We start from the raw sequence: 57,671 nt of genomic DNA, 5'->3' as shown, positions 1-57,671 counted from the left end.
AATGCTGAAGGATGTACCAAGTAGCACTGCAGATTGGTTGATTGATCGTCAATACGGATGAGCTGCTTACTTAGAAAGTAGTTGATGGTTTTCTAAGGGGAAACGTCGAAACAAACATAATTTTTACATTGAATTGTAAAGACTCAGATTGCTGTGAGCTAGCTCCTATAAACGCCAGGAGTCGAGTGGCAGAATGCAGAAAATGTTTTGTTTATACCCTAATAGTTTTATATAGGCCTTCTACATGAAGCCAAAAAAATATATGTAAACTTTGTAAATAGATTTCATTAAATTTTATATCCAATAACAATGCTATCCAGAAAATAAAAAAAAGAGGACTGGATTTTAGAGGTAAGAAAGGATGTTAGAGATCACCCCGAGTTCCAATAAGCCTTTTTTTGGAGTCGTTCAATTATCAACTTCATTAGGTTATAAGCAGTTATTTCATCCAGAAGCTGCGCGGCACCGACCCGATGTAAACTATCTTGCAGGGGTGCTACATATTACAGATCAGGTATCCAATAATCGAGGTATGCTAATTATTCAGAATGAGTTACGCCAGGAGTGGAATAAACTCTTAGAAGACAAGCATCAACTACTAAGCCATTATGTGAGTCAAATTAAAAGCCGTTATAAAAAAGAAATGCCTAATTGGTTAAACCATTTATCAAAACAAAAAAAGCTGGTCGATGTTCCTTGGAATGATCCTACTATCTGGCAGTTAATTCGGATGGTATTGCTTTTTGATGAAGGCTGTCATTTTTTGATGTGTGCAAAAAAGCAGCAGTTAATTACTGAGCAATGTTTTAGCCGGGCTTATTTGGAGTTGGTAAGACCAATCCGGTTTTGTTTGGCTAGAATGCTACGTAGTCTGGAGGAACGCCATTTATCCTAATCGAAAGGCTATTTAGGGTTTGTTGGTAACTAGTAGGAAATAGCATGTTGGTGTAATTGGCGGTAATATAGAATTACCTCAAGAGTTGTGGATTCACTTGAGGCTTATGCAAAACCCTATATTGTAAAAGCTAGCAAAATAAAGGGAGGTAAATATGGGGTCAACTTACCAGATGACCTTGGTTGAACAATATGAACTGGCTGAAAATGTACTTGGTTTTCGGTTTTCACTCCCAGATACTAGCTTCCAGTTTATTTCTGGGCAATTTATTTCTCTGCAAATTCCATGGCAGCAACAGATTATTAAACGAAGTTATAGTATTGCGTCAAGTCCTCTGTTGGCTCAGAAGCAAGGTCTGTTAGAAATGTCGGTCGCTTTAGTAGAAGGTGGCCGCGCCAGCCAATATTTGACTAATATGCAACCAGGCGATCAATTAGAAATGATGGGGCCTTATGGGCGGTTGATCTTGCCAGAACAGTTACCCAGTCGCATTGTATTGGTTGGAACTGGTACAGGTATCGCGCCTTATCGAGCGATGATTCCTGAGCTGAAGCAATTGGCTAAACAAGACTGTCAAATTGATATTGTAATGGGTGTCAGGACCCCGTCCCACTTATTTTATCATCAAGACTTTTCAGAGCTGGCTGCAGAATTTACTAATGTACATTACTGGGTTTGCTTTAGCCGGCAAGAGGTGAGTGACTCTATTTTTGATAGCGAGCATTTACATTTAAATAATCATTACACCTCTAAAAAAAGCTATGTACAAACACTTCTGTCTGAATTGGATTTAAATCCAGAGAATACAATCGTATTTTTGTGCGGCAATCCAGCAATGATTGATGCTGCTGCTGTATTGCTTCAAAATGAGAAGGGTTTTCCAATCAAGCAAGTAAGACGTGAGAAGTACGTTCTTTCAAGTAGTTGACACCAAATTATTAGAGGGCCCTTAAATATACGCGTATTGGCGTATTAATATCATGATGATAATCCCTACTTTTTAAAGGGAATATAGCAAGGCGTTGTGCACTGCCTTGCAGCTACATTTTTTTACAAAACTGGATTACTTATCTGTTGTAAATGAGAATCATTTTCTATAATCTTTGCCCTTTAATTAAATAGGTCCCTCTAAAAATAGTAAAAGTCGTTTTTAGATTTAGAGCTGACCTAATTTTAATCACCAAGGAATTATAGGTTTGTAAAATGAAAAAATACCTTGCCTTATCAGCAACTTTGTTTTTCTCTGCTACCAGTTTTGCTCAAGAGCCTATTAGAGTTTTGGATGTTGGAGTAATGGGACTTGCTTCTCATGATTTGTTTCAGTGGAATGGCAAAACTAAAACCAATGAAGAAAATGGTCGATTTGATTTAAGCACTATTTTTGATTATGGAAATGGAGAAAGAATTAGACAAGGTGGTAATACTAAAAACTCAAGTAATGCTGCAGTATTTACGGTTACTCAAAGTTTGGTGAGTTTTTACTATGGACAAAAAGCATCCTTGCTTATGTCCAGACAATTTACTGAAGAGCAAGCTCATGAGATAGCAAGAAAAGCAACAGTTGCCTTTTTTGTTGGCATGGTAAAAGAGTCATATCAACGCTTTGCTGGTGAATCATTGCCAGAAGTTGCTGATAGCGGCAGCGTTACAGATGAAGAGCAAGCTGTGATGCGTGCTTTACATGATATTCTTCCTGGCAAGATTTCCGTTAACCGTGGAATATCCTCACAAACATTTGAGGTAACGGATTATAAAACAGCAATGACTTTTCTTTCTCCAACAGAGCTTAATCAGGAAGTTAAGTTTTTTGATGGTAAATATGATGTTGAATATTTAAATGTAACTGTACCAGGCCCTCGTGGACTGCAAACAATAAACTTGCAAGATAAAGATCGTGAGTTTGTGGAAGGGCAAACGGGTTTTAACTTTCCCATTATGCTTGCAGAACTGGGACGATATGGGAACCAAACACAGCAATACAGTCAGAGCCTAATTGACTCCACAAGCTTTGGTTACCATTTAGAAAAACTTTTTGCAAAAGGCTTATGTCATACCAACCAGGATGGAAGCAATAATCAGTGGGTTGCTCCTGGTATCCAGTGTGAGTAGATTTTAAACGCTTTTGATAGTGTGGCTTCTTTTTGAAGGCACACTATTTCATTTCTTCAAGTACATCCTTTTTTTGATTTCCTTAATTAATAGTTCAATTTGCTCAAGATAATCTGAAGAAAGGTGCCAGGCGGCGTATATATGCCGGGTAATAACTGGAGCATTTTCAAATACTGTGATACTTCCTGCATCGATATATTGACTGATAAGACTGGTTGGTAAATAAACGCAGCCACCACTGGTGAGTAAAAAATCTAATGCAATACGGGTATTATTGGTATGAAGAATAGGTGGTGGGGTGTTGGATAACTGTTTACTTAGCTCGATACCAAAGCGAACTCCCCAATCCATCATAATCCAACGTTCTAGTTTAGGAGAGCCGTTATCCTGATAAGCGACTTGATTTCCCACTAATACCAATTCTAAGCTCGTTAGCATTTCATACGACAGTTCATCCACCTTGGGTGGATCGAGAATAATGGCTAAGTCTAATGATCGCTCTAACAGCCTTCTTGGAATGATTTCTGTGCTCAGGCTTTCAGCTCGAATGGCTAAGCTTGGGGTGCTATCAAAGACACGATTGATATTTTCATGTAAGAGGATATCCCAAACATTCGGTGTAGCGCCGATAGCAATTTGTGCTTGTTGTACTTCATTGATAACGGCTACTTGTTTTGCTCTTTCCCAAGCAGTAAGCACTGCTTCTGCATGCGGTAATAGTCTTTCACCACCTGTGGTTAGCTTCAAGTTATTGCGATGACGGCTGAATAGAGGAACACCCAGGTGTAGCTCTAACTGTCTTATTCGTGCGCTGACGGCTGATTGAGTTAGGTACAGGTTTTCTGCTGCTTTGCCAAAGTGTCGGGTTTTTTGGACCTCAAGAAAGGTTCTGAGCAGCTCTGTGTCCACAAAAATTACTCCTGACGAGAAAAAAAATTCATTTTACAGAACAACCATTACTTATTAAAAAGTCTGTGTAAAGGGTATGTCTTACTTATGGGTAGTGTGGCATGAAAGGGCAATATGATCATACAGGTTTCTTCCGCAGCAATGCGGCATGGTTTGACGATGTAAACTATTTTCATGGTTTTCATCGATGTGGTGAGTATTCTATTAGCGAGGCTGACTTTCTTAGTTTTTATGGTCGTAGTCTGAACGAGCTGTCTACAGCTACAAGAGAACCACAAACTGAGCAGGAGCGGTCACTATTAGAAGTGTTAAATGGACAAAAGCTGCCAGAAACATTTCAGGAAAAGACATGGCTTAAGTATTTGAATAAGACCCGGGATATTCCAATAGTAAGCTCGGTGCATTATTGTGACCATAGCCGGTCTTATTATGACAGTGTTGAAGACTATACATAGTTCATTCTTATAAGTAATTATATAAAAGTCTTCAGTGTAGGTAGTTTGGTTATATACCCAACGTGTAGGGTTTTCATTGTGTTGTATTACCCCCCTGTCTTGAGCTAGCATTTAGCTCTGCGTTGTTCTTTCTAAACTTATTTCATTATCCAGGGCCTGGTATCAGGCCCTGGTTTTCATTTGCGAAAAATCAATCACATTTAAATTAGCCCACTGGAGACCATTTAAAAATGACAAATGGAGATTTCAACAAATTGATTGTAGGAAGTGAAGAGTGGTGTGGTTTTCCTGACATACACATTCCCGCAGTCAAAGCGCGTGTTGACTCTGGTGCTAAAACATCTTCACTGCATGCGTTTAATATCAACACCTTTAGAAAGGGTGCTGAGTTATGGGTGAGCTTTGAAGTGCACCCATTGCAGAACAATCGTAAAGTCACTATTCGCTGTGAGTCTAAAGTGGTTGATCGGCGATCAATTAAAAGCTCAACAGGTATTAGTGAAAAAAGGTATGTGATTAAAACGACATTAAATATACATGGTCAACAGTGGCCTATTGAGTTAACACTAGCTAATCGAGACTCTATGGGATATCGAATGCTGCTTGGTAGGGAGGCAATGCTAAAAAAAATGTTGGTTGATCCTTCCAGTAGCTTTTGTTTAGGGGAACTAACACAAGAACAGCTTAATGAATACTATGGAGCGACATCTAGCCAAACCAATGGTTTAAAAATAGGGCTGTTAGCCAGTAACCCTGACTTATACAGTAACCGTCGGTTAATGGAAGCAGGGGAAGAACGTGGCCATGAGATGATATTCCTAAATATTAAGCAGTGTTATATGAAGCTGGATGCTGAGAATCCAGAGGTGCATTATCGTGGTGGACATTTGCTGAGTAGTTTGGATGCTGTCATTCCCAGGATAAAGCCCAGTGTTACTTTTTATGGCTGTGCGTTAACCCGCCATTTTGAGAGTTTAGATACTTATACACTGAACTCAGCTGAAGCTATTACCCAGTCACGAGACAAATTATATTCACTACAGTTGTTGTTAAAAAATGGTCTGGATATTCCTACCACAGGTTTTGCCAATTCCCCAATGGACACTAATGACCTGATTGATATGGTTGGAGGCGCTCCACTGATTGTGAAATTGCTAGAAGGCGCTCAAGGACGTGGTGTGGTCTTGGCTGAAACCAAAAAAGCAGCGGAAAGTGTTATTAACGCATTTAAAGCATTACGAGCCAACTTACTGGTGCAGGAATTTATTAAAGAAGCCAGAGGAAAGGACTTACGCTGTTTTGTCATTGATGGCAAGGTGGTTGCCAGTATCCAGCGTCAGGCATCACCTGGTGAGTTTAGGGCCAATATCCACCAAGGGGGGACAGCTTCAGTTATCAAGGTAACGGCAGAAGAGAAAAAATTAGCAATAAAAGCAGCAAAAACCTTGGGTTTAAAAGTGGCGGGTGTGGATATTATTCGCTCTGATAAGGGCCCATTGCTATTAGAAGTCAACTCTTCGCCGGGTCTGGAAGGGATAGAATCAGCCACAGGTAGAGATATTGCTGGTGAAATGATTCGTTCGATTGAAAAGAAATTAAATTGGAAACCTGCAATACCAGATCTTGTATTACCAAGTAACCAGGCAGTAACTGAACAGGTGGATTAATAACGGTAAACATAAATGGCTACTGTGTTTTTAAAGCCCAGTAGCCGCTTTTATCATAATTTCGTTAACTAAACTTAAGTTCATCTATTGCCTGATTTATTTCTTTGGTTTTATTGCTGATCTCTTTTTCGAGTTTGTTTATTTCCTGAGATAGTACTTCTAGTTGGTCTTCCTCGGTGGTTAAGGTTTTTACATAACGTTGTCTTAACTGTGATTCTTCTTGGGAGTTGCCTAACGCTTCGATATTTTTACGGATTCTATCCTGGCCTTTTTCAATTTTCTTTAATTGGTTGTTTTTTTGCTTTTGTTGGCTGTTTAAGTTGGCTTTTTGTTCAGCATGTATGGCAATTTCTTCCAATTGTTTTTTTATCGGCTCAGAAATTAACTTGAGTTGATTTAGTGATTGGATTTCTTGATAAACAATATTTGGGATTTGAACAACATCGTAACTGTGTTTAATTTCAACTACTTGATAAGTGGTTTCTTGTTTGGCGGGTAGGATTATTCGAAAACGCCAGTAGTTGTCTGTTATTTCAATTAAGTCGTCAGGTCGTTCGTTGAGTTCATAGTGAAAAGGGTGGTCTAAGTAAAGGGTGGACGTTTTGTTTAAGGTGGAAACAATACTATATTCAGTAATATATTCCTCACGATAATGCCGAACAATAAGCTGCTTTTGTTTGGTGGCGTGAGTGTAATGGCGCTCACTGAGAGAGTTTTTTGCTTTGATAATTACACCGAGTTCTACAGAGTAAGGGATAATTTGCTCATTACCTGCTTTCATTGTATCTAGCATGGCTTCGCCAACATAACTGTCACCTTCATAAACGGTAATTGGACCGCCTTCCAGAGTAAGCTCTGATGTGTTTTGTAAACAAAAGCTGGAAAGAGGGTTTTTATTTCGAATGGCGGCATTAAAAAATAATATTTTATGAGCGGTCATATCAGCCTGTAAAATAGGCACTAACGCAGAACGACCACGTTCTACGTCAACTGGTTGGGTAATTTCGTAGGAAAATAAATCCCCCACTTCACGACTGGTAGTTTGTATATTAATGGACTGCTCAAAAGCGTTAGACCTGCTTAAGGGTTCAGCAGGGGCTGCGCCTATCACCACTGGTTTAGCCGCAGCAGCTTCCAGAAAGTCAGTATCACCTCCTGCGGCATCCAGTATGGCTTCAGGCTCCTCTAACATTTGTTGATAACCTCTTTCTATCACAGGTGCAGCTGTAACTGGGTCTTGTTCAACAGCTATCTCAGGTCGTTGTCGATAGCGTGGTGTGTAAAGGTCATGAATAAAAGATATAGGCAGTCCTGCTACTAAAGAGAGTTTAATATTGCGCCAGTCTTCATCTGTAGTGTTATCGATCAAAGCCCAGCCTTGTAAGATAGCGGTTTGCTCTAAATCATCGTTGGTGTTGTTGGTATCTGAAGAGCTGTCTGGCAAAACCAGCCGATAAGAGGTTTTCCAAACTGGTGCGGCTAATACATAAGTAATGGAAACCTTTCGTTCACCTCGACCCATGGTATAAATGGACAAACGCTTTTGGCCTTTATTTAAACTGGCGGCCAAAATATCCAGTAATGAGTTGAGTTCATCTTGCACTGAACTATCTTCAACTGCTATTTCAGTCAGCTGGGATAATGGGTAATGGGAAATACCTTTAGCCAAAGTAAAAATGACCAAGCATGGAGCCGAATGATTATCTGCTGCTACTGGTAGCTCTTCGATACCAATAATTGCGCCAGTAACAGCTTGATTATTATATTTAAGTTTAACTTTTACGCCTTTCAGTTGATCTAATAGGCTGGTTATTGCGCCTTTTTTAGGTATGTTAATATTGAATTCGGTTAAACGTTTGTCAACTGGCTCTTCGCTATCATAGGAAAGAGAGCCAAAACTGCCTCCATTAAAATCGAGGGTGGTTAAACTTTTTAATACATCATTCATTTGTTCCTGTTTAAACGATAACTGAATTATTTCATTATCGGTTGCATGGCCATCACGTTGATAGTAAGCCACGCCGTGTTTAAATAAGACGACACGCGTAATAGGTAACATAAGCAGGTCCATTGCTTTTTGAAAACAAAAATGGTTAATCCTTAATAGTAGAATATTGTACTCTTCGCGAATGATTTCTAGGCTTTGTTATCATCGCTTTTCACGCCAGTCATTTAGTTTATCTAAACTCCTGGAGCTTCATCGCTCGATGGCCTTGCCTAGATGCCCTTCGCTTATACTTAAAAATGAATTCTGATGGGTGTATGTCCTTCTCGAAAGACTTTACATTGGTCAAGGATTTAATGCAGCCACTCTCTCGGGTCTAGTTTGTAAAAGGCTTTCAGTTGTTCAAATAGCTCTGGCTGCTCAGCTGCCATGGCATGTGGCTTTTCAAAATAGGTTTCAGTGGCTACGGCAAAAAACTCTGCTGGGTTGGTGGCGCCATAATAATCCATTACACTGCTATTGCCGTTTTGTGCTGCAGCCTGTAAGCGGTGAAATTCCTGGGCAAATACTTGAGTCCATACTCGATATGACTGGTTAATTGCCAATTGTGGTAGCCCATCTGCATAGCCATCAGCAGTATCCAGCTGGTGGGCGAATTCATGGAAAGTCACATTATGACCGTCATCAGGATATAAACCGCCGAACTTTACATCATGCCAAGAGAGAATAATCCGGCCGTTTTGCCAGGATTCCCCCAATCTTATTGCAGGGGGAGCACTATGAATATCATTGGTGTTTTCACCATGTAGTTGAAAAGAGCCAGGGTAAACCAAAATAGATTGTAGTTTGTCATACCAATTATCTGGGCGCCCCACCACGAGTAAACAGGCCTGAGCTGCAATAGTGACTTTAATTTCTTCAGTAATTTCTAAGCCAGCACAACCATAATATTTTTTCTGATGAATAAATAAAAGAATCAATTCATGCAGACGTTGTTTAATTGGCGCTGGTAACTGTTGGTAAAATGTAACATTTTGTTGAAGATATTGCTGCCATTGCTTTGGAAAAAGTTGGCTGATAATTTTTTTTACTTTTTGACGGGGGTAAATAAGTAAATAATAACTTAACCCACCAATAAGTAGCAGTGAAACAAGGGTAAAGCCTAGTAGCATATTGGCTCCTTTAGCACTACTTGGTATCTCTGATTTGACTATCGGTAATAAGATGGGGTGCTTTTTTGATTTTAAAAGGTTTACAGATATTGCTAGTCTCATAAAAAACTTGATGAAAAATAAAAATGATAACTATGACAAATCCAATGGGGCATTTTAGAAATAAAGTGGTGGTAGTTACTGGGGCTTGCGCAGGTATTGGGAGACAGCTTTGTTTACGGTTTGCTAAAGCTGGTGCTTGGGTAGCCATGCTTGATTTACATCAGGATGAGCTGGATACAATGGTAAATCATTTAGAAAGCCTCAATACCCAGGCTCTCGGTCTAAAGTGTGATGTGGCTGATTACCAAGCGGTACATGCTGTTTTTAATCATATTGTTGACCAGTTTGCAGGTATTGATGTGCTGATTAATAATGCAGGCATCACTCACCGAAGTGCTTTTGTTGATACGGATATTCAAGTTTTACGACGGGTGATGGAAGTTAATTATTTTGGTGCTGTTAATTGCGCTAAGGCGGCTCTGCCCAGTTTAGTTGAGCGGCGTGGCCAGCTAATTACCATGAGTAGTGTGTCAGGTTACGCACCTTTATGGCATCGTAGCGGCTATAACGCAAGTAAGCATGCGTTGCATGGATTGTTTGATTGCCTACGATTAGAGGTGTCTGAGCAGGGGGTTAATGTTATGTTGGTTTGCCCTGGGTTTACTGCAACTGATTTGAATCGTAATGCTTTGCAAGGAGATGGAGGGATCGATACAAGCCCTTTTTCCTGGCAGGGGCAGTTGTCTACTCCTGTAGATGTGGCTGAAGCGATTTACCAGGGAGCACTGCGGCGGAAGCGGCTGCTGGTATTATCGAACCTGAATAAAAGTGCGCGGATTCTATATCGGTTATTTCCCACTTTATTTGAACGATATATTGCTGTGAAAATGAGTGGAGTAAACACTCAGTAATAAGTAAAATATCCTTATTTTACAGTAATACTATGACACCAGACCGTTATCAAAAGTATCAACAGACCCTGAATCTACGCCAACCTGATTTGACAGTGCTGACTGATCAAGTCCATAAATCTCATAATTTGTCCGCCATTGTCAGAACGTGTGATGCCGTAGGGGTGCATGAAATGCATGTAACCCAGCCTAAGGAAGGCTATAAAGACTTTCGTGGTCGTGCTTGTGGTAGTCAGCGGTGGGTTCAAGTGAATTTGTACGAAGCAGTAGAGAGTGCGATTACTCAGCTTCAGCAGCAAGGTTATGCTATTTATGCTGCACATTTTTCTGAGAAAGCAGTGAATTTTAGGGATGTTGACTATTGTAAACCTTGTGCAGTGTTATTAGGGGCAGAAAAAAAAGGGGTAAGTCCAACAGCAGCTGAATTGGCTGATCAACATATTATTATCCCGATGCAGGGAATGGTAGGCTCTTTTAATGTGTCAGTAGCGGCGGCTGTAATTTTGACTGAAGCTCAACGGCAGCGAGAACAAGCAGGCATGTATAGAAATATCAGGTTAGATCAGGATATTTATCAGCAAACCCTATTTAAATGGGCGTATCCAGAGCTAGCTGAGTTTTGTGATCTTCGAGGATTAACATACCCTGAACTAGATGAGCAAGGGAAGTTGATAAGCCCTTCTGATTGGTATGCTGAGGTAAAAGATAAGCCAGTACTTTAAGAATAACTCTACAAATGCATTTAAAAATAAATAACTGACCATAAAATTGATAGCTGGTAATAGCATGAGCAACGTACTTGATAACTTATTAAATTTATTAAAACTTGAAAAAATTGAAGAAACATTGTTTCGAGGCCAAAGTCAGGACTTAGGGTTTCCCAATGTATTTGGTGGTCAAGTTATGGGGCAGGCGTTGTCTGCAGCAAAACAAACTGTGCCAGAAAGCCGTTCGGTCCATTCTTTTCATAGTTATTTTTTACGTCCAGGTGATGCATCTAAACCCATAATTTACGATGTGGATTGTATTCGCGATGGTAAAAGCTTTACTACCCGGCGAGTAGTGGCTATTCAAAAAGGCAGACCAATTTTTAATATGTCAGCCTCTTTCCAAATTGAAGAACAAGGTTTTGAGCATCAGATGCCAATGCCTGAAGTTGCACCTCCTGATGGTTTGATTTCTGAGTTGGAAATGGCTCGGCGCTGTAAAGATAAAATTCCTGCCAGTCTACGAGATAAATTCACTTGTGACCAGCCGATCGAAATACGCCCAGTAATACCAATTAATTATTTAGCGCCAGAAAAGCGTGAGGCTCAGCATCAGGTATGGTTTAAAGCTATCAATAAAATGCCGGATGACTTAAGGGTGCATAACTATTTGCTTGCCTATGCATCTGATTTTAGTTTTGTTACCACAGCACTATTACCTCATGGGGTGTCATTCTGGCAGCCGAATATGCAAGTGGCGACAATTGACCATGCAATGTGGTTTCATCGTAAATTCCGGTTTGATGAGTGGCTCTTATATGTAATTGATAGCCCATCAGCATCTGGGGCAAGGGGGTTGGTTAGAGGTCAGTTTTTCAATCAGGCTGGTGAATTGGTTGCATCAACTATCCAAGAAGGGCTAATACGGCAACACTAGAGATATAGTCAGCTCCTAAAATTTTTTGCAGCATATGTGAGTCTACCTATAATTACTGTAATTAGATGAGGTAAGGAGCTGCCATGAAACTTGTTAATCTTGCTAATATTTTAGTACTTTTGGCTCGTCTGTTGGCTATATGTTCATTGCAAACGAATTCCAAAAACTTTAGATTTGGGAGAATCTACTGTTTCTTGAATATTATTCTCAAATATTAAGCCAAGTTTATTCAGAAGTTTTATAGAGGTGGCATTGTCAGGTGAAGTAATAGCCACGAGTCGTTTAAGTTTTAACTTATTCTTTGCATAGTTAATAACAGCTTCAGCTGCTTCATAAGCGTAGCCAAAGCCAAAATATTGGGGAAGAAAACCATAGCCAATATCAATATCATCAAGAAAATCTCTTTTAATTAAACCACAGATACCAATAGGTTTTTTTTCGTTGTGGGTTTCAACCATATAGAGACCAATACCAATACGTTGGTACATAGCAATAGGTCCATTGATTAGATATTGTCTGGCATCTTCAACAGAGTCGATGTGCTTGTCTCCCACGAACTTCAAAAATAACTCAGTGTTATATAGCTGATAAATGAACTCTGCATCGTTTTCTGTTAACCAACGGATATGCAATCTTGGAGTTTTAATGGCAAGTGTCATAGTTTAATTGAATGATAGGCTAATTGTTCGATTATTTTTTGTCTGGACGGTATTTTCCTAACAATACGTCTTCCATGATTTGATCATGCTTGCCACTTTGAATCAATGCTTTTAGTCCTTTATTGAATTTTTTTAACCAGTATTCTGCTTTGGGACTTTTTTTAGATATTAATAAATACCAGTAAGCTTCACGTATTGGTCGCGGATGATTGGTGAGTAAGTCTGCACTGCTGCTGGAGAAATGTTCTGCTAATAGTTCATAGCCAACTTCAGGTTCTATTACGAACAGTTGAATTCGGCCTCCCAAGAGTTTATTTAAATTAATGACATCTGTATTAGCAATATGAATGTCAAAAATATTATTCTCAATGGCTTTTTTCAACCCTTCTCCGTAATAATATCCACGGGTAACACCTAATGTATAACCTTTTAGATCATCCCAATTTTTCCAGTCAAAGGGCATATCTTTTCTATGAAAGAACACAGTTCGAAGGCTTAAGACAGGATCACTGTAAAGAAAATGCTGTTGCCGTTCTTCATTTTTACCCCATAACAAGGTTGCATCCCATTTACCTTCTTTCGCTTGTTTCATTGCTCTTTTCCATGGATAAAAGCTATAGACGACCTTAATATTTTCCAGAACAAATGCGGTTGTTACGATATGAGAGCCTGCGCCGTAATGATGATAGTTTTGGGACATAAAAGGTGGCCATTCACCATTCGTTATTCGAATAATTTCTTCAGCTTGAACAAATAAGTTACACCAACAAGTAAAAAAAACGAGAGTAGTGATTTTTGTTCTAAATAGACGGCATAATATCATGTTTTGCTCTAAATAATTATATCAATACTGGCGAACAGTCTATGTGCTGAGTAAAGTATAGGTTATTTAAAAGCACTCGCATGGGGGATAAGGGCGGTAGAGAACAATATGATGTAGATTAATTGGAACGATTATTTGATGCTGGGCGGTACGTCCCCATAATAACATTGTCTAATATTTGCTCATACAACCCATTCTTTTTTAATTCATTTAGGCCTGTGTTAAATGCTGAAATTAAGTCAGTTCCTCTATTGATTTTTTTAGAAATTAGAAGGTGAAAACTGGTTTCTCTGATTGCTAAAGGGTGGCTAGTGATTAAGTTTTTGATACCTGTTGGGAAGTTCATATTTAATATTTCATAACCAATTTCTGTATCAATGACAAATAAGTCAATTTTTCTAAGCAGCAATTTTTTAAAATTAGCTATATCTGTTGGTTGGCGTATAACAGTAATAATCTTCGCTTCTTCCGCTTTTTTGAAGTTTTCTCCATAATAGTAACCTTTGGTTGCACCAACCTTTTTACCTTGTAAATCACTCCAGTCATTCCAATCAAACACAGTATCAACTCGATGAAAAAACACCGTTCGTAAGGTGATAACAGAGTCGCTATAGTGGAAAAACTGTTCTCGTTCTTTATTCCACGTCCAGATCAATGATCCATCCCATTGACCAGATTGTGCAAGGTTAAGGGCTTTATCCCAAAGGAAGAAGCCATATTGCACTTTTATGCCTTGAAGTTCGAATGCTTGGGTAACAATATCAGAGGCAGCGCCATACTGTTTATAGTTCTCAGACATAAAAGGTGGCCACTCTCCATTGGTAAGGCGTACCGTCTCATTGGCCATTGCTGTATTAAAAAATACCACGCAGGCACCAAGGATAACCGTTACCAATAGCTTCACATTTTACTCTCGAACTCTTTGATGTGCTTGCGTTTAGTATAGATATAGCACCATTTCATGTACTGCAATTATTGCCTTCAAGTCACCTAAGCAACATCGAGTAAATATGGACTGAAACTGCTTTTGACCTCCGTGGCATAAATATTTTCTTAACATTTTTCTTTTGTTGTCATACAATCTACAGTCTTCTAAAAGCAGTCGACAAATATATAAGGAGAATTTAATGAATCAAATTAGCTCATTCTTAGCTTTATTTATCACCAAGAACATTAGATATAACTGAACTAGTATCAATCTTTGGCGAATACGTCTGCTTCCCCTGTGAGCGGATGATTCAATGGCCTACATAATGTTAGCAGGCCCTAGATGTTCAGGATTGAGCATTTAACTGAGAAGAAGAAATAACAGTTTAAGCTGATGTGATCCTTTTAGCCTTGTGTTGAAAGTTTGAGCACAAGAAGGAGAGTCTTATGATAAAAACAAAAAAATTAGATATATTATTGCTCACTATTAGTCTGGTTACTGTCAGTAGCATTGTAATTATCCTTACGTTGTTTCCTGAGTCAGGAAAAACAGGTGCAAACTATATTTTTAATTGGTTAACCATGATTTTTGGTACACCAATCCTGCTAGCTGTTTTCTTAGCGGTGGTATTTCTTGTCATACTTGGTTTTGGTAAATATGGAAATATACGCTTAGGTGACTCTAATCCTGAATATTCTACCTTTAGCTGGGTAGCCATGATGATTTGTGCAGGTTTAGGCTCTGCTACTGTTTACTGGGCATTTGCTGAGTGGGCCTATTATTTTACATCACCACCATTAGGAATTGAAAAAGGTACAACTGCTGCCTATGAAATCAGCACGGCTTATAACTTATTTCATTGGGGCATTAGTGCTTGGTCTACTTATTGTATTGCAGCATTACCTGTTGCTTATCATTTTCATGTGAGAAAAAATCCTGGTTTGAGTTTATCGGCAGTGTGCTCTGCAGTCAGGGGTAGCAAAGAAACAACCCCAATGTGGCGAAGTTTATGTAGACTCATTGATACCATTTTTATTTTCACTTGTTTTGGTGGGCTGTCTATAACTTTGGGAGTTTCTGTACCTATGGTTGCAGAAATACTGGCCTCTATTGTCGATATTAAACCAAGCTTTGGGATGAACCTTGGAATTATTCTGTTTATTTCAGCGATCTTTTCTTTAAGCTCATACATTGGTATAGCTAAAGGAATGGCACGAATTAGCAGTATCAACACTTATCTTGCGATTGGTTTTTGCCTTGCAGTTTTTATTATGGGACCCACCCTATATATTGCTAAGTCCACAGTAAATGGACTGGGAACAATGTTTCAGAATTTCATAAAAATGAGTCTTTGGACGGATCCAGTTGAAAACAGTGGTTTTCCAGAAGGTTGGACAATTTTTTACTGGCTTTATTGGATTACTTATACACCATTTGTTGCCTTGTTTATTACTAAGGTGTCAAAAGGGCGTACAATTCGTGCTGTGATTACTAATATGTTAGTGAGTGGCAGTATTGGATGCTTCTTTTTCTTTGGGATAATTGGTAGTTTTTCACAACATGCTAATATTAATGGTGTGGTTGATGTGGCAGGTATGGTTGTTGCTGGTCAGGGTAATCCCGCCATTGTACAGTTACTGAATACTTTACCTGTGAGTACAATATTTATAGTATTGTTTGCTACAATCTCTGTTTTATTTTTAGCGACTACTTTAGATTCAGCAGCATTCACTATGGCTGCTACAGTTACTCGAGGCATAAAAGAAGGTGAAGACCCTTCACCAATGATTAGGTTGTTTTGGTGTATTATGCTGGCTGCTGTGCCGTTGGCAATGCTGTTTATCAGGGCTCCATTAAATACGATAAAAACCTGCGCTATAGTTACTGCTATTCCTCTAACCTTTATTCTCGGCTATATGATTTATGGCTTTATTAGATGGCTAAAAATTGATTATGGGCATAAAACAGTTGAGGCAATAATGCAGGAGTGGGATGTTAAGGTAAAAGGGATTAAATCTGCTGCTGTTAACGGGCCCTAAGTTAATCCGGGGCTTGCCCCGGTTACTTAGTTGTTATTTTTATCTAGTCCGTCCAGTAAAGACAGTAATATTTTCTTTGGCAAGTTTACCAGCTAATTTAGAGTTTCCTTCACAGATTGCTTTAATTAGCTTGATGTGGGTGTTTGCGCTCTCTTTTGCATCAAAATCCAGGTGTGTCACACGGATAAACATTAGTAATTGGTTTAAAATACTACTGTACATTCGTGCCAATCGTTGGCTGTCGCATAGCGCTACAATAAGTTGATGCAGATTTAGATCATGCATGCATATTTCTTCAAGATTGTCAGGCTGTGTTTTACACAGTTGAGTATATTTTTCAAAAAAGTCTTGAAGTTGGTTGCGTTTTTCCTCTGTTATTCGTTCTGCTAGCATTTCGGCTGCTTGGCTTTCCAAAGCGACTCTTAAGTGGTATATCTCCCAGAGATCATCGTCAGTAAAGGACACAATACGCCAGCCAGCATACGGTTTTTGGATCACCAAGCCTTCGTTTGACAGTGTGTTGAGAGCCATCCTGATCGTTGTTCGAGATAAGCCCAAATCTTTCGCAAGACTACTCTCTACAAGTTTTTCGCCGGTAGGATAAGTACCTGCAAGTATTTTTTCTCTTAAATACTCAACTGCTTGCTCTTCAAGGCTTTGTTTGGAAAACATTATTCAGTAACCAGATCTATTTGAACGCTGGGGCCATTTTACAGAATATTTTTATACAATACTTGTTATTGACAGTATTCACTGAGTCATTAGTGTCAATTTTTCTTGAGTAGGATTGTATAGGCTATGGCCCTAGGTTACTAATCAACTACCGTAACGAGCTGAATATTCATGATCAGCTTTTTGGGGGGAGGAAAAAAATCGGTAAACCATTGGTTCAAAGAAGGATAGAGGCTCCCAGTTATAGCTAGGATCAAAGCAATTTTGATCATATTCCTCGCAGAAGTGCACACAATCCTCAAACCAGGGAGAATTACGGAATGCATCTCGAGCATTAGGGTCGCCACCACAGTGATGAGCGTAATAATGTAGCTGAAATACACCATGATGTTTGATAATCCAGTAGACTTTATCTGATACAAAAGGCCTAAGGATTGCAGCAGCCATTTCACTATGGGACCAAGGAGCAAGTTCATCACCAATATCATGAATTAATGCAGCCATCACCATTTCTTCGGATTCGCCATTGCGGAAAGCTCGTGTTGCTGACTGTAGTGAGTGTTCCAAACGGTTAACTGGGTAACCCCCCAAGGTAAACTCCAGTCGCTTAAGTGCTGCTATTATTCGGTCAGGCAAACCTGCTCTAAACTCTTCTTCTAAGCTATCTAGAAACTCGAACTCTTCTCGGGTGCCATCGCTTAAGCGTGTAAAGTTAACGGTTTGCATGGTGATTCCTTCTTCTCTTAATTATCTTGTTTTTCTTTCTTTTTTTATTACTGGTTTGTTGGGGGTTGCTGAGAAAACCCTTTTTGTAGTCTCTACTGTTATCATACCCAAAAGTAGTTTTTTGTCAAACAGTATTCTGTCGACAATTTGTTTAAATATCAAGTGAGGTGTTTAAGAGTAGGCTGTTTATGGATTTGATAGTGCTTTTAAAGTGGGCCTGTAAATGGTGTGAAAAGAAAAGTTTGAATAACAAAAAACTTTAGAAAATGGAGGAGGATCTTGCTGGGTCATAGTAAGCAGAAAAGAAGAGCGGTTAGTAAACGTTTATATTTAAATATTAGTTTACTCTTTAGGTGAAACTGATTTTTGGGGATTGCAAAAGTGCTGATCGTGAATGGTATAAAAAGATAAAGATGTAGCAGAGCAAAAGTTGGTTGGTAAATAATACCTTTGTCTAAAAAAATAAGCACAAAATAACATTTGGTTGAATAAGGTATTAAATTAATACACTGCTGTTAAAAGTCAATAATAAACGGGTATGATGGAGCCCAATGTTTTTTAATTATATAAATGCAGTAGGTAAGCAATGAAGCAACACACCAAAAAAAATATAACCGGGATATATTGTACTCACCAACTTTTACATTGGGCTGCTTTTGGACTTATTTTGCCAGTGATTGTCTTGCTGTTTCAAGCTAGGGAGTTAGGTCTAAGTGATATAGGTATTATTATGGCAGTTTGGATTGGTAGTACAGCCGTTTTCGAGTTACCTCTAGGTGGGGTGGCTGACCAATTTGGTAGAAAATTGGTATATCAACTTTCTTTGGTTATTAACAGTATTGGTATTGGAGTAATGTTGGTAGCTAACAGTATGCTGTTTGTATTGTTAGGCGTGGCGTTGTTAGGGCTTGCTCGTGCAATGTATTCCGGTACCTTAGATGCTTGGTTTTATGATGCATTTACTAAAGCAAAAGGTGATATGGACTTTCATCAATCTACCTCCTATGTGGTGTTTGCTGTAACGGCGGGTTTAGCGATAGGGTCTCTATTAGGGGGAGTGTTACCAGAATGGGAGCTATTACAGAGTGCATTTAATTTTCAAAGTGTATATGATGTAATTTTATTAGTTAACATTATTTTTAACGGGTTGCTGTTATTATTTACTTTTGTATTTATTAATGAAACAGTAGGTAATGATGGGGCTGCCGTTAAAATAACCGTGGTCAATCGTTCTTTACATGCATTAAAGTTTTGTTTAAGTCATGATGTGATTAAATGGCTCTCATTTGCTACACTTTTTTATGGTGTAACATTATCAAGTATAGAAGCGTTTTGGCAGCCACAACTAAAAAGTGTATTGAGTTCAAGTGAAGAGAGTGTGTGGATATTTGGGGTTGTATCCAGTGGTTACTTCATTGTTGCTGGTTTATCAGCATTAGTAGCACCATTACTGCTGAATTCACTCAAAGGCTCTCATCGATTTTTACTTTTTGGTAGCCGTTTTCTGGCTGCATTTGTCTTATTATTATTAGCATTTGCCAATAGTTTAACTGTGTTTGCTAGCTCTTATTTATTATTCTTTTTCTTGTTTACAATGGGCGTTAGCTCTGCAAGAGTCATTATAAGTGCTAATACGGATAATAATCACCGTTCTGCAGCACTTTCAGTGTATTCTCTATTACTAACAGGTGGTAGCGTATTTTCCTCAACAATATTTGGTTTTATTGCTGAAGAATATAATATCACTTTGGTTTGGATTGTATGTGCTACATTATTGGCTGTTAGTTCTTTTTTATTGTTAAATATAAACACTAAAGAATCTGTATAGTATCTGGCTTTCCTTGTATATATTGTTAGTGGCCTATGCATAAAATAGTTACCTTATTTTTTACATGGCCACTGGAGTGAAGAAACAGTCGTTATAGCATTTTGTCAATAAGTGTTTGAGCAGACCCATTAGAAATACTAATCTCACCTAGCTCAAAAGGATCAACACCTTCAATGCAGGCTACATTAAAGCCAAATAAGTTTGGATTGCTGCGGCGTTGGTGATGGGTATAAATACCGCAAGTTTTGCAGAAATAATGTTTGGCTGTGTTGGTGTTCCATTGGTAAAGAGTTAGATTGTCTACCCCTTTGGTTACAGTTAATTTATCAAGGGGAATGCTAGCGACAATAGCACCTTTACGGCGACATAGTGAGCAGTTACATCTTCTTAAATCCTCAAGTCCATTTTTAAGCTCAACCTGAAACTCAACATTGCCACAGTGACAAGTGCCTTTTTTTATTTCCATAATTACTCCATTTATTTTTTATGCCGTTATTAAAACATACAATATATGGTCACACGGTGACAACTGTACCCTTCGTGAATGACTTCTAAGCTCTTATTAAGTGTTAGCCATAGTAGTTGACGTCTCTTTCATTCATAGATAACTTTATGAAAAATCAGTACAACTAAGAAATAGTTAAAGTCAAGGAGAAAATTAATGGCAAGCAAACCCAAGATACTTGCCTTTGCTGGTAGTTTGCGGAAAGAATCAGTGAATAAAAAGCTGGTTAAAGTGGCGGCAAAGGGAGCTGAGCAAGCAGGTGCCGAAGTTACTTTTATTGATTTAGTGGACTATCCATTACCCATTTTAAATCAAGACGATGAGCAAGCGAATGGCGCTCCAGAAAATGCTAAAAAATTGCATCAACTATTTGCTGAAAGTGATGGCTTTTTATTAGCCAGTCCTGAATATAATGCAGGGTTATCAGCAGTGTTAAAAAACCTCATTGATTGGCTCTCTAGGCCATCTTCTGGTGAGCCAGCGCTAGCTGCTTTTCAAGGTAAAATTGTAAGTTTAATGAGTGCATCACCTGGTGGCTTGGGTGGTATCAGGGCATTACCTAATGTTCGGTTTATTTTGGATGGATTGGGTTGTTTGACATTACCAAAACAATTAGCCTTAGCTAAGGCGTATGATGCATTTGATGACCAAGGTAACCTGATTAATAGTGAGCAGCAGGAAACAGCATTGCAACTGGGGCGTAATATAGCTGATATGGTTAAGAAGTTAAAATAGACGTTATTTTCTTCTCTTTATAATGCCTTATCGAAAGGATATTTAAGGCATTATAATTTGCTTAATAATTGTATTTCCCGCTGAATATTATCTCTAGCTTGTTGTTCGAACTGAGCATTAAATTCTTCGCTAAAGTAAAGTTTGTCTCTAGTTAAAAACGTAGAGAGTATTTTTTTTCGACCTTTTAAATATTTCTTTTTAGGTATAAACCAGTACTCTTTTCTAATTTGCTGGCAATAGTGTTGGTAGTTTTTCCAGTCATGTCCCAAAACAGCTAGGTCAAAGTCTAGAAACAATTGGCAGTCTAAAAGAAGGGAGGGTGCCTGATTTGTTAATGGCAGGTGTTTTTCTGTGGCTATAATCATTTGTGCTACATCATGGTTTAACGAGCCAAAGTGTAGTTGCTCTAATGTATAAATGGCTTTATCGGCGCTGCGTTTTTCATTATTTTTCCACCAAGGCAAGTAGTAATAATCGTGGAAGCAAATGGAAAAAAATACTGTTGGTGGTGAGGTGATAGATGACTCATACTGTTTGAAGAGTAACAGCATCTGCTCAATATGGTTAAGGGTATGGTAGTGCCGCCAAGGTTGGCTATATTGTTGGATAATCTTGTTCAGGGCTTGCTTGGCCACCAGCTGATGTTCACTTTGGTCAAGGTATTTATGCCAGTAATCACAGAGTAAGTTGCTATTCATTTTGTATCTTATTAGATAATACGCCTATCAAAATAGATATTTATATTACGAGCGTTATATAAATCGTAGATAATAAGTTGTTTTAAATCAATGTGTTATGATTTTTTTGAGTTTTTGGCATGATCCATGCCTTGTACGAGTATATGTAAAAGTTTGTTGCTAACTACTTTCTCGATCGTTGGATGTTAATTATGTCATACGAAGTTATTCATCAGAAAGGTTTGTCTCCTATTAAAGCCTGGACTTGTGGTTTGCCTTTTGAAGAAGAGGCTAAGCAACAGTTATGTAATATTGCCAGCCTGCCTTTTATTCATAAGTGGGTAGCAGTAATGCCTGATGTTCATTTAGGTAAAGGGGCTACTATTGGTAGTGTGGTACCTACTTTTGGTGCAGTTATTCCTGCCGCAGTAGGTGTTGATATTGGTTGCGGTATGATGGCCGTTAAAACCAGTTTAGTAGCTGCTGATTTACCTGATAATTTGTACGGCATCCGTCATGCAATTGAGGTGGCGGTGCCCCATGGCCGTTCAGCACGAGCCAGAAGAGGCAGGGATAAAGGGGCTTGGAATACCATACCAGATGATGTGGCTCATGCCTGGCAGCCTTTAAAAAAACCTTTTGAATTATTAGCTGAGCAGCACCATGTATTGCAGCAAACCAACAACCTTAACCATCTGGGTACTTTAGGTACGGGTAACCACTTTATTGAAGTCTGTTTAGATGAGGCTGGCAGTGTTTGGTTTATGTTGCATAGTGGCTCAAGAGGAGTCGGTAATCGAATAGGTACTTATTTTATTGAAAAAGCTAAAAAAGAAATGGAGCGTTGGCAAATTCAATTACCCGACCAAGATTTAGCTTACTTGCCGGAAGGTAGCGAATTATTTGGTCAATATTTATCGGCGGTTGAATGGGCTCAGATGTTTGCATTTACTAATCGTCAAGTGATGATGAAACGAGTGATTTATGCCGTTCAGCAAACACTTCAGAGACAGTTTTCTGCAGAGTTAATGGCGGTGAACTGTCATCATAATTATGTTTCTAGAGAACATCATTATGGTAAGGATGTGTTAGTTACTCGAAAAGGTGCGGTTTCTGCAAAAGAAGGGCAATTGGGGATTATTCCAGGCAGCATGGGGGCAAAATCCTTTATTGTAAGAGGGTTAGGTAACCCAGAAAGTTTTCATAGCTGTAGCCATGGCGCAGGCCGGGTAATGTCGCGAACCAAAGCTAAAAAGCTGGTAACACTGGCAGAGCATGAAGCAGCCACTAAAGATGTCGAGTGTCGTAAAGATAAGGATGTTATTGATGAAACACCAGCAGCTTACAAACCCATTGAAAAGGTCATGAAAGCTCAGGAAGACCTGGTGGAAATAGTGCATACTCTAAAACAAGTGGTGTGTGTGAAGGGATAAAGGAGTAGCAAAAAATAGGGTGGTAACATAGTTTTTTATAATGCCACCTAGTTTTTTGGGTTATTAAGCTTTTTAACTATTAATTTTTAGCAATAAATGGCTTTGAGTGGTACGTATTTAATTAAAATGACTTTTTGTTAGTGTGTTGTAAATGTTTTGATACGGTTGACAGGGGTCATTTATTATTAGGTTAATTGGCTGTTATGATGCCTTGTGAAATAATAATGGGCAAATGTACTTCAATTGTTTTATAAGGAAATACCCCATGCTACGTCAAAAATATATATTGACTGCTTTGTTGTTTATTGTTGGACACATTATGGTGGGGCAGGTAACAGCGGGGCAACAATGTTCTCTGTCTAGTCAGGGTTCTGCACGTTTGATTGTGATGTTTAAAACCTTGAAAGATCGGCAAAGCCCACAGGCCTTAGATTATGTTGCTGGTGTGGTAGGTCAGCAGCAGTTGCAAATTGTTCGCCCATTTCAAGAGAATGGATTAATTATTTGTGTGGCTGCTTCAAACCAAGCCGAGCTTGAAAACACAATTAGCAGTCTACAACAGCTACATTATATTAAATATGTAGAGGTAGACCAGCTAATGAAACCTATCAAGCCCAGTCCATTAGGTATAAATTAAACAGTGGGAACGGTGAAATAAAAAATAGCACCGCCCTCGGGGTTGTTTTCAAACCGCAATTTACCTCCATGAGTCGATATAATCGACTCGCAGACGGATAAACCAATCCCCATACCGTAGCTTTTAGTGGTAAAGAAGGGTTGAAACAGCTTATCAGCAGCGTCTTCTGTTAGCCCGTGGCCACGGTCAATAACGGATACTTTGACAAATTGATGGGATTTGTCCAGCTCTGTTTTAACCCAAACACCTATATCACGAGTTTCTCGGTCACGCATTGCTTCCATACCATTGCGGATTAAGTTAAGGGCAACCTGTTGTATTTGTACCGGGTCAGCTTCTATTAATGGCAATTCATCAGCAAGATCCAGGTGAATTTCCATGTTGTTATTGCGAGCATCAACTTCTGCCAGCTTAACCACATCGCTAATTAATTTATTGCAATCAACTTTTTCTAAGCAATGGGCAGGTTTTTTCACAAAGCTGCGGATGCGTGCAATAATATCTCCTGCTCTTCTGGCTTGCGTGCCAATTTTTTCCAAGGCTTCAGAGAGCGACTCTTTATTTAACGGATCACGCTGAATCATCCGATTGCACACTTGGGCATAATTACAAATGGCGGTGAGTGGTTGGTTAACTTCATGGGCAAACCCTGCAGCCATTTCGCCCATGGTGCTTAACCTTGATACATGAGTAAGGCGTTCTTTTTGTTCTTGCAGTTCGTCCAAGGCTTTTTGCAGGGCTTCTTCATTTTGTTTACGTTCAGTAATGTCTTTAAACACTACAACAGCACCTGAAGGCTGGCGATCTGTTTTGATTGGCGTAACAGAATAGGTAACTGGGAAGTGATAACCATCGTGGTGCCAAAATAAGTCTTCTTCAATATGTTGCTCTGAGCCGTCTTGTAACGTTTTCAAAATTGGAACCGTCTTCGGGTCATTAGGTTTAAGCAGAATATTGATTAACTCTTGGCCAATTAGTTTATCTTCGGCAAACCCTGTCATGCGGTTTGCTGCTGCATTGACAAAAGTGATGCAGCCTTTTTGATCCAAACCAAAAATCCCTTCTGTCATTGCTTCCAATATTCGCTGGTTATCGGCTTCTAGCTGTTTGTTTCGTTCAGAAAGAGCACGTTCCAGGCGATGAATTTTCAGCTGTGTGGCAACCCGTGCCAATACTTCTTCAGGCTGAAATGGCTTAGAAATGAAGTCAACTGCACCCAGGTTTAGCCCTTTTACCTTGTCTTTGGTTTCATCAAGGGCAGATAGAAAAATAACGGTAATGCCGTTGGTTTCCGGGTCGCCTTTTAATTGGCGACAAACTTCATAACCATCGATCCCTGGCATCATGATGTCTAATAAAATCAGTGCAGGTTTGTTTTTTTGAGCAATTTTAAGAGCGCTTTCACCATTTTTAGCCACAAGTAGCTTGTAGCCCCGGCCGTTTAGCGTTTGTAGTAATAGCTGTAAATTGGTGGGGTTATCATCAACCAATAATATTTTATCTTCAGCGATATCTCGCTCTGTAGGCACACTATTTGGGTCAGTTGCAGTCATAAAAAGCCATCATTCCTGTAATTCATTGGCTACGTAGCCCGAATATGTCATCAAACGACAGTCATTTTACTTTATTTCCCGCCAGCCTTGGCATCATCAAGGCTGGCGGGAAATAAAGCAATGTTGTTTAGCCAGAATGCCCAGATTCTTTGATATCTGATGAAATATTCGGCTGGTGGTACAGCCTGCCAATCAGTATCCCCAAAAGGTTTTCTTGGTTATAGGATGTATCACTAGACAAATTGTGCGCCATGACTAAGGAAGACTGCAACCACTTAAGGGGTAAAATGTTTGCTACTTTCTGTCAAAACGGCAACATTAGCGGTTAAGAGTTTTGTAAAGATGGCTATTAGGCCCAGATTGCCAGGTGAATACTTTGAGGCTCAGCCAGTTTGGGTTAATAGTTAACTTGTCGAAACAACTTCAATTGCTAGAAAATTTACAACGGGTTGCTGTATTAGGTAGTACCAGGTTGGTGTTATCAAATATACTGTTTCATTTATCATGGCTGTTTGCTACCCACTATAGTTGCACCAAAGTTATGTGATGTACACCAGCTGTTGGGTGGTTGACAGAAAGGCTATGGTTAGCATTAATTGGCTAGCCTATAGCTTTTCAAAAAATAATAAAGCTGGGTGTTCGAGATACTAGGTTATTTCACTGTAAGCCTATTAATAAGCTGCTTCAGGATAATTTAAGTTGGTTTATGAAAGTATTAGTATTTGGTGGCTCAGGTCAGGTGGGGCAGGAGTTATGTCAGCAACTGACAGAGCATGGGATTGTTTTTAAAGCGCCTAGCCACAAGGCTTTGGATATTGCTGATGATAAACAAGTTGCAGAGTTGATCGCACGTTATCAACCAACCATGGTAGTAAATGCTGTGGGTTATCGAGATTTGGTTAAGGCTGAGTCAGAGCCTTCCAAGTGCTTTGCGATTAATCGAGATGCGGCTGCCAGTATGGCTGCCATCTGTAGCAAACATAATATTACTTTAATCCATCTGTCGTCTTACTTGGTTTTTGATGGTGCTAAAACAGAGCCTTACACTGAAAAAGATACTGCTAACCCGCAAGGAGTTTTAGCTGGCAGCTTATGGCAAGGGGAGCAGTTAATTAGAGAACGCTGCTCCCGTCATATTATCTTACGTTTAGGCTGGGTGGTGAGTGCCAGGCGATATAATCTGGTTAATACAATTTTGTCCCAGTTGAAGCAAAATCAAGAGGTGTGGGTGGCATCAGACCGCTTAGGAAACCCAACCCCTGCAGTGGATGTGGCTGCAGTCATTATTGCAATTCTTTACCAGCTTGACTGCGAAGCAGAAGTCTTCGGCACTTATCACTATGGTGGTGTAGAGCCAGTAGCTGAAAGCAAGTTTGCTGAAGTATTGCTCAATGATGCTATGCAATATGATGAGTTACCCTCTGAAAAGCTGTTAGTAAAAGAATGTAATCAGCTGGATTATCTACCTAGCCATTTAAATGCACGTTTGTCTGTTAACAAAATCAGAGACACCTTTGGTATTCATGCAAAGGCATGGCGGCCTGCGATTGCGAAGATAGTGAAAGGGTTTTATGTGTAGTAAAGAAAAAGTATGGAGCAATAGGGTATTTGCTCACCGTTCGATCTTGAAGGGCCCTCCATGGTCCCTCAAGAACTAAAAAAGCAGTGACCAAGCTAAAACTTATAACCTAGTCCCACCATATAGACCCAGGGGTCTAACTCAACATCCACTTTTGCTTTGGTATTGCCTACTTTAAAGTTTGCTTCCGTATCAATATCGAGATACCAAACACTGGCATTTACCAGCAGATTATCAGTTAGTTTGTAATCAACACCTGCTTCGAAGGCAACTCCCCAAGAGTCCTCCAGGTCCAGACTATTGTAGCCTTGTGCTTTACGTTTGCTGGTAAATTCTTCATCAAAGAAAGTGGTGTAGTTAACCCCTGCACCTACATATGGCTGTAGGTCAGCCTTGGTGTCATTGAAGTAATATTGCACAGTTAATGTAGGTGGTAAGTGTTTTATATCAGCAAGTGAGCCATTATCAGGACTGCTCTTTAAATCCAGGGTATGCTCAAACGGTGTAGCGGCTAATAAACCAATTCCAATATGGTCGGTTAACATATAAGTGCCAGTTAACCCTAGTTGGGTATTGCTATCGACGCCAACAGTCCAGCCGGTATCAGCTCCACCTGCTTTTACATTACCGCTATCCTCATTGGGATTAACTGTTGCTGCACCAGCTCTGACGATAAAATCCCCTTCTTGATAAGCCATTACCCCCTGACTAAGGGATAAGCCTAAAGCCACAGTGGCAAATACAGCAATAGGTGTACGCATAAAAAATGACCTCATTATTCCTTACTTACGGCAACAAAGCGTTTATCGGAATATTAATTGGAGAGTCGTGTGACAATATTGAGTTATATCAATAATGAATGGAGTACTTTGTAAATTAGATGCTTTTAGGTAGTTTTACTTATTATGTCCCTTTGAGTATATTAATAAATACCCTTTGAGATGTTTAGCGAATTAAGATGGCAATAAAAATAACAGGTAAAGTAGGCAGTTTATCAGTGGACTTGTCAATAGAAGCCACTGATGATTTAAAAATGCTTATTGCTGAATTAAGTCATCTTACTCGGGAGGCTAATCCAACCTCAGAACCGCCTAGTGAATCTGTTTGCCAGTCATTGAAGAGTAAGGGAGTTCGTGAGGCTAAAACGCCCAAACAAAAGAATTTCTTTGAAAAGTCATTGGATTTTATCTGGCAGAAACAAACGGTTACCAATTACCAGCTCATTGATTTTCTTGCTGACAGTGGTGCAGAGGATGCGGAAATAAAGCGGACCATGATGCGGCTTAAACACAGTCATTTAATTCAATTGGAAACCATTGCAGGCCCTGGACAAAGTAGTTATTTAAAGTTCCATTGGCGTGGCTAACTTATTTAGCCACTGCAACTTCTTGATCGCTTGAGTTAATTTGAAACTGGTTGATAATTTCATGAATTTCCCTGATTAGCTCAAATAAAGAGGTGCTGGTTTGATTGGTTTCATCAGCTCTTACATCGCCTTCTTTGGCTAAATGGTTAATGGTTGATAAATCAGCTTCAATGGTATGGGTAACATCTTTATAGTTATTTAGCTGGTTACAACTTAATTGGGTGAGTTCAGTAATACTTTCAACATTATCTGAAATTCTATTTAAAGACTCGCCCATTTGTTTCGCTTGGTTCACACTGGCACTTGCATTAGTTGCACCTTGCTCCATTGCGCGGGCTGCTTTGATTGCGCCTGCTTGAATTTTATCAATCATTTGTTTTATTCGTTCTGTGGAGTTGGAGGCCCGTTGAGCTAACTCCCTTACCTCTTCAGCTACTACAGCAAAACCCCTACCATGCTCACCGGCTCGTGCTGCTTCAATACTGGCATTTAATGCTAATAAATTGGTTTGGTCTGAAATATCATTAATAGTGTCAGAAATTTGTGATATTTCATTAGAGTCATTTTTTAGCTCGTGAATAATCTTAGCCGCCTCAATCACATCGTTAGATAAGGTTTCGATAGCTGTGGTTGCTGAGTCTACAATGTCTCTATTTTGATTGGCCTCTTCACAAACGCTTAAGGTTTTTTCATAGATTTCGTTAGCGTATTCAGTAACCTGATCGGTCATATTAACCATTTCTTGTACAGTGTTTAATACTTTGTCGGAATTATAGGTTTGGTCCTTGGCAGACTTATGGAGGCTTGAACAAGTACTGCTTAAAGACTCACCGGTTTGGTTTAATTTGGCAGATGCGCCATTCAGATAGCTGACGGTTTTATAATAAGACTCGATGAGAGTATTAAATGCTTGGGCAATTTCGCCTGCATCACTCCCTTGTTCGAACGGTACACGGGTGGTCAGGTTACCTTCACCACCTTCTGATTTAGGTAAGACTGACTTCATGGCTTGTTTAATTTCAATTAAACCAGTTGTTGTGCCATGCTCAAATACATTAAGCCCAACTCGTTCGGCTTCTTCAGGTACACGAAGAAATTTCATATAGCGCATAATGCCGAATAAAATGGCTCCGGTACCAAATCCCCAGATAAATACGGCAATTACGCCTTGCGCTTGAACAAAAAACTGTTCCCATCTGTTGGCTATTGGGAGAGCCCCATCAGCTGCTACAAAAGCTAAAATAAGGGTGCCCCAGGCACCGCAAAAACCATGGGCTGCGACAACATTAACTGGGTCATCAATGCGTAATCCTTTGACCAACCACCACTCAAATGCATAGACGACAATACCTGCCGAAAAACCAATAAATACAGCACCAAGTGGATTAACCACTGCGCAGCCAGCTGTAATAGCAACCAGGCCCCCAATAATGCCATTTAATAATCGAGCGATGTAAATTTCTCCGCCATGTAATACTAGGGAGATTAAAAAGCTAGCTATTCCACCAGCGGCTGCAGCTAAACAAGTATTAAGAATGATTTTGGCAATATCCGTTGTTGCGGCTAAGGTACTTCCCCCATTAAAACCAAACCAGCCAAACCATAAAATCAATACCCCGATAACGGCCATTACTTGGTTATGGCCTTGCATTCTGACGGTTCTACCATCAGGGTTAAATCGACCAAGCCTGGGTCCTAAAATCCAGGCGCCTGCTAAACCTACCCAACCACCTAACGAATGGACAACCGTTGAACCTGCAAAATCAACCATGTTTTTTTCTGCCAGCCAACCACCTTCCCCCCAAATCCAGTGGCCAGATACTGGGTAAATAAATGCGCAAATGGCAATAGTAATAACCATGTAAGCAAGAAATCGAATTCGCTCTGCAACAGCGCCAGATACAATAGTGGCTGCAGTACCAGCAAAAGTAACTTGAAACACGAAAAAGGCAAAATCCATGGGTTTGCTAGCTTCTGATAAAGCAAAGTTACTACTGCCAAACCAGCCCCCGGCACTATCACCAAACATAACAGCAAATCCCACCATCCAGAACACTACGGTGGCAACGGTAAAGTCAGTAACGTTCTTTAGGGCAACATTAATAGTATTTTTAGCGCGGGTCAGCCCTGACTCTAAAGCGGCAAAACCCGCTTGCATTAGAAAAACTAAAGCAGCGGCTACCATTAGCCATAGAATATCGAGGGTTTGCTGAAGTTCAGCAAGATCTGCTGTTGACATAATAATGTACTACTTATTTTACTGGTGTGTTTCAAGAGTAAATATAGGAAAGGAATAAAATTATACAACTTGGTATGGGTACTTTATTCCGATAAACGCCTGAAATGCTTTAAAAGAATGTGTCGTCAAGCTAGGGGCGAACATCAAATCGCCCCAAAAAGTATGTTGGAAACATCCTAAGAATGGATTAGCTTATTTGCGCTCCCACAAGCCGATAAATTGAACTCGTTTGGTTAAAAGTCGTTTAGGCCAGCCATCACAGCCAACCGGATGTTTTAACTCGATCAATTTAAAGCCTGCTTTATCAAAAATTTTTAGCCATTCCCATTTATGCTGATAGTGCAGTGTACTATTGGTTTGAAGTTTCCGGTTACCTCTCATATCCTCCAAGGCTATTAGGAACCAGCTGGGTAAGTGACTGTATGTGTAATCTTTGATTAAACAATAACGTTGGGTTAAGCGTAGAATATCCCACAAAGTTTCTTTAGGGTCTTTGGAGTGATGTAGCACATCAACTGCACAGGTTAATTCAAACGACTGATTAGGCAGAGGTGCCATTCGGCCGTTGTATAAAATAGCATTACGACTTACCGGGTGGTGTTGGCGCCAGCGCAGCATAGCTACATCATCAGTTATCCCATTTTGTAGTAATCCTTGGCCAAACCATTCATCGCCATTACTGAATTCGAGTGCATTGTTAAATGGACTGAGTGGTTTAAGTAATTGATTACATAGTTTGAGGGTGTTGATTTCATGAGGGCTAAGCCGCCTGGCAAAAAGCGGGGCGGGTGCCCTAACTTGATTTGCAGACATATTATTTAGGTCCTATCCAGTGGTTATAAAATTTGGCACAACTACAAAGAAAAAAGCTCCTGGTAGTAAAACTAATCAGGCAGCAAGTAATGAAAAGTTATATCCTTCGTGAATGAGTTATCCATTCACATTGGTTATAAGAGTTGCAATGTGATTTTTATTGTCGTTAAGCAGTCTAATCGATAGATATGGAAATATGTTGTCATCAAATAGCTGGGACTAGTTTATGAGTGTCGATCATAATGATTATGCAAATTGAACTTTAATTTAAAAATTATTTCGCTAATATCATTTTTTCTTTTCACTCAGCGATGCTATTTGTATCTTGAAGTTTAACTTTGAAGCTTTTCTAAATGACTGTAGGCTTTAAAACATACAGTACATACCCAATACACTTCAGGTGACTTAAAGTGTATGAGCAATAAAATGCACAGCTTTCTAGTGGAACTTGAGCACTAGTTATTCATTTTGAAAAATATCCGCATAAAAAACAGCCATATGAGTAAAAGCTTGCACTTTACTTGGTTGGTAATGAGCGATTTTTTGCTCTATTTAAACACTACCCTAAGAAAATAAGACCTAAGTTGTTTGGTAACCAATTGATTTTATTGTTAATCTTTGAGTTGGTATAAGGGTTGATAACCCTATGTGGTTGGAGTAAATAACCCTATTTGTAGGGTATTGCTGTTGGTTGTTTGTGCAGTCTCAGCCAGTTGGTTTTATCTCTTGTAAATGCCACTTATTTTACGGATGCCCCACTAGGTTTCGTGTATATTGCTCCAGCAAAATACCAGCTTAGAGTAAGCCGGTACTAGTTGATAAAAGTCAATGCAAGTCAATGCAAGTCAATGCAAGTCAATGCAAGTCAATCAAGGAACAATAGATTATGACGCTCGCCGCTAATCGAAGTCGTTTTATGATTCAAGTTTCTGGTAGTCAAGAAGTGCTTCGAGTGATTGACTTTAGCGGTACAGAGGCATTATCAAAAAATTATCAATTTGATGTCAAAGTAGCATCAGAAAACCCTCAGCTGGACTCAGCTAGTTTCATTAATCAGGCAGCAGTGTTAAGCATTGAAGATGGTACCAGTACCCGGTTGGTACATGGTGAAATCAGTTTATTCCAGCAGCAGGCTGTTGGCAGAAAATACCATACCTATAAGTTGAGGCTTGTACCTAAACTATGGTACTTACAGCAACGAAAAAATAGCCTCATTTTTCAAAACTTATCCGTGCCAGATATTATTAAGCAGGTATTAGAAGCGGCAAATATTTCTGCAGAACATTATGAGTTCAAGTTAACCGCTAGCTATTCCTCCAGAACATATTGTGTGCAACACCAAGAAACAGATTACCACTTCATTAGTCGTTTGATGCGTGAAGAAGGAATGCATTTTCATTTTGAGCATACGAATAGTAGCCATAAATTGATATTTGGTGACAGTAAGCCTGCATTTCCTCGCTTAAGTAAACCGTTGCAATATTACCCAGTGTCTGGAATGGTGCCTGAAAATGATACAGTTTATCGGTTGGCTTTAACGCGCAAAGCGGGGGTGGGGAAAGTTGTTTTACAAGATTACAATTTTGAGCAACCGGGTTTAAATCTGGCCGCCAGTGCTACAGAAAGACAGCAACAGGCTTTAGAGTTTTACCATTACCCTGGCGAGTTTAAAGATCCAGGCTCAGGGGAGCTGCGGGCTAAAACCGAACTGCAGCGGTTACAAACTGCCCAGCGACAAGTGGAGGGTGATTCAACAGCAGTTCGCTTAACTGCAGGCTATAGAGTGGTTGTAGAGAAACATCCGGCCAGTCAGTTAAACCAAGATTATGTGTTGGTAGAAGTCACTCATGAGGGTAGTCAACAACAAGTATTAGAAGAGGAAGCAACAGGCAAAGGTACCCAATACAACAACCACTTTATTGCTTTACCTTCTGAAATGGCAGTACGTACTTTGGCTGATGAGGATGCAGAAAAGCCGACACATGAGCTGAAGGGAATGCAAACGGCAGTTGTTGCTGGGCCGGGTGGAGAGGAAATATACACCAATGCCTATGGCCAGATAAAAATACAGTTTCACTGGGATAGGCAAGGGCAAAATGATGAAAACAGCTCTTGTTGGGTACGGGTAACACAAAACTGGACTGGCCCGCAGTGGGGGAGTTTTGTATTACCCCGTATTGGCCAGGAAGTTATGTTGGACTTCATTAATAGTAATCCCAGTCAACCTATAGTTGTTGGACGACTATACCATCAATTACAGCGTCCCCCTTATAAATTACCAATAAATAAAACTCGCAGCACTTTTAAAAGCCAGAGTAGTCCAGGTGGTGAGGGTTTTAACGAAATTCGCTTAGAAGATAAAAAAGGCCAGGAGCAAATTTTTATCCATGGCGAAAAAGACAGCGATTGGCATGTGAAAAATATTCAGCACGAGCAAGTGCAAATGAACCGACATTTAATTACCAATGCTAATCGTTATGAACAAATTAAAGGAGACCATCACACTACTGTTGATCTTGCTAAAAGTAGCCAGATTAATCAATCGCAACACTTAACCATTGGCAATAGTTATCAGTTAACTACAGCCACTTCCCATTTGGAAAATACTGGTAGTGAAACTCACCTGAAAAGTGGGATGAAAATTGTAATTGAAGCGGGTAGTCATGCCACCCTTAAAGCTGGCGGTGCTTTTATTACATTGGGACCTGAAGGTGTTACTGTGCAAGGCTCATTGGTAAGACTAAACAGTGGTGGTGGGGCCAGTAGAGGATCTGCTATTTCACCTATTACAGCAACAGTTGCGGTACAAGCGATCACTGATATTGCTGGTAAGGTAGCAGAACCACTAACGGCTGCCCCATCGCAAATGGCTCAATTAACCTTTGCAAAACTTTGTGCAGACCAAGTAAATAAAGGACGAATTAATAACTCAGCTTTTTGTGAGCAATGTGAGCAGGCTGCTAAACAAGGAGCGGATAAATAAATGACTAAAGCCTTAATGGAACGGCTTTCAGCTTATTTTGCAGATAATCCCTCAGAACATTGTTATCTGATATTTGATAGTGCTGGCCATGAGCAATTGCCTGCCAAGTTTTTTGAATTAGCAGGTGAGTGCGAATATCAACTGTTTTTACCCAATGGGGCAGAGTTACCGATTGATAATCAGCCCTTTATTGCTAAATTGCCTGGCCAAGATCTACAGCACCCGTTTTGGTTATGGTTATTTGAACAGCCTGCTAGCAACGGTTTTTTTTGGTCAATAGCGAGCCGTTTTGACTTGCAAACGGTATTGGCCCATTTGCGTAGTATGCTGCAAGTAAAATTGCCTGATGGACATCAGGTTAATTTTCGGTTGTTTGACCCAAGAGTACTTAGTCGCTGGTGGCCATGGCAACAAAGTCAGGAGCCGGCATTATTGGTGGATTATTTAAAGCCAATCGCAAGCTGCTGGTTGCCGGTAAGCGATGAATGGGTGACCATCACTAATCCGCAGCCCCATAACCAGGTTATTAAAGAGCCTAATTGGTTGATGTTAAGTAAAGACCAATTAGTGCAGTTAAATAAAGCCTCCGATAAAGTCCTTTTTGCTAATACACGTTATTATCTGTATGACCACTATCCACAAGTATTGGCCCAATATCACCCGGCTTTAATTGATTTATTAATTGAACAGGCACTTGCAGTTGCTAAACAGCAAGGGATGCGTTCAGAGTACGCTATAACCCAATGGGTAGTGTTGATGTTTTCGATGGGGCCTAACTTTTATCGGCATAAAATACTAGCCGCTTACTTTAAGGCTTATCAGGATCATCAAGATGATAACCGACTGGTAGAGCATTTATTGAAATTACCCGCAGAAAAATGGCAGCAGGTGTATAAGGACTATGATGCAGCAGGCTGGTTTTATTCTCTTCGTGAATGAGTTTGGGATAGGTTTGATGGGGTTGTATTTGTGTTTAAGATGAACTTTATTTTTTGTTGTAAAAGCTTGGCTGGCTAAATAAGGAAATAACAAATTATGTCTGACCTGCCGTCATTTATGCCTAATGCCAATTTTATTGAATCCATGGTGGATAATGGCAAAAACTTGTCTAAGGATGAACCGAATTCTACGGTTAAATGCAGTAAAAATAATCATTGGATTGCATTAAATTATTGCTATAAAGATCACGATGAAACTCCTGCAGCTAACGCGCCTTATAAAGTGTTGGTTGATGGTAATGAAGTGGCCAGTGGCAATTTAGACGAACAGGGTAATGCTCGGGAAGAAAATATTCCGCCAGGTAAAGTCGAAGTTATTTACGGAGACAACCCTGATGAAGCAGAAGCGGCCAAGTTAAGAAAAGAGTTTGTAGAGGCTCTGGATGGTATCATCAAAGATCAGGAAGCTAAAAAGCTGTATATGGATGAGGCCTTGGACAAGGAAGCCTGGTGGAAACAAGGGCTAATTTATACGGGTGCTGCTTTGTCAGGGGCAGGTGACTCTATAGCGGGTATCTGGGATATGGTTACCCTGGCAGCGGATGTTTTGAGCAAAGCTCAAATGGAATATTTTGATATTCTCAATGCGATTGTTACTGGGGATATTGATAAGCTTGAGCAAAAATTAAATACTGCCAGGGAAGAAGGCAATGAAATTGTTGCTGAAGCAGTTGAAATAAAAGAATTACTGATTGCCATTCTGGATGACCCTGAAACTTTAAGTTATTTGCGAGATTTTCCAGGTCGTTATTGGGATGCTTTACCCGCAGTTGATAAAACTCGAATGGCTGGTGGTGCTATTTTTGACATAGTAGTAGGTATTGTATTGGCAGCAGTCTCTGGAGGGGCTGGTGGTGTTGCGATGGCTACTAATATAGCAAGTAAATTGGGGAGTTATGGTAATAAAGCCATTAGTACACTGAAAAAACTAGCGAAAGCTCTGAAAAAAATTAAACAACGTAAAAAGTATAATGGTGTTACTAAAGCAAACAACGATCATATTGTAGAAACTAATCCTAAATCTGGCACTAGCAGGCAAACAGGTAAAGTTGATAATGACAAAACCTGTCCTGAGGGTAGCAAGGTATGTAAAGGTGGTGAACCCATCAGTTTGGTAACAGGGGAAGAGTTACTGACGCAGCAGGACTTTGTTATAGATACTCCTTTGCCTTTAGAGTGGAATCGAACTTACCGAACGGGCCATTGCCGTAATACTGGGTTAGGCCATGGCTGGACTTATCCGTTAACCGAATATTTGAGCTTTTCTGAGCGGGAAATCAGCTTATTTAACTACGAAGGGCGGGTAATTAGTTTTCCGGTTATTCGTGAGCAGGGACAATTTACAGAAAACACGGCTGAACAAATTACTCTGAATTGGGAAGCAGAAGATGTCTATCGATTAACAGCACCTGATCAGCCAGATAAACTATTTAAAAGATCAAACCAAGTTGCTCGTTTGTATCGGCTGGAAGATGCTGCGAATAATTACTGGCAGTGTCACTATGAAAAAGGCTATTTAACCAGTTTAAAAAGTAACTGGGGGAGGGCGGTAGTATGTCAGTATAGCGGCCGTTTGCTCACCCAGCTTGAAGAGCTGCGTTATAACACGGAAGGGCAAATTACTCATCGACACACATTGGTGACTTATCAGTATGATCAATCTCAGGATTTAATTGCTGTGGTTGATTGTGCAGGCAATAAAGAGCAATTTGCTTATAAAAACCACGTTATTACCCGTCGTATTTTAAAGACTGGCTTTAGCTTTTATTTTGAGTGGGACCAATACAATATTCATGGCCTTTGTGTTCACCAGTGGGGGGATAATGGTATTTACGATTATCGCTTTGGCTGGGATGATGATAATAAAATCACCACATGTACGGATAGTAACGGTGGTGTGCGAACAGTTTATTATAATGAACGAGGGCTGGTTGATAAGGAAATAGATCCGGAGGGTGGAGAAACCCTTTATGAATACGATGAGCATGGAAGAAAAGCTAAAACTATAGACCCCAATGGTGCAGCAACCGAATATCAATATAATGACTCAGGGCTGTTGGCCTGTGTAATTGATGCAGAAGGTAATCAGCATCAACTGGCGTATGATGATGCTGGACGAGTTACTGCTGTCACTGATCCGTTAGGCAACAGTTGGCTCAGGGAATATAACCGTTTGGGGTTGCTGACCAAGCGAATAGACCCAGAAGGTAATGAAACGCAAATTGAATACACTAAACAAGGGTTACCCAGCAAAATCACTAATCCCTTAGGTCAAGTACGGCTGTTGTTGTGGGATGCTCATGGTGAATTGGTTGCAGAAAAAGATCACGAAGGCAGTAGCCAAAAATATGCCTATAACCCACAAGGACAAATTATTGCCAGTCAGGATCATAATCTGGCAGTTACTCGCTATGAATATAATACTTTAGGGTTAATTAGCAAAATCAGCCAACCAGATGGCCAGATACAGCAGTTTGAGTATAATGCTGCAGGTCAGTTAACCCGTTATATTGATGGTGCTGGTCGGGTAACCCAATATCAATATGACGGTTTGTCTCAAGTTAGAAAACGAATTGATCCAGCAGGCCAATCACTAGAATATTTTTATGACAAAGAGCGTAATTTAGTCGGTTTAAAAAATGAAAAAGCAGAAATCTATCGATTAATTTATGACAAAAATGAGCGGTTAATTAGTGAAATAGGTTTTGATGGCAGAGAGCAACATTATCAATATGATTCAGCTGGGCATTTAATTGCCAGCATTGATGGGTCAGTAGCTAAACCTGAGTCATCACTAGGCATAAATGGTTCCCAGCCAGCCGACCAGGAAAAGTTGCAATCCAGTCTGTTAACTCAATTTACCCGAAATAAACTTGGGCAATTAATCAGTAAAGCTACCGCTGATGGTGAAGCCACTCACTTTCAGTATGATGCCTGTGGCCATTTAATTACTGCACAAAACCCTCATCGCCAGTTAGCGTTTGAGTATAATAGTCAAGGCTATTTAACCCTGGAAAAGCAGGATGATACTGAATTAAAGCACGGCTATGATGCATTGGGTAACCGTATTGAAAGCGTGTTACCCAGTGGGCAAGTACTGGCATTTAAGTATAATCATCAACAGTTGTATACCCAAATTGCTTTGGATGGCAACCCAATCAGCCAGTTGAAGCGAGATGTGACTGGCAGAGAAATTGCCCGGTTGCAAGGTAATACCTTAAGTGAGTTTGAATATGACCCAGTGGGTCGCTTGCAAAAACACCGGGTATTAACTAAAGGACAGCAACAGCCACTGATCCAACGACAGTATGGTTATGATCAAAGTGGTAACCTCAACTTAATCAGTGACCTGAAGAAAGGCGCTACTCGCTTTTATTATGATGCGCTGGATCGATTGACCCAGGTGCAAGGCTTTATTAATGAACAATTTGCCTTTGACCCGGCGAATAACCTGCTGGCGAAAAAAGACAGTTCAGAACCAGAATTGCCAACCACAACCAGTCCGCAGCAGTCTAAAGGAAATCGATTAGCTTTCTTTGGCGATCGCCGCTTTGAATACGACAATCGTGGCAACTTGATCAAAGAAAAACGCGGACGAGAAGGCCGCATAGAAACCCATTATTTTTATAATACCCAAAACCAACTGGTTAAAGTCAAAAATCAAAAAGGCGAGTTTGATTATAAATATGATGCACTAGGGCGCCGAGTTAGTAAAACTACGCCCCAAGGGGAAGTGCAGTTTTACTGGAATGGTGATGTATTATTAAGCGAAGTACGACCTAAACAACAAAAGCTGTATATTTATGAGCCTGATAGTTTTAAGCCGCTAGCTCAAATCATCAATGGAAAGCTGTTTTATTACTACTTAGATCATCTCGGCACCCCTCAAGAAATGACAGCCGAGAATGGCGAACTGGTGTGGTCAGGCCGATATAAAGCTTATGGCGCTTTAGCCCTGAAAGAAAAAGCCCAAGTTGAAAACAACCTACGGTTCCAGGGGCAATACCATGATGAAGAAACAGGATTGCACTACAACCGGTTTAGGTATTACCATCCGGAAGTAGGAAGGTTTATTAATCAGGACCCAATTGGGTTGTTGGGGGGAGTTAATAGCTTCCAATATGCAGCTAATCCTGTTAATTGGGTTGATCCCTTGGGTTTAATGGCTAAGCCTGAAGACTGCCCTAAACTACCCAAGCTAAAGGGGACTGCTGAAAGTGCTCAAAGACAGATAGAAGAATTACTCAATTCTGGAACTGCAGGTAAAGAAATAAGTGTCGATGTAGCGACAAGAGAGGAGGCAGAAAAGTTGATGCGATCTATGTTTATTGGAGGCGATACTAAATATACAAATACTACAGGGGTGAATCCTGCTAATGCTAAATATTCGAATGATGTGATTGGTCAAATGCAAGGAAAGGTGGCGTCTTCTAAGGCTGGGACTTACCACTGGGATGATGAACTAGATTCTAATACGGGACGAGTTATTGGGCATGGAACATCTCATGGAGATTACCCTCATTTACAAGTTCATCATAAAGATGGTCCAATTATTCGGGTTAACTTTAATTGGGACTCTGACTCTGCGTGGAGCCCTCATGACTTTAAACCAGATGATTCAGGCTACCAAAATTAAGAGAATATGAATAAAGCAGAGTTGATAAAAAAGTTAAAAAATGAAACAGGGCTAACTTTGGGAATGATTGTTAATATAGTGCAGTCAGGGATGGGGTATGAGAGTGCAAAAAAAGAGCTATTTAAAAAGAAAAAAAATGATGTTGAACGTATTTGTGCGGCGTTGGATATAGCTTTAAGTGAAGCAGAAAAGTTATACATAGAGTATAATTGTTCAGCTGACCGCTGTATTGCAGAAACAAGGAAAAAAAGAATACCTGTTTCTGTCGATGATAAAAAGAAACTTATTGAGTCTAGGCTAAATAAAGGTGAGCTGTTAATTGGTGAAGTTCATGGTAGATCTACAAGTAACTATCATTGGATTACAGTTAAAAAAAGAAAAAGTGATTATTTGATTACTATTATTGGGTTTGAAAAAACTGATATTGATTCTTGTTTGGATCTTATTTATTCGGATGCTACAGAGTTGCAAGAAATTGAGCAGGATAATTTAGAAGATGTATTTCTAACTATTCAGAAGTATATTGATATTTTGCAGTTTGATACCAGGCAAGCCTATGAAAAATACCCTCTATAGAGCTCTTTACTACAAATTTTCCATGTGCTTTAACTAAATAGTAATCATGAAACTGGTTGTAAGGTTTTTTATATGAGTAGTCAGATATTTTTATTGATTTTAATAACCTGTTGTTCCAGTCTTTCTGTGGCCTCAACAACACAGTTTGAAATATTTTTGAACCATGGCAATACTGATGACGTTAATGCGATAGCCTATGATCCTGCTGGTCCCTATTTAGCTACAGCGGATAATAGCCAGCAAATAAAGATTATTCAAATGAACAACAGTGATGGCCGAGTGGTTAGGGTATTAAACTATCATCAAGAAGATGTTGTTGGAATAACTTATTCTCCTGATGGTAAATGGCTTGCATCAGTATCTAAAGATAGAAATTTAGTAATATTTGAGCTCGTGACAAATCAGCTTGTTAAAATTCCTCTTGATACTTTTGGTGATGTTGGGGTGGTTAAGTTTAGCCCGAAGGGCCGATTTCTTTATGCCGCAATGGGGCAGACTTTTGTCAAAGTAGATATGTTAAATGGATTTAATAAGTATTTTTATGCAAAAGGCAAGTTTAGAAGTGAAGAAATCTCGTCAATGGATATTTCACTAAACGGAAAATATACTGCAGTAGCATTTAAGTCTGGAAAAGTAAAGCTTTGGAAAACAAAAAACAATGAGCTCTTTTCTGAGGTTGAAATAAAACATAAATTGCCAAGTGTTATTAAATTCACGAAAGGCTACCTAGCTATAGCTACGATGGGGTCAAAAGTCTTAGCATGGGATTATAAGAATGCAAGTGTAAAATACACTCTTAAAAAAGATCAGCATATTTTACATAGACCACAGCTTCACTATGATCAATATGAGAATAATCTTATACTTGTTAATAAAAATAAGGTAAGCATATGGAATGCATCACAGTTTAATTTGGTTAAGCAGTATAAGTTGGATTCGGCATACAACATGATGGGTTTTAGTTTTGATAGTAAAGAAATGGTTGGTGTAGATACTGATAAAATAACTCATAGTGATCATCCTTACTATTATTGTGCAGAAGGCCAGACTAATGTAATTAGAATGAGTACTATTGATGGAAAAAAGCTGGCATCCTATAAACCAGGAATTTCTGATTCGACGTTTACTTTTGCAGAATTGTCAGGAGATGGGCGTGTTCTTGCGTTAACTGCTTGTGATGGGCATGTACAACTTTGGGATACTAACACAGGACGTCAGTTAACTACTATTCCTGCAAAGTCTGTTAGATCTATAGCTCTAGGGAAAGATGGAAGCTTATTTGCCACTGGAGGTCCTAAACGATACTTCTTATTTGATTTAAAACAATCAAAACCAGTGATTAATGAATCATTTTCCGAAGGTTATGTCGACAAATTAGCAATATCAAAAGTAGCATTTGGTCAGTCATTAGTAAGCAATATAGGTGCGAACAATTCTAAGGTATTCGTCCGTGTTCATAACATTAACACGGGTAAATTAATATTTTCAGAAAATAATTTTTACTTATCCATAAAGGATCTGGAGTTTATAAATAATACACACTTAGCTATAACAGACTTTGAGGGGGATATACGTATATTTGATATAAAATCAGGAAAGCTTATATCAACTCTTGAAGGTAAGAAAACTTTATTTAGTAAAGTGAAATTTGAAAATATTGTTGGGCTTGAATAAGCCAATTCTTTATTAGCCTCCACAAATAGAAATCTTGTTATCTGGAATTATATAGAGAATAAACAGAAGCTCCAGGAAAAGTCTAGGGTAATCTCCATGACAGCACCTTTAATGGTATATTTGGAAAAGGCGAAATATTTAGCAGTAGCAAGCTTAAATAATATTCTGTTGAAAGAGATTGATACACTGAAAACAAAAGGAAAATTATCAAGTCATATTACTGATATTGCAGCTTTAACGAGTAGCTACGATGGTTCTATTTTAGTGACAGCTAGTAATTCTTCTGTTTTTAATGTATGGACTTACAAAGACCAAAACTATCATTTAAAGTTTAAAATACAAAAACTAGATTTAAATAAAGGTTTAGCTTGGAGTCCATCTCATCCTGGTTATTACTCAGTCGAAGATTCTGACAAGTATTTTATGATACAGACGCATGAAAAAAATACTCGGTATCCTTGGGATCAGTTGCTTAAATATAGAGATCAGTATAGGAAAAAGCAACTTTTTAGTGAATAGGTTGCTAATACTGTTTACACTACGTGGCAAGGCAAGACTTTAAACGTTATTTTCTGTTCATAAATCAACCTGAAGTTTGAATAAACTATGTTAGTAGAGCTTGCAATTGGTGATGCATACGGTGCTGGTTTTGAGTATGTGAATAAAAAGGTTGTTAAGGAACATAACAACCTACAGCAATATATTCAGCACCCAAGACACTTTTCCATTAAGCCTGGCTGTTACACTGATGACACCCAAATGAGTTTGGCGATTGCTGAATTATTAATCAGTGGAGAGGGCTGGACGCCAGATAATATTGCCAATTATTTTGTAAATGTTTTTAAACGAGACCCTAGAGAAGGTTATGCTAGTCGTTTTTATCAGTTTTTAACGGATATAAATGATGGTAAACAATTCCTTGAACAAATTAAGCCTTATAGTGATAAGAGTGGTGCGGCGATGCGAGCGGGTCCTATTGGCTTGCTGGCTGATGAAAAGCAGGTTATTGAATATGCCACTATTCAAGCAAAAGTAACCCATGATACGGCAGGAGGAATTAATTCAGCTGTAGCAGCTGCACTGATGGTACATTATTGCCAATATCAACTGGGTGACAAAAGGGATTTAGGACGTTATCTCAAATCAAAGATACCAGGTGATTGGGATACGCCCTGGCAAGGCAAGGTCGGACATTTGGGGATTGACGCTGTTCATGCCGCTGTTACAGCTGTTGTTAGCCATGAAGATTTATCAGCCAATTTGAAACAATGTGTTGATTATACAGGGGATGTAGATACTGTTGCTACTATTGCGCTAGCTGCAGCAGCTTGTAGTAAGGAAATACAACAGAACTTGCCTGCAGAATTGTATGGCTGCTTAGAAAATGGTCAATTTGGTTTAGATTACTTACAAAAACTAGATGAAGACCTAATCAAAGTTACGATTAAGTAGGTTTTTTGGAAGTAATGCTGGATTGTATAAGGGGCATGTTTTTATAGCTATTGCTATACTTGAATATAAGTATTGTTATGGTGCCCTGATGTGCGGTTCTTTTTTATAGTTTTAAGTCTTGTGTTCTGTTGTGGATGTTTTGCCGATGAATTAAAAATCGTCATGACAGAGTTTCCTCCCTACGTAACTAATAATCCAAATAAACCTGGAACTGCAGTTGAAATAGTCAAGTACGCTGTAACTCGTTCAGGAGTTTCTGCGTCCTTCTTAAGTTTACCTTGGATACGTGCGTATCATATAGCCCAAACTGAAAAGAATATAGCTATTATTCCTATCGCAAGAACACCTGAGAGAGAAAATATATTTAGTTGGATAGGATTAGTAGGCCCTTATAAAGTGTACTTTTTTAAGTTAGCTAATAGAAAAGATGTTATTATCAATAGTCTTTCAGATGCGAAGAAATATAGAGTCGGTAGCAATAAAGGGTCTTCAAGGGCAAATTGGTTAAAGGCTCAAGGGTTTAAAACTGTATTAACACCTAGTAGTGACCTAGAGATACTAATGTTATTTAAAGAAAGGTTTGAACTAGTGCTTTATCCTGAGTCAGTTCTATATTATCGTTTAAATCAAGAAAATCTATCTCCTTTAGAAGTAGAGAAAGTACTTTATGTTGATAGCATTTCAAGAGAAGGCCTCTATTTAGCTTGTAATAAAAAAACAGATAAAGAAATAGTCGAAAAACTTAGTGAGGTATTTGCAACGGAAGATATGAAAAAAAACTACTATCGTATTACTAATAAATATGATATGAGTAACTAAGTGATTCTTCGGTAAATTAATTATATCCTATTTTAACTCTGTCCATGTGATTAAACTAATGAACTCATCTTAGTTACACTTGACTAATGATTTTTAGGATTAGCTAACTTCATCCTCGGCCACTCTTAAAATTCTTAGAGGTTTATCGCTAGCTTTTATCGTTAGTATTTACGTATTAATTTTACATCTATAAATGATTTATGATAGGTATAAAATAGATGTGAATGATATTAATAAGAGTTAATATTATTTGAACTATAGTGATAAAAGCTGTGCAGCTTTGAGAGTAGATTCTGATTGGATCGTGTATCAGTCTCTTTAAGTAAATTTAATTTGATAAAGGTCGTGAATGGAAAAGTATTTTGTAATTAAAATGTTAGTGTACATCTTATAATTTATTATAACAAAGGATGTTCAAGTGAAGATAAATACGATCGTTGGTTTAACATTAACTTATATAGCAGTTGCCATGAATCAAGCTAATGCAAACTCATGCAATGAGCTAAATCGTGTTAATTTGCTAATAAATAAAGCATGTGTAGGCTGCGACCTTTCATTTTGTGACTTAAGTTATCAGGATTTAACTAATGCTGATTTGGGTAAAGCAAACCTGAGTTACGCTAACCTAAATTCAGCAATACTGACTAAAGCAAAATTAATCAGTACGAACTTAACTCAGGCAAATTTGGATAATGTTGTTCTTGATAAAGCAAGATTAGTCAATACAAACTTAAACGGAGCTAGCCTGTACTCTGCTAAAATAGAGTATGCTTATGTTGTTAACACAAATTTTAGTTTTGCGGAGTTGACAAATTCCACTTTTTTCTTAGGAAATTTATCTAATTCTAATTTCAATCATGCTAACTTAACGAGTGCAAAGCTAACATATAATGATATGAAAAATGTTAATTTATCACGAGCAACTTTGATTGATACGAGCGTCACTTGTTCTGTGATGGATGGAGCGATAATCGATGAAAATGCTTTTTCAATGGCTGCTGATAATAAGTGTTATAAACATAAAGAATGTATCAGTATAGTGATTCCTCCATTTTGTCCTCGCATTTAAGTTCGCCTCTAAAAATGGATTTTTCTCTTAGTAGTTATTTTAGATCAGTACTCGGATATTAATTACTCTTTATACACTGTGGCCTTCGGCAACTGCTCCTCGTGTTGTTCTATCTCCTACACTGATACAGTCATTTGTGTAGTGAATTTTAGAAGTAGCCTTAAGTCAATTTCCTAAGTTAAATAATACTCAATACCAACCCTACTAAAGCGATATTTAGTAGGGTTGGTATTGCTAATAATTATTCTTTACTAATTTTTGTATTGCCTGTTTTTTAGAGTTTGCTTCATTAATAGTGAGATAAGGTTTGATAGTTTTGTTCTTTACGTTGAAAGCATATGCAGAAAAATAGCTTCCACTACCAGCAGTTTCTGTGATAACGATTATTTCATTGTTTTTGTCTTTATCTAGATCTTTTACTTGTACTTCAACGATACTTCCATCCCGATCACTGATAACTCCTGTTATAAAGTTATCGTATGGGAATTTTGGGTTGGATGGTTTATATAAGCGTATACTAAAGCTACCTATAGAATGGGGCTCGAAACTAGGTTCTTCGATTACAATAACTTGACCATTAGAATGTATGGTCATTTTTGAGTCTTCTGTATTGGCATAAACTGAGCATGTGGTAATTAAAGTGATTATATAAACTTGATAAATAATTTTTTTCATAAAATGTATAATCAAACTTTTTTGGTTAAAAAATATGTTTTCAGTTGAGGATGATATTTTATACAGACTGCATTGAGTTGTATAGTTGATACATTGATTAAACTTGTAGGGAAAAGGAGCATATTACCCAAACTTAATTATACTAATAGAGTGGTTATGGGTTAGTAAGGAAGTATTAAAATGCATACTTTCACAAAGTTTAACTTGCTAGTGTTAGCTGGCTCGTCTATGTTTATTCATGCTGATATTCCACCTAATACTGAGATTTTAGCTTGTACAACTCCTCAAACAGCATGGGCTCCTTTTGAGTATCATAAACGAACTGGAACGAAAGAGTTGGTAGGCTATAATGTTGATGTAATGGAGGAGATAGTAAAGTCTTACAAGCTCAAGTTAAAGCATGTAATCAGGCCATGGAAGCGTTGTCTTGGTTCTCTTAAGTCAGGAGAGTTCCACATGATATGGCCAACTTCTTTAAATGATGAACGTCGCAGAGATTACTTATATTCTCGTCATAGTTATGAGCTAACCCCTGCATACTTTTATCTAAAAAGCCAGTATCCTGAAGGTATAACTGTTAAGCAGGTTAGAGAAAAAATTAGTCCTGATTTGCGTTGTGGGTTGTTAGGTTATAATTATACAAACTTTGGCTTTAAAAATGAGGAAATAGAAAGGTCAACTAAAGACCATAGTGCTCTTATCACGAGAGTAAATCGTAAGTTTTGTCATATTGCCTTTGCTCGATTAGAAATAATAGCTGCCGCTTGGATGGTATTTGACAAGCCATTGTTAACTAAAGACATAGCCTATCAAGCCCTACCAGTACCCAAAGAACGATTTCATTTTCTAATCTCAAAAAAACATCCCCAGGGAAAACAGTTATTAAATATAATTAACAAAGAGCTTGAGAAGATGGAGAAAAATGGAAGGCTGAAGGAGATATTAAATAAATATATACCTAATTTATAAGTAAAATAAATTTTTATTAAGATTTTCTTCTCTTGACTTCTTTGGTTTTACTTGTGAAGTTTCCTTTTGAAAAAGGAATGTTATGTGCATTGGCTATATGAATAACATTATACTCAGCTTTTGATCTAGCATTTACAATTATTCCCTTCCATGAGTCCGGTCGCCCAAATGTAACGATAAATAGTACTTTCACTTACTTGAGTGTCGTGTTTAAGAACGAGTTCTCCACTAATCATATCGGGGTACGTGTTCGTGCATAACCGTTTATGAATGCAGAGTTTACCTAAATGGCTCATTCTCTCAACTAGGTGGTGCAGTATTTCAGATGACGGGGGCATTTCAGGCTGGAGTTCCATAAATAAAATTTATAGTTGCGATAGCCAGTTTTTGTTGTCTAAACAAAAACTCATATGGATACAATTCAGTAGTCCTACTCAACTGTTCATTAAAACAGTTTGTGTAGTTTGACCAAGAAGTTATTTTTAGTCAGTTATGTCTGCATAGTAAAGCAGTTATATTTTAGTTGGAAGCTGCTTTTTAAATAGGTTGTATATCTATTTAAATCTAAAAGGACAAAATATTATTTGTTTTATAGGGATGGTTCGGCTTTATTTTTGAGTTTTATTGGATGTACGACTAATAGCATAAATTGGTAAATGTTGCTGAATTAATAAATTGAGGTACAGGCATGCAAATTCTTCATTCACCCCTACATTCTTTGGTTAATCATGGAATAGAGAGTCAGGGCTTGTCTGGGGTAGAGAACGCAAAGTCAATCAGTTCAGTCGATAGCACCAAGCTTGCTACATCTCAGCTGCCTATTCAAGATGTGATTTTTATTGGGAGAGGCAGCAGCATAGCTTATGCTCTAACAGAAGTTTGTGATCGATATGAAAGTCAATATTCAAAAGAAACTTTAGAATATGATCAACCGCTAGAAGGGCGTGCAATGGTAATTGGCTCTGTTGAACCGTGGTCAAAAGAAGTGCGTGGCTCTGGATTTATTAACCACCAAAATGAACTCATCGAAACATGGGGTAATAAATCACCGAAATACTCTAAAGAATATGCAGATCGACAGCAATTTTCTGATGCGAATACTGCTCAGATAACTCGGGCTACTTCACTAGGTGTACAGGAAGTGAATGATGAGGTAAAGCATGTAGAAAAAGGAGATAATGGTTTATTTAAAGTGACTACTAAGCAAGGCCAGGAATTTTATACAAAACAAGTGATACTTGGCATCGGAGCAGGACCTCATACGAATGCTCTTTCAGATAAAAGCTCTGTTGGGCTGACTGGAGCAGAACAGCGTTTGAATAATATTACTATACATGATAGGTCAGTACTAAAAAGTAACCTAATTATCACTATACCTAAGCCATTAACTGCTGTATATTTGAACAGCATGGAAACTTAATTGAGAAGGTATAAATAATGGCTATCAACAAAGTTCAATTTCAAAAAGGCCTGAGTTTAAACGAGTTTCTCAAACAATATGGTACAGAAGAACAATGCTTTAATACCTTATACAAATTGCGATGGCCAGAAGGTTTTCAGTGCCCCAATTGTGGATACGACAAATGCTGTCAACTCACTACTAGAAAGCTTCAGCAGTGCTATAAATGTCACCAGCAAACATCTGTAACTGCAGGTACTATCTTTGAATCAACCAAATTACCATTAAAGACTTGGTTCCAAGGGATGTATTTGATCTCCCAAGACAAAAAAGGTATATCAGCCATAGAATTACATCGCCATTTAGGTATTTCCTATCAAGCTGCCTGGAGAATGAAACATAAGCTCATGAAAGTGATGCAAGAAAGAGAAGGCACCAAGCAATTGTCGGGTTTTATTGAAATTGATGATGCCTATCTTGGTGGTGAGCGTACAGGTTGCAAAAGAGGTAGGGGAGCAGATGGGAAAATACCTTTTGTAGCAGCCGTAGAAACAACAAAACAAGGTCAACCGACACGAATTAAACTGAGCATTTTAAAAGGGTTTAATAAAGAAGAGATAACGGCTTGGAGTAGGCAGAATTTGGCCAAGGGCAGTACCGTAATCTCCGATGGACTGGCCTGTTTTAATGGTGTCATAGAAGCAGGTTGTCTTCATGATAAAATTGTATGCGGTGGTGGTCGTGCATCAGTAGAGGAACCTGAATTTTATTGGGTTAACACCATCCTTGGAAACTTAAAAAGTGCTTTACGTAGTACTTATCATGCTATTCGCGCTAAATATGCACAACGTTATCTTGCTGAATTTCAGTATCGATTTAATCGAAGATTTAGCTTAGTAGAATTTATTCCTAGGCTAGCATTTGTAGCACTGAGAACACCTCCACTACCAGGTAAGCTACTAAATATAGCTTAGGTATGATGATAATTAGGAAAAGTAAAGTACTTGATTTGGATGAGTTCATGCGTTTGACTGATAATGGTGAATCGCTGAAAGGTAAAACAGTAGTAGTACATGGCCCCAACGCTGGGATTGATGCTGTAGAAAGAGCCGGTAGTTTAGGTGCCAATATTAAGTGGTTTATTCGTTCAACTCCACCTGTACTTTTAGATGGCAATCAGTTAGAGCATGCTCCAAAAGCTGCGAAAGAAAGCCTAGTAAAAGTAGATACGGTTTCTATTAGTAAGGGGGAGGATGGAAAAGTAAGCCTTAATTTTACTCACAATGACAAAAATAAAACATCAGATAACCTTGAAGCAGACTATTATGTTTATGCTTTAGGTCAAGATAGTGAAAAGGAAGGGGCTATTCACTCTGTTATAGATAAATCAATTCAACAGGAGCTAGAGCCGATTTATGATATTGACCAAGTTTATTCTGACAAACCCTATGAAACTGTTTTAGGTATACACATGAAGAATGCTCAATCAGATACGGGGATTGTGATTTTAGGTGCGTCTGTGGCTCAAATGGCAGGAAGAATTCAGCATACTTACTTACAACAGGTAGAAGCGCGTATACATGGATTAACAGAAAAGTTAGGTTTACCTGACGTTAATATAGTCCGTTTAAATGAACATTTATCAGATGAGGTAAAAAAAATAGAAGCAGCAGGCACTGAAAAAACTATAAATTTCAGTGAAAATGAAAGAGCAATGTATCAAGGTAATTTGTTAGTTTTGAAGCAAGAGTTATCGCACTATCAACAAGCTCAAAGTGATCTTGCTAAATCAAAAAGGCCTGGGATAACTGACCAAGTTGAGAATGTGGTTAAGACAGAGGTAGCTTCTGTTGTTGTTTCACCACAACTAGCAACAGTAAAAGCGTCTATTGGTGTGCTCACGAATATTATGCCGCGTTATATTTCAGAAGGTGAAACAAACTATTCGTCAGATAACCGAACAATGCTTCGTGTCAGTTTAGCAAATGATTTTCCAAATATTCCTGAGAATAATGCAGAAATCTTCATTCAAGATGTCATTGATCTACGTGTGATGACAAAAAGTCAGTTTCAGGATAAAGTTATGTCTGATTTGACACTGTATACGAAGGCATTACTGACAAGCAGTACCAAGGAAGAAACGCTACAGGCATTGACAAAACTGAATGTAAAGCTAAGGGTTGCCACTCGTCTTGTAAACCTGGAAGTGAATTCATCTTTCTCAGCAGCAGATAAGGAATTGGAGCAGAAAGCTTTAAAAGGAGAAGTTAATTCAGTTATTGATTCAGGTTCAATTCCTGCGTGGGGAACGCCTGATCATGTTCGATATGGCTATGCATCCAAGCTGTCTGACTTGAACTTGGGCGTAAATAATCAAGTGCCATTGAGTTTATTCTGGTTGGAAGAACCAATAAATGAGCTTAATGCTATTCGAATTTGATTGCGAAAACTATAACTACCGTGAACTTCCGAGGGAACACTAAGAAATTATGGTGGTTAGCCTTTAAAGTGAAGCTTAATCATAGTCAGTGAGTATAGGCAGGATGCTATTAAGAAAGGTTAAATTGATATAAATAATAGGTTTAGCTATATAGCAAATGTTAATGCTGAGATATGTGCTTCGCGAATGACTCTCCCCTTGAAGAGTGAATAACATATAGGAGGGGAGAGAAGAAAGGGTGATAATCACTGGTTTTTAAAGACAGCACTACCACCATTTAAAAATGAATAGTTTTGATATCCATACTCTTTCAAATAATAATGTAACCATCTGTTTTGTTTCCCCACTTTGTCAATAAATAATAAATTTTCATCTTTAATGAGGCGTCTTTTTAAGAGTGGACGTATACGTGAAAGTGGAATTCGCTTAAATTCCTTGAGAGGAATTTTTTCTTCTTTTCGTTGGTAGTGATCTCTTATATCAATAAGATAAAATTTTTCGTTTAACTGGTCTTTATTAATTAAGCGCTTTTCATATTCATGTTTACTAATGAGCTTGTTCTTATCAGTTAGTACTTTGTTCAATAAGATAGTTTGATTGTTGTACTTGTTTGCCCAAGCAAATATCCCGGCATCAAATGCACTTACTAGGTTATAGATTTTTGAAGGGTTCATTTTGCGTACGGCTTTATATGACTTTTTACAGGTATGTCCATTGCAGTAAAAGACGATGCAACTTTTGTTCTGCTTTTTATGTGCATTCTCTACTAACGTACTAAAATTTATCTTGCTTAAAGAGATATTCAGTGAATTACGAATATGTATAACGTCGTATTCTACTTTTGATCTTACGTCTATAACAAGACATTGGTTTTTTTTATTATATAACTCATCAAGTTCAATTGTTTTAACATCAGAGTAGCTTGCTCGATGGGGGAAGGATTCGCTAGCATAAAGATTGTCTATACTGAGAAAGCTGGGTAGCACTAGGGATGTCAGTAATTGTAAATACTTACGTTTAGTTACTTCTAACACAACCAATGTCCTTTGAAACACTTCGCTAGGATAAATGGAAATCTTGATTTGAGAACAGATTTTTGTTATCTACTGGAGCTTTATAGTACTAAATTTGATTGTTATTACCAATAGTTAAATAATGCACTCGGAGTAATACATTTACTGCTGTATAAAATTGGCTCAGGCTAAATATTGAACTTATAGCCTGGCAAAGAGTATTTTAACTGTATGTGCGTTGCTGCATAGGGAATGAGATGTCTGCTAATAGAAAAAGTAGTAATATAAACAATATTGAAAGTCAGTCTAGTCAGGCAGATTTGTTAGATCTTTATTTAGAAAATCCTGTTAAAGCCGATGAGGTTGTATTTGGCCGAAAAGCTTATCCTGATCGTCGAGGTTTTCTTAAAGGACTTGGTTTAGCAGGTATGGCTGCAGCTTTGGGTGGTTATATTCCATTTCACCGTAATATGCCAGGTGGTCTTATCCCTGCTGCAATGGCAAGTGGGACGCCTGACTTAGCAATCAAAGGTAAAGATGGCTTAATCATTCTGAACGATCGTCCGGTTAATGCTGAGACTCCCCCCCATTTATTGGATGATGAAATCACGCCTACAACTCGCCACTTTATTCGTAATAATGGTATTCCCCCTGTTAACGTTGATCCAGAAAAATGGGTATTAACAATTGATGGCTTGGTTAATAAGCCTCTTACACTAAAAATTTCTGACTTAAAAAAACATTTTGATGTAGTAACAAGAAACTTGGTTCTGGAGTGTGGTGGTAACGGTAGAGCATTTTTTGAACCAAAAGCCCGTGGCAATCAATGGACATATGGTGCTGTTGCTTGTTCTCAATGGACAGGTGTTAAGCTGGCGGATGTGCTGCAAGCAGCAGGGGTAAAAGAAGAAGTTGTTTATACGGCACATTACAGCGCTGATAGCCATTTATCAGGCAAGCCTGGCAAATTGCCAATTTCCAGAGGGGTTCCGTTAGCTAAGGCATTAGGTGACGAGAACCTGATTGCATTTGAAATGAATGGAGCACCCTTACACCCTATGAATGGAGCACCATTACGCTTAGTTATTCCAGGTTGGCCAGGCTCATGCTCACAAAAATGGTTAACCCGTATTGAGTTGCTTAACCAAGTGCATGATGGTCCTAAAATGACAGGCAAGGCATATCGGGTGCCAAATAACCCAGTAGCGCCAGGTGAAAAAGTAGATGAAAAGGATTTTGTTATTATTGAAAAAATGCCTGTTAAGTCTCTCATTACTTATCCTGAAAATAATATTCAGATCAACACTAATGAGCTGGAAATTCGTGGGCATGCCTGGGCTGGTGACCGATTAGTCAATCAAGTAGATATTTCAATTGATTTTGGTGCTACCTGGCAGCAGGCAGGATTAGGTCAACCAGCTAATAAAGGAGCATGGCAGCGATTTAAAACAACAGTGAAATTCCCTAAAACTGGTTATTATGAGATTTGGGTAAAAGCAACTGATGATCATGGTGTAAGTCAACCTTTTGCTATAGACTGGAATCCCAAGGGTTATTTAAACAACAGCTTTCATCGGATAGCCGTTCGGGTAGCATAGGTAGTAGCAGTTTAGGTAGTTAGCTAGTGCAAAAATATTTAAGTTGTATATTGCTGGCAAAAGCATTGGTAATGGCTAATCCCCCTGCCAATGCCAGCTCAGTTGATAATGAAGTAGCAAAAGGGGAAACAAGCAAACTAAATAAACTAGTTGTCGTTGGTCGACAGATAGCTAATGTTTGCATGGCATGCCATAGTGTGGAGAAAAACCAACCCCATAAAATAGGCCCTAACCTATGGGGGCTAGCTAGCAGAAAAATTGCTAGCGCTCGTGGCTTTCAATATAGTGTAGCGCTGACTTATAAACAAGGTAGTTGGGATTATCAACAGCTTGATAGGTTTCTTCATCAGCCAGCAGCATTTGCTCCTGGGAATCGTATGCCATTTCCTGGTATTGATGATCTGTCGAAGCGTGCTGCAGTTATTGCTTGGCTTGCTACATTAAATGATGATGAGGTCGATTGGCAAATTCCCATTAATGACTTACTGCCAGCCAAATCAGTTATAACAACAAGCAAACTATTAAAACCAGGAAAGGGAAGTGAGCTTGTGAGTATGGAATGTGCGAGCTGTCATTCTCTTAGGTTAGTTATCCAGCAAGGGATGAACCGTGAACGTTGGAAAGAAACCCTGGATTGGATGGTTGATGAGCAGGGTATGGAAAGTTTAGCTCTAGATAAGAAGAATGTAATTCTGGATTATTTATCGACGTATTATGGTGAATAAATCACTAAGAATAATTTAATCAACCGCAAAGAGCGCAACTTATATCAGTAACGCTCTTTATAAAGTATAGACTACTCGAATAATTTTTTTGGTTATAACAATTAATTTATGGATTAATGGCTAACTTCTATTCCTGTTGTTTGTACTTGACTTTGGCTAGTTCGATAATTTTTAAGCTTTCCTGTTTTTAGTTTGTACATATATTGATTTAGTTCCTGTCTGACGTTTGGGGCTAAAATATACAAACCAAGTATGTTGGGTATCGCAATAATAAATACTAAAGCATCTGAAATTTTAATTATTGAGTCTAGTTGTATCATACAACCTAAGGCAATAAATAAACAAAAAATTGCTTTAAAAATAAGCTGAGAAATTTTTTTATCACCAAATAAGTAGGTCCAACTTTTTAATCCATAATAAGACCAGGCGATTGAAGTAGAAAAGGCAAATAAAAGTGCTGCAAGTGCTAAAGGGTAGGGAAACCAACGAATATGATAAGCAAAAGCGGCTGAAGTGAGTTCAATGCCTTGTAAGTCAGAATCCATTAAGCCATAAGGTATTGCTGTGGTAATTATTACGAGTGAGCTTAAAGTACAAATGACAATAGTATCAATAAAGGGCTCTAATAATGACACAATGCCTTCACTGGCAGGATCGTTGGTTTTTACTGCCGAGTGGGCAATAGACGCTGATCCCAATCCTGCTTCATTAGAAAATAATGCCCGTTGAAAACCAATAATGATTACGCCAACCATACCACCAGTAATGCCTTCTGGGCTAAAAGCGCCATTTATAATTAGTTCTACTGCGGTTGGAAGAAACTGGTAATTAAAGCTAATAACAATAATGGCAGAAACCACATATAATGAGGCCATAAGTGGGACAATCCGTTCAGCCACCCTGGCAATTGAGTGAATGCCACCAATAATGACTACTGCCACGGTAGTAGAAATAAGAAGGCCAAATAACCAGCTGTTCTCACCAAAAAAGCTTTGTTCACCGCCAGTAATGTTAACAAACTGAATATAAGCTTGATTAGATTGAAACATGTTACCAATGCCCAGACAGCCTACTACCATCGCTAAAGCGTAAAACACACCCATTGTTTTTCCTAACCTTGGCCAACCTTTTTCTGTCAACCCATGCTCAAGGTAATACATTGGGCCTCCTGAAACGGAGCCATTTTTATGTTGGCGTCTATACATGACACCTAATGTACACTCAACTAGCTTGGTGGACATAGATAAAAAGCCAGCAAAAATTAACCAAAAAGTTGCCCCAGGTCCTCCAATGCTAATGGCAATAGCAACCCCACCGATATTGCCTACTCCAACAGTACCCGATATAGCAGTAGCTACTGCTTGAAAATGCGAAATTTCTCCTTTGGCTTTTGGGTTGCAATAGTCTCCTCTAATAAGCTGGAAGGCATGGGTGAATCCCCGTAAATTTATAAACTTTAGATAGCAAGTAAAGAAGGCAGCCGCACAAGCGAGCCAGAGAACAATTAGTGGGACATTAGCTCCTAAAATTGGAATACTAAAAAAAACGATAGCTGATAGTGTATCGGAAATGGGAGCTAAGTAGTTATTTACTGTTAAGTCTACACTATTAGCATAACTGTAATTACTAACTAGTAGCAAAAGAAAGAGTTGATTATATTTATTCATAATCCCTTAATTTATAGTATACAAATACTGTTATGAACTGCTAATCCTGTATATGCTATTTCTAGGTTGTTTTTACAGGCTCCAAACTGACAAGCTAGTTAAAAACCACCTAACTTGAGTAGTGCCAGTTTTCTATATTTTTAATGCCAATAGCTTATAGTTAGCAATGAAGTAATTAAAAGCCGTATATTAAGTTTTTAAAGAAAAGTAGGTATTAATTAGGTATGTATGAGCAGTTGTTTTATCTCGATCTTAAACCAGGTACTAGTTTGCAGGCTCAAATCCACGAACTAATGGTTGCTGCAATTTTAGATGGGCATTTACCACCAGGTAGTTTACTTCCCTCGTGTCGCAAGCTTGCTCAACATCTTAAGGTTTCAAGAAATACGGTGGTTATTGCCTATGAAAAGCTGGTTGATGATGGCTATATTGTTACTTCGGAAAGAAAGGGGCACTATGTTAGTCAGGGTGTAAAGGAAGCTTCTGTATATACTGATTATACTTGTTACCATACTGAGCATAATCAAATTGATTGGGAAAATCGTTTTAAACTTGTGCCACTTAATTGGAAGAATATAGATAAGCCAGAAGCATGGCGTAATTGTCAATATCCCTTTATTTGTGGACAGCTAGATAGTCGATTATTTGCTATTAATGAATGGCGGGAGTGTTGTCGTATCGCTTCTAGTCGTGCAACAGTAGGACGTTGGCTGGTTGATCAAGTAGATTATGATGATACTTTATTGGTAGACCAACTTCGTACAAGAGTATTGCCCAGACGTGGTATTCGTTGTGCTCAGGATGAAATTTTAGTGACGATGGGTACCCAACACTCTTTGTATATTTTGGCTCGTCTACTTATGAGCAATAACACAATAGTCGGTGTAGAAGACCCTGGCTATGTTGATGCACGAAATATATTTTGTTTGGCTGGAGCTATGATAAAGCCCTTACCAGTTGATTTAAATGGATTAGAAGTGAGTCAACAGTTAGCTAATTGTGATTATGTATATATCACGCCCAGCCATCAGTCACCTACAACTGTCACAATGCCAATGGATAGACGCCAGGCACTACTTGCTGCTGCAGAAAAGTATAACTTCATAATCATTGAAGATGATTATGAAAGTGAGTTTAACTTTATTACTCAGCCCTCACCAGCTTTAAAAGGAATCACTAGTAGTGATCGAGTAGTATATGTGGGAAGCTTGTCTAAAACGTTAGCACCAGGAGTACGGTTGGGGTATATGGTAGCATCCAAGCCGTTAATTCAACAAGCGAAGGCATTGAGAAGGTTAATGCTGCGTCATCCTCCAGCAAATAACCAGCATATTATAGCTTTATTTTTATCTCGTGGTTATCACGATAGTTTAATTCGTCGCATAGCTCAAGCTTATCGGAGTCGTTGGAACCTACTTCAACGAGCACTAAATGACTATATACCGGAATGTAATATATTTCCTTCTTGTGGTGGTAGTACACTTTGGGTTGAAATGCCTGAGCATATTGATACAGAAGAATTGCAACAGCAGTTGTTGCTGCAAGGAGTGTTTATTGAGCCTGGTGAAATGCATTTTTATGGAGAAAATAAACCAACCAACTTTATGAGAGTTGGCTTTTCTTTTATTCACGAAGAATTAATTGATACGGGGATAAAAAAAATCTCAGAAGTTATATCATGTAAAACTTAACTATCTATGTTAAGTAAGTCACTTTAGATATTATGCTGGTAATTTGTTTGTGGTCTGTATAATATGTGTTCACTTATAGTAAGTGGTGTATATATTTTATATGTATACTACAGAAAAACTGAAGAAGTATGAGTAACTGGAAAATTAAGTATGAATATAGTCAAAATAACGAATAAAATAGCCTTAGCGATGGTAGTTCTTTTGATTTATTGGGTTTTTATCTTTGCTTGCTCTACAACTTTTGGCTTTAAAGTATTTCGAGAAAATATAACTGAAATGTTTGTGTTAAGCATATTAGGTATATTTGCCGTTTTACTCGGTTCAAT

The 57,671-nt window shown here is 38.6% G+C and carries 49 protein-coding genes and 1 pseudogene (1 of these 50 only partly in view); 33 read left to right on the top strand and 17 right to left on the bottom strand.

From position 1 onward, the window contains the following. Positions 1-361: 361 nt before the first annotated feature. From G4Y78_RS23670 to G4Y78_RS23660, 3 genes are all read left to right on the top strand, one after another. Positions 362-895, top strand: a complete 534-nt coding sequence (locus G4Y78_RS23670) for a hypothetical protein (protein ID WP_163835353.1) — start codon at positions 362-364, stop codon at positions 893-895. 154 nt (positions 896-1,049) lie between these two features. Beyond that, on the top strand, positions 1,050-1,823 hold the full coding sequence (locus tag G4Y78_RS23665) for a ferredoxin--NADP reductase (protein ID WP_163835352.1): 774 nt from the start codon (positions 1,050-1,052) through the stop codon (positions 1,821-1,823). Positions 1,824-2,098: 275 nt separating this feature from the next. After that, a complete protein-coding gene (locus tag G4Y78_RS23660) occupies positions 2,099-3,004 on the top strand; it encodes a hypothetical protein (protein ID WP_163835351.1) in 906 nt (301 codons plus the stop codon). 48 nt (positions 3,005-3,052) lie between these two features. Here G4Y78_RS23660 and G4Y78_RS23655 read toward each other — a convergent pair whose 3' ends face one another. Further along, positions 3,053-3,913 carry a LysR family transcriptional regulator gene (locus G4Y78_RS23655; protein WP_163835350.1) on the bottom strand — a complete coding sequence of 287 codons (861 nt, stop codon included), beginning with the start codon at positions 3,911-3,913 and terminating at the stop codon, positions 3,053-3,055. 101 nt (positions 3,914-4,014) lie between these two features. On the opposite strand from G4Y78_RS23655, the gene maoP reads away from it, so the two are divergent. The 3 genes and pseudogenes from maoP (at position 4,015) to rimK (ending at position 6,035) form a co-directional block, all read left to right on the top strand. Further along, complete coding sequence (gene maoP / locus G4Y78_RS23650) at positions 4,015-4,368, top strand: DUF413 domain-containing protein (RefSeq protein ID WP_163835349.1); 354 nt, start codon at positions 4,015-4,017, stop codon at positions 4,366-4,368. A 230-nt stretch (positions 4,369-4,598) separates the two neighbouring features. Continuing rightward, positions 4,599-5,012, top strand: a pseudogene (locus G4Y78_RS31145) (ATP-dependent zinc protease family protein); the annotation flags it as partial. An 87-nt stretch (positions 5,013-5,099) separates the two neighbouring features. Beyond that, the gene (gene rimK, locus G4Y78_RS23645; RefSeq protein WP_268935107.1) at positions 5,100-6,035 is read left to right on the top strand and encodes a 30S ribosomal protein S6--L-glutamate ligase; all 936 of its coding nucleotides are present in this window, start codon (positions 5,100-5,102) and stop codon (positions 6,033-6,035) included. 64 nt (positions 6,036-6,099) lie between these two features. Here rimK and G4Y78_RS23640 read toward each other — a convergent pair whose 3' ends face one another. Together G4Y78_RS23640 and G4Y78_RS23635 are read right to left on the bottom strand one after the other, a co-directional pair. Further along, entirely contained in the window at positions 6,100-8,094 is a 1,995-nt protein-coding gene (locus tag G4Y78_RS23640; protein WP_163835347.1) for a hypothetical protein, read from the bottom strand. A 239-nt stretch (positions 8,095-8,333) separates the two neighbouring features. After that, positions 8,334-9,152 (bottom strand): M90 family metallopeptidase, encoded by an 819-nt coding sequence (locus tag G4Y78_RS23635; RefSeq protein WP_163835346.1) that lies wholly within the window; start codon positions 9,150-9,152, stop codon positions 8,334-8,336. Positions 9,153-9,277: 125 nt separating this feature from the next. On the opposite strand from G4Y78_RS23635, the gene G4Y78_RS23630 reads away from it, so the two are divergent. The 3 genes from G4Y78_RS23630 (at position 9,278) to tesB (ending at position 11,749) form a co-directional block, all read left to right on the top strand. Further along, positions 9,278-10,105, top strand: a complete 828-nt coding sequence (locus G4Y78_RS23630; protein WP_163835345.1) for an SDR family oxidoreductase — start codon at positions 9,278-9,280, stop codon at positions 10,103-10,105. A 32-nt stretch (positions 10,106-10,137) separates the two neighbouring features. After that, positions 10,138-10,827 (top strand): tRNA (guanosine(18)-2'-O)-methyltransferase TrmH, encoded by a 690-nt coding sequence (gene trmH, locus G4Y78_RS23625; RefSeq protein WP_163835344.1) that lies wholly within the window; start codon positions 10,138-10,140, stop codon positions 10,825-10,827. Between the two features lie 64 nt (positions 10,828-10,891). After that, the gene (gene tesB / locus G4Y78_RS23620; RefSeq protein WP_163835343.1) at positions 10,892-11,749 is read left to right on the top strand and encodes an acyl-CoA thioesterase II; all 858 of its coding nucleotides are present in this window, start codon (positions 10,892-10,894) and stop codon (positions 11,747-11,749) included. A gap of 143 nt (positions 11,750-11,892) precedes the next feature. On the opposite strand, the gene G4Y78_RS23615 is transcribed toward tesB, so the two are convergent. The 3 genes from G4Y78_RS23615 to G4Y78_RS23605 form a co-directional block, all read right to left on the bottom strand. Further along, positions 11,893-12,408 carry a GNAT family N-acetyltransferase gene (locus tag G4Y78_RS23615; protein ID WP_163835342.1) on the bottom strand — a complete coding sequence of 172 codons (516 nt, stop codon included), beginning with the start codon at positions 12,406-12,408 and terminating at the stop codon, positions 11,893-11,895. A gap of 31 nt (positions 12,409-12,439) precedes the next feature. Then, positions 12,440-13,231 (bottom strand): substrate-binding periplasmic protein, encoded by a 792-nt coding sequence (locus tag G4Y78_RS23610; protein ID WP_163835341.1) that lies wholly within the window; start codon positions 13,229-13,231, stop codon positions 12,440-12,442. 118 nt (positions 13,232-13,349) lie between these two features. Beyond that, entirely contained in the window at positions 13,350-14,135 is a 786-nt protein-coding gene (locus tag G4Y78_RS23605; protein WP_163835340.1) for a substrate-binding periplasmic protein, read from the bottom strand. Between the two features lie 470 nt (positions 14,136-14,605). Between G4Y78_RS23605 and G4Y78_RS23600 the strand changes: the two genes are divergently transcribed. Then, a complete protein-coding gene (locus G4Y78_RS23600; RefSeq protein ID WP_163835339.1) occupies positions 14,606-16,198 on the top strand; it encodes a BCCT family transporter in 1,593 nt (530 codons plus the stop codon). Positions 16,199-16,237: 39 nt separating this feature from the next. Here G4Y78_RS23600 and G4Y78_RS23595 read toward each other — a convergent pair whose 3' ends face one another. Then, on the bottom strand, positions 16,238-16,870 hold the full coding sequence (locus G4Y78_RS23595) for a GntR family transcriptional regulator (RefSeq protein WP_222937567.1): 633 nt from the start codon (positions 16,868-16,870) through the stop codon (positions 16,238-16,240). Positions 16,871-17,014: 144 nt separating this feature from the next. Next, positions 17,015-17,596, bottom strand: a complete 582-nt coding sequence (locus G4Y78_RS23590; protein ID WP_163835338.1) for an HD domain-containing protein — start codon at positions 17,594-17,596, stop codon at positions 17,015-17,017. Between the two features lie 586 nt (positions 17,597-18,182). On the opposite strand from G4Y78_RS23590, the gene G4Y78_RS23585 reads away from it, so the two are divergent. Continuing rightward, on the top strand, positions 18,183-19,424 hold the full coding sequence (locus G4Y78_RS23585) for an MFS transporter (RefSeq protein WP_163835337.1): 1,242 nt from the start codon (positions 18,183-18,185) through the stop codon (positions 19,422-19,424). A gap of 91 nt (positions 19,425-19,515) precedes the next feature. On the opposite strand, the gene G4Y78_RS23580 is transcribed toward G4Y78_RS23585, so the two are convergent. Beyond that, positions 19,516-19,890: a GFA family protein gene (locus tag G4Y78_RS23580; protein WP_163835336.1), complete on the bottom strand. Its 375-nt coding sequence runs from the start codon at positions 19,888-19,890 to the stop codon at positions 19,516-19,518. Positions 19,891-20,085: 195 nt separating this feature from the next. Here G4Y78_RS23580 and G4Y78_RS23575 point away from each other — a divergent pair, with 195 nt between their 5' ends. Further along, entirely contained in the window at positions 20,086-20,664 is a 579-nt protein-coding gene (locus G4Y78_RS23575; protein WP_163835335.1) for an NADPH-dependent FMN reductase, read from the top strand. Between the two features lie 50 nt (positions 20,665-20,714). Here G4Y78_RS23575 and G4Y78_RS23570 read toward each other — a convergent pair whose 3' ends face one another. Then, positions 20,715-21,362, bottom strand: coding sequence for an HD domain-containing protein (locus tag G4Y78_RS23570; protein ID WP_163835334.1), 648 nt, complete (start codon positions 21,360-21,362; stop codon positions 20,715-20,717). A gap of 191 nt (positions 21,363-21,553) precedes the next feature. On the opposite strand from G4Y78_RS23570, the gene G4Y78_RS23565 reads away from it, so the two are divergent. Both G4Y78_RS23565 and G4Y78_RS23560 read left to right on the top strand, forming a co-directional pair. Then, complete coding sequence (locus G4Y78_RS23565; RefSeq protein ID WP_178124466.1) at positions 21,554-22,774, top strand: RtcB family protein; 1,221 nt, start codon at positions 21,554-21,556, stop codon at positions 22,772-22,774. Positions 22,775-23,039: 265 nt separating this feature from the next. Next, positions 23,040-23,411 (top strand): hypothetical protein, encoded by a 372-nt coding sequence (locus tag G4Y78_RS23560; RefSeq protein WP_163835332.1) that lies wholly within the window; start codon positions 23,040-23,042, stop codon positions 23,409-23,411. Here G4Y78_RS23560 and G4Y78_RS23555 read toward each other — a convergent pair. Further along, the gene (locus tag G4Y78_RS23555; RefSeq protein WP_163835331.1) at positions 23,408-24,964 is read right to left on the bottom strand and encodes an ATP-binding response regulator; all 1,557 of its coding nucleotides are present in this window, start codon (positions 24,962-24,964) and stop codon (positions 23,408-23,410) included. The two genes, G4Y78_RS23560 and G4Y78_RS23555, sit on opposite strands and share 4 nt — an antisense overlap. A 706-nt stretch (positions 24,965-25,670) precedes the next feature. Here G4Y78_RS23555 and G4Y78_RS23550 point away from each other — a divergent pair. Continuing rightward, positions 25,671-26,543, top strand: a complete 873-nt coding sequence (locus tag G4Y78_RS23550) for an SDR family oxidoreductase (RefSeq protein ID WP_163835330.1) — start codon at positions 25,671-25,673, stop codon at positions 26,541-26,543. Between the two features lie 95 nt (positions 26,544-26,638). Here the strand turns inward: G4Y78_RS23550 and G4Y78_RS23545 are convergent, their stop codons facing one another. Beyond that, the gene (locus tag G4Y78_RS23545; RefSeq protein ID WP_163836580.1) at positions 26,639-27,304 is read right to left on the bottom strand and encodes an OmpW family outer membrane protein; all 666 of its coding nucleotides are present in this window, start codon (positions 27,302-27,304) and stop codon (positions 26,639-26,641) included. Positions 27,305-27,501: 197 nt separating this feature from the next. On the opposite strand from G4Y78_RS23545, the gene G4Y78_RS23540 reads away from it, so the two are divergent. Continuing rightward, the gene (locus G4Y78_RS23540; protein WP_163835329.1) at positions 27,502-27,909 is read left to right on the top strand and encodes a hypothetical protein; all 408 of its coding nucleotides are present in this window, start codon (positions 27,502-27,504) and stop codon (positions 27,907-27,909) included. A 1-nt stretch (position 27,910) separates the two neighbouring features. On the opposite strand, the gene amt is transcribed toward G4Y78_RS23540, so the two are convergent. Continuing rightward, positions 27,911-30,148 carry an ammonium transporter gene (amt, locus tag G4Y78_RS23535; RefSeq protein ID WP_163835328.1) on the bottom strand — a complete coding sequence of 746 codons (2,238 nt, stop codon included), beginning with the start codon at positions 30,146-30,148 and terminating at the stop codon, positions 27,911-27,913. 192 nt (positions 30,149-30,340) lie between these two features. Further along, complete coding sequence (locus tag G4Y78_RS23530; RefSeq protein WP_163835327.1) at positions 30,341-30,961, bottom strand: hypothetical protein; 621 nt, start codon at positions 30,959-30,961, stop codon at positions 30,341-30,343. A gap of 886 nt (positions 30,962-31,847) precedes the next feature. Between G4Y78_RS23530 and G4Y78_RS23525 the strand changes: the two genes are divergently transcribed. The 9 genes from G4Y78_RS23525 (at position 31,848) to G4Y78_RS23485 (ending at position 45,168) form a co-directional block, all read left to right on the top strand. Beyond that, on the top strand, positions 31,848-33,944 hold the full coding sequence (locus tag G4Y78_RS23525; protein WP_163835326.1) for a type VI secretion system Vgr family protein: 2,097 nt from the start codon (positions 31,848-31,850) through the stop codon (positions 33,942-33,944). Beyond that, positions 33,945-34,883, top strand: coding sequence for a DUF4123 domain-containing protein (locus tag G4Y78_RS23520; RefSeq protein WP_163835325.1), 939 nt, complete (start codon positions 33,945-33,947; stop codon positions 34,881-34,883). A 96-nt stretch (positions 34,884-34,979) separates the two neighbouring features. Continuing rightward, positions 34,980-39,578, top strand: coding sequence for an RHS repeat-associated core domain-containing protein (locus G4Y78_RS23515; protein WP_163835324.1), 4,599 nt, complete (start codon positions 34,980-34,982; stop codon positions 39,576-39,578). 6 nt (positions 39,579-39,584) lie between these two features. Next, positions 39,585-40,154, top strand: a complete 570-nt coding sequence (locus tag G4Y78_RS23510; protein WP_163835323.1) for a hypothetical protein — start codon at positions 39,585-39,587, stop codon at positions 40,152-40,154. Between the two features lie 72 nt (positions 40,155-40,226). Continuing rightward, complete coding sequence (locus G4Y78_RS23505) at positions 40,227-41,828, top strand: WD40 repeat domain-containing protein (protein ID WP_163835322.1); 1,602 nt, start codon at positions 40,227-40,229, stop codon at positions 41,826-41,828. Between the two features lie 96 nt (positions 41,829-41,924). Then, a complete protein-coding gene (locus G4Y78_RS23500) occupies positions 41,925-42,347 on the top strand; it encodes a hypothetical protein (protein WP_163835321.1) in 423 nt (140 codons plus the stop codon). Positions 42,348-42,434: 87 nt separating this feature from the next. Then, a complete protein-coding gene (locus G4Y78_RS23495) occupies positions 42,435-43,280 on the top strand; it encodes an ADP-ribosylglycohydrolase family protein (protein ID WP_163835320.1) in 846 nt (281 codons plus the stop codon). A gap of 90 nt (positions 43,281-43,370) precedes the next feature. Continuing rightward, entirely contained in the window at positions 43,371-44,099 is a 729-nt protein-coding gene (locus G4Y78_RS23490) for a substrate-binding periplasmic protein (RefSeq protein WP_163835319.1), read from the top strand. 418 nt (positions 44,100-44,517) lie between these two features. After that, positions 44,518-45,168 (top strand): pentapeptide repeat-containing protein, encoded by a 651-nt coding sequence (locus G4Y78_RS23485; protein ID WP_163835318.1) that lies wholly within the window; start codon positions 44,518-44,520, stop codon positions 45,166-45,168. A gap of 234 nt (positions 45,169-45,402) precedes the next feature. Here the strand turns inward: G4Y78_RS23485 and G4Y78_RS23480 are convergent, their stop codons facing one another. Continuing rightward, positions 45,403-45,843, bottom strand: a complete 441-nt coding sequence (locus tag G4Y78_RS23480) for a PliI family lysozyme inhibitor of I-type lysozyme (protein ID WP_163835317.1) — start codon at positions 45,841-45,843, stop codon at positions 45,403-45,405. A gap of 180 nt (positions 45,844-46,023) precedes the next feature. Here G4Y78_RS23480 and G4Y78_RS23475 point away from each other — a divergent pair, with 180 nt between their 5' ends. The 4 genes from G4Y78_RS23475 (at position 46,024) to G4Y78_RS23460 (ending at position 50,651) form a co-directional block, all read left to right on the top strand. Next, the gene (locus tag G4Y78_RS23475; protein WP_163835316.1) at positions 46,024-46,812 is read left to right on the top strand and encodes a substrate-binding periplasmic protein; all 789 of its coding nucleotides are present in this window, start codon (positions 46,024-46,026) and stop codon (positions 46,810-46,812) included. A 688-nt stretch (positions 46,813-47,500) separates the two neighbouring features. After that, positions 47,501-48,232: a hypothetical protein gene (locus G4Y78_RS23470; protein WP_163835315.1), complete on the top strand. Its 732-nt coding sequence runs from the start codon at positions 47,501-47,503 to the stop codon at positions 48,230-48,232. A 17-nt stretch (positions 48,233-48,249) separates the two neighbouring features. Then, positions 48,250-49,185, top strand: coding sequence for an IS1595 family transposase (locus G4Y78_RS23465; RefSeq protein WP_163830705.1), 936 nt, complete (start codon positions 48,250-48,252; stop codon positions 49,183-49,185). A gap of 35 nt (positions 49,186-49,220) precedes the next feature. Next, positions 49,221-50,651 carry a hypothetical protein gene (locus G4Y78_RS23460; protein ID WP_163835314.1) on the top strand — a complete coding sequence of 477 codons (1,431 nt, stop codon included), beginning with the start codon at positions 49,221-49,223 and terminating at the stop codon, positions 50,649-50,651. A gap of 245 nt (positions 50,652-50,896) precedes the next feature. On the opposite strand, the gene G4Y78_RS23455 is transcribed toward G4Y78_RS23460, so the two are convergent. Beyond that, a complete protein-coding gene (locus G4Y78_RS23455; RefSeq protein WP_163835313.1) occupies positions 50,897-51,685 on the bottom strand; it encodes a rhodanese-like domain-containing protein in 789 nt (262 codons plus the stop codon). A gap of 236 nt (positions 51,686-51,921) precedes the next feature. Here G4Y78_RS23455 and G4Y78_RS23450 point away from each other — a divergent pair, with 236 nt between their 5' ends. Together G4Y78_RS23450 and G4Y78_RS23445 are read left to right on the top strand one after the other, a co-directional pair. Continuing rightward, entirely contained in the window at positions 51,922-53,262 is a 1,341-nt protein-coding gene (locus G4Y78_RS23450) for a molybdopterin-dependent oxidoreductase (RefSeq protein WP_163835312.1), read from the top strand. A gap of 26 nt (positions 53,263-53,288) precedes the next feature. Then, on the top strand, positions 53,289-53,987 hold the full coding sequence (locus G4Y78_RS23445; protein WP_163835311.1) for a c-type cytochrome: 699 nt from the start codon (positions 53,289-53,291) through the stop codon (positions 53,985-53,987). Between the two features lie 113 nt (positions 53,988-54,100). Here the strand turns inward: G4Y78_RS23445 and G4Y78_RS23440 are convergent, their stop codons facing one another. Beyond that, the gene (locus G4Y78_RS23440) at positions 54,101-55,654 is read right to left on the bottom strand and encodes an alanine/glycine:cation symporter family protein (RefSeq protein ID WP_163835310.1); all 1,554 of its coding nucleotides are present in this window, start codon (positions 55,652-55,654) and stop codon (positions 54,101-54,103) included. 224 nt (positions 55,655-55,878) lie between these two features. Between G4Y78_RS23440 and pdxR the strand changes: the two genes are divergently transcribed. Both pdxR and G4Y78_RS23430 read left to right on the top strand, forming a co-directional pair. Beyond that, on the top strand, positions 55,879-57,345 hold the full coding sequence (pdxR, locus tag G4Y78_RS23435; RefSeq protein ID WP_163835309.1) for a MocR-like pyridoxine biosynthesis transcription factor PdxR: 1,467 nt from the start codon (positions 55,879-55,881) through the stop codon (positions 57,343-57,345). A 150-nt stretch (positions 57,346-57,495) separates the two neighbouring features. Continuing rightward, positions 57,496-57,671 carry the start of a hypothetical protein gene (locus G4Y78_RS23430; RefSeq protein WP_163835308.1) on the top strand. It continues 607 nt past the right edge of the window, so 176 of the gene's 783 nt are visible here — the first part of the coding sequence; its start codon is at positions 57,496-57,498; its stop codon lies off the right edge, out of view.

The organism is Spartinivicinus ruber (genome assembly GCF_011009015.1).
Classification (GTDB): domain Bacteria; phylum Pseudomonadota; class Gammaproteobacteria; order Pseudomonadales; family Zooshikellaceae; genus Spartinivicinus; species Spartinivicinus ruber.
This window is presented reverse-complemented; position numbering and strand designations above follow the sequence as displayed.

Coding starts and splice junctions, on each gene's coding strand:
- G4Y78_RS23660 (WP_163835351.1), top strand. CDS start 2,099: ATGAAAAAATACCTTGCCTTATCAGCAACTTTGTTTTTCTCTGCTACC.
- G4Y78_RS23615 (WP_163835342.1), bottom strand. CDS start 12,408: ATGACACTTGCCATTAAAACTCCAAGATTGCATATCCGTTGGTTAACA.
- G4Y78_RS23500 (WP_163835321.1), top strand. CDS start 41,925: ATGACAGCACCTTTAATGGTATATTTGGAAAAGGCGAAATATTTAGCA.
- G4Y78_RS23520 (WP_163835325.1), top strand. CDS start 33,945: ATGACTAAAGCCTTAATGGAACGGCTTTCAGCTTATTTTGCAGATAAT.
- G4Y78_RS23640 (WP_163835347.1), bottom strand. CDS start 8,094: ATGTTACCTATTACGCGTGTCGTCTTATTTAAACACGGCGTGGCTTAC.
- G4Y78_RS23575 (WP_163835335.1), top strand. CDS start 20,086: ATGGCAAGCAAACCCAAGATACTTGCCTTTGCTGGTAGTTTGCGGAAA.
- G4Y78_RS23545 (WP_163836580.1), bottom strand. CDS start 27,304: ATGCGTACACCTATTGCTGTATTTGCCACTGTGGCTTTAGGCTTATCC.
- G4Y78_RS23565 (WP_178124466.1), top strand. CDS start 21,554: ATGTCATACGAAGTTATTCATCAGAAAGGTTTGTCTCCTATTAAAGCC.
- G4Y78_RS23505 (WP_163835322.1), top strand. CDS start 40,227: ATGAGTAGTCAGATATTTTTATTGATTTTAATAACCTGTTGTTCCAGT.
- G4Y78_RS23550 (WP_163835330.1), top strand. CDS start 25,671: ATGAAAGTATTAGTATTTGGTGGCTCAGGTCAGGTGGGGCAGGAGTTA.
- G4Y78_RS23630 (WP_163835345.1), top strand. CDS start 9,278: ATGATAACTATGACAAATCCAATGGGGCATTTTAGAAATAAAGTGGTG.
- G4Y78_RS23570 (WP_163835334.1), bottom strand. CDS start 21,362: ATGAATAGCAACTTACTCTGTGATTACTGGCATAAATACCTTGACCAA.
- G4Y78_RS23595 (WP_222937567.1), bottom strand. CDS start 16,870: ATGTTTTCCAAACAAAGCCTTGAAGAGCAAGCAGTTGAGTATTTAAGA.
- G4Y78_RS23525 (WP_163835326.1), top strand. CDS start 31,848: ATGACGCTCGCCGCTAATCGAAGTCGTTTTATGATTCAAGTTTCTGGT.
- G4Y78_RS23465 (WP_163830705.1), top strand. CDS start 48,250: ATGGCTATCAACAAAGTTCAATTTCAAAAAGGCCTGAGTTTAAACGAG.
- G4Y78_RS23450 (WP_163835312.1), top strand. CDS start 51,922: ATGTCTGCTAATAGAAAAAGTAGTAATATAAACAATATTGAAAGTCAG.
- G4Y78_RS23515 (WP_163835324.1), top strand. CDS start 34,980: ATGTCTGACCTGCCGTCATTTATGCCTAATGCCAATTTTATTGAATCC.
- G4Y78_RS23480 (WP_163835317.1), bottom strand. CDS start 45,843: ATGAAAAAAATTATTTATCAAGTTTATATAATCACTTTAATTACCACA.
- G4Y78_RS23600 (WP_163835339.1), top strand. CDS start 14,606: ATGATAAAAACAAAAAAATTAGATATATTATTGCTCACTATTAGTCTG.
- G4Y78_RS23670 (WP_163835353.1), top strand. CDS start 362: ATGTTAGAGATCACCCCGAGTTCCAATAAGCCTTTTTTTGGAGTCGTT.
- G4Y78_RS23470 (WP_163835315.1), top strand. CDS start 47,501: ATGCAAATTCTTCATTCACCCCTACATTCTTTGGTTAATCATGGAATA.
- G4Y78_RS23540 (WP_163835329.1), top strand. CDS start 27,502: ATGGCAATAAAAATAACAGGTAAAGTAGGCAGTTTATCAGTGGACTTG.
- G4Y78_RS23530 (WP_163835327.1), bottom strand. CDS start 30,961: ATGTCTGCAAATCAAGTTAGGGCACCCGCCCCGCTTTTTGCCAGGCGG.
- pdxR (WP_163835309.1), top strand. CDS start 55,879: ATGTATGAGCAGTTGTTTTATCTCGATCTTAAACCAGGTACTAGTTTG.
- G4Y78_RS23555 (WP_163835331.1), bottom strand. CDS start 24,964: ATGACTGCAACTGACCCAAATAGTGTGCCTACAGAGCGAGATATCGCT.
- G4Y78_RS23635 (WP_163835346.1), bottom strand. CDS start 9,152: ATGCTACTAGGCTTTACCCTTGTTTCACTGCTACTTATTGGTGGGTTA.
- G4Y78_RS23590 (WP_163835338.1), bottom strand. CDS start 17,596: ATGCAAACCGTTAACTTTACACGCTTAAGCGATGGCACCCGAGAAGAG.
- maoP (WP_163835349.1), top strand. CDS start 4,015: ATGAAAGGGCAATATGATCATACAGGTTTCTTCCGCAGCAATGCGGCA.
- G4Y78_RS23610 (WP_163835341.1), bottom strand. CDS start 13,231: ATGATATTATGCCGTCTATTTAGAACAAAAATCACTACTCTCGTTTTT.
- G4Y78_RS23510 (WP_163835323.1), top strand. CDS start 39,585: ATGAATAAAGCAGAGTTGATAAAAAAGTTAAAAAATGAAACAGGGCTA.
- G4Y78_RS23440 (WP_163835310.1), bottom strand. CDS start 55,654: ATGAATAAATATAATCAACTCTTTCTTTTGCTACTAGTTAGTAATTAC.
- amt (WP_163835328.1), bottom strand. CDS start 30,148: ATGTCAACAGCAGATCTTGCTGAACTTCAGCAAACCCTCGATATTCTA.
- G4Y78_RS23475 (WP_163835316.1), top strand. CDS start 46,024: ATGCATACTTTCACAAAGTTTAACTTGCTAGTGTTAGCTGGCTCGTCT.
- G4Y78_RS23580 (WP_163835336.1), bottom strand. CDS start 19,890: ATGGAAATAAAAAAAGGCACTTGTCACTGTGGCAATGTTGAGTTTCAG.
- G4Y78_RS23665 (WP_163835352.1), top strand. CDS start 1,050: ATGGGGTCAACTTACCAGATGACCTTGGTTGAACAATATGAACTGGCT.
- trmH (WP_163835344.1), top strand. CDS start 10,138: ATGACACCAGACCGTTATCAAAAGTATCAACAGACCCTGAATCTACGC.
- tesB (WP_163835343.1), top strand. CDS start 10,892: ATGAGCAACGTACTTGATAACTTATTAAATTTATTAAAACTTGAAAAA.
- G4Y78_RS23495 (WP_163835320.1), top strand. CDS start 42,435: ATGTTAGTAGAGCTTGCAATTGGTGATGCATACGGTGCTGGTTTTGAG.
- G4Y78_RS23585 (WP_163835337.1), top strand. CDS start 18,183: ATGAAGCAACACACCAAAAAAAATATAACCGGGATATATTGTACTCAC.
- G4Y78_RS23560 (WP_163835332.1), top strand. CDS start 23,040: ATGCTACGTCAAAAATATATATTGACTGCTTTGTTGTTTATTGTTGGA.